This window comes from Kribbella orskensis, from assembly GCF_004342085.1.
GTDB lineage: Bacteria > Actinomycetota > Actinomycetes > Propionibacteriales > Kribbellaceae > Kribbella > Kribbella orskensis.
Map to the genome: position 1 here is coordinate 1 of NZ_SLWM01000019.1, position 57,671 is coordinate 57,671.

The window sequence follows — 57,671 nt, forward strand, 5'->3', positions numbered from 1 at the left end:
GGGCAGCCGAAATGAGAGCGACGAGCCGAGCGCCTGGACCAAGCCTCGCCAGGATCGGTCCTACAGGCAATTAAACAAGCAGCCGCTGTCCGCGCGGTCATGCTTGTGCGCGCGAGTCCTGCCTCCGGAACTACCGCAGCCGCGAGGGGTTGATCGACGCGGTCAGGGCGGCCGTGTACGCCTCATAGCCGGCGGTGTTGGGGTGGAAGGCGCCTGGGTCGAACGGGCCGAGGACCCACGCATCAGGCGCGTTCACCCCGTGCCCCAGGAACCGCTTGGTGACGTCCACGAACTGGAAGCCGTGCTCGGCCGCTGCCTCGGCGATAACTCCGTTGAGGAGGTCGGCCCCGTCGTTGAGGGCCTCCTGCTCGGGGGCCGACACGGCGAGGAAGGCGCCGTACTCGGGCGAGAAGAGCCGCGGGTAGCCGGTAACGACCACGTGTGCTTCGGGGGCGCGCGCCGACACCTGCGAGTAGACCGAGTCGAGGAGACCCGGCAGGACGGTCGTGACCCTGCCGCTAGTCGCGGCGAGCCCGCCGGCGCACTGCGCGTCGGTGCCGCCCAGGCAGGCGACGACGGCCGTCGACCAGCCGATGTCGTTGCCGCCGATGCTGATCGTCACCAGGTCGGTGTCGTCGTCGAGGGCGTTCAGCTGCCCGCCCGCCACCAGGGACGCGGTCGTGGCGCCCGCGCAGGCGACAACGTCATCGAGGTCGATCTTCATCCGGCCGTTGAGCTGCACGGCGTAGGCAGACTGGGAGCGGCCGCACGCCTCGTAGGGCGGGACGCCGTATCCGGAGGCGTAGGAGTCACCGAGCGCGTCGTACTCGACGGGCTGCCGCGGCGCGGCCGAGGCGGTGGTGACTCCGAGGACGAGGGGGGCGACAAGGGCCAGAGCAGCGACGGCGCATCGCGCTGTCCGCGAGTGATTGTTCATGGCGTGAACGTAGCCCCACTGGCTACCGCCAGCCGGACAGCAACGCGCAACGCGAAAGTCCGGATCTGCCGCAGAGGGTGATGCGAGACCAGGCAGATGAGCGTTGGTGCGTGACATCCTGTGGGGCGTGAGTTCTGATGACTTCCGCGAGCCGTGGTTTCGACTCCAGCCCGAGCAAGCTCTCACGTTCGAGCGCGAGGCAGAGAAGGAGATCGGCCCGGGCCATGTGTTGCACGGCATCGCCCTGAGCGCAACGGCGAAGTGTGAAGGCTGCGACGACGTGGTGTTCCGAGCGTCAGACGGCACGTTCGCGATAGTTCATCTGACCTGGACGCTGAAACCCGAAAGGCCGCCGTGGCCACAGACGACACGGCTCGGCAGCTTCATCGCCGTGGAGACTGCGATGGATCAGCACGCGCACTGAGTTCGCTCCTTCCGTTTGGCGGGGCAGAACACCCGATCATGCTGCGGTCCGCTCTGCAGCGCTGATTTCTCTGCCCGCAACGTCCGCATCTGCCGCGATCCGCGCTGTCATGCCGCATTCCGCTCAGCCGATGAGCGGATGCCCTTACGTCAGACCGAGAGCGTCCTCGAGGTCTGATACGCACGCACGCAGGTCCTCCAGGGTGTCGATGTCGCAGTGACGAGCATCCCCACGTTCGGGGGTGCCCCACTCCATCTCCGCCTCGCCGGAGACCCAGACCGTCAGCTGCGCGGCGAACTTGTCCGTGCTCAGGATGAGCCAGGCCGCTGGCTTGTCCGTCAGCGGGCCGTCAACGACTTCACAAAGTGCCCCAGCCTCTGCCCAGTGTTCACGTCGCTCGTCGGCGATGGCATGGAGAGCGGCGAGGTTCATGCCGTACATAGTCGCGGGCAATGCACTCATCTGCCGCAGATAGCAAGGCGCGGAACTGCCGATGTGGCGCAGTTGTTGTCGGTCAGTCGTCAGATGCGACTCGCGTCCTTGCCGCTGACACGAGCTCGGAGTATCGGGAATCGAAGGGCTCGCTTAGCTCCTCTCCAGGAGCGCTGACAGGTTCCACAGCGCAACTTGCTCAGCTTTGTGCTGCGGCGCACTGACACGGTTGTCGTCCTCCCAGCGGTGGAGCAGGTCGAACAGGATCAGTGCTTCGTCGCCGGTGAGCGAGACGGTGACGTCGTCATTGGCCATGCCGCCCATCGTGCCGAAGAACGCGCGCACATGCCGCAGATAGTGAAGGTGCGGTCCCAGCCGAGATCAGCGCGGCTAAGGCGCTGATCGGGCGGCGAGATACAGGCTTGGCGACGTCGCGAAGACGAAGACGTGCCCTTCAGGAGAGAATCCACACGCTCGGAATTCTTCGTCGTCAGCGATCGCGATCTCGGTGCCTTCGGGACCGACCAGGCTTGCTCCGGTCAGCACATGCCGCAGGTCTACCCGTCCTTCGTGGTGTTGGGAGATCGCCGGCCCATAGCCCCGCGACCGGAACTCGATGCTCGCCGTCGGCGTCGGCGTACACGGCCGATGGCGGGAACTCTCTGTACCAGCCATAGTCGCCGTCGGGGTCGCTGACACGGTCGAGCCGGACTCCGCTGCTCGCCTCGAAGACTCCAAGGCCGTCATGGCTGCCAACGATGACGCGGTGCTCGTCCAAGAAGCCGACCGCGAGGAGACCTCCAACCATGATCGGCCGGATAGGTCCCCATCGCGCCATGCCGTGACTTTAGCCGGGAAGGCGACGAAACGTCCGCTCATGGCTGTCCGGGCAACCGAAAGCGCATGCGGAGCGCGGCTCAGACGCCTACCCTCGGCGGTGGCCCTGCCCTAGGCGGGTCGGTTCACCCCGACCGCCCGTCCTGCAGCATGGAGGGGGAGGCAGCCCGTTCGAGCCGGGCCAGGGTGGGCACAACGCACTCACATGCCGCTGACAGTGAATCGCGATCATGCCGATGAGCGGGCGTGCGGGCAAGGCGCCGGGGCACGGACGCGTTCGAATTGCGTCAGGAGAGGTCGACAACCACTTTGCCGAGGGCGCGTCCCTCGCCGACGTGAGTAAGCGCGGCGGGAACCTCGTCGAGCGCGAAGGTGCGGTCGATGTGGATCCTGATCTCTCCGGTGACGCAGAGGGCGGCCAGCGGCTCGAAATGGGCCGGACCCTCCTTGACGGCGAGGATCCCGATTGCGCGACCGGTGAGCCGCCCAACCGGCCAGCCGAGGGTGAGCACGCGTAGCAGCGTGGGTACCGACCCGCCTACGCATCGATAGGTGCCGCCGGGTGCCAGCGCACGCCGGTAGGCGAACACCGAACGATGCGCGACCAGGTCCAGGATCAGGTCGTACGGCTGGCTGGTCCGGGTGAAGTCGTCCCGGCGATAGTCGATCACGTTGTCCGCGCCGACCGACCGCATGAAGTCCAGCTTGGAAGCGTTGTCGATCCCGGTGACGTGAGCACCGAGCCGTTTGGCGAGCTGAATCGCGAACGATCCGGACCCTCCGCCAGCGCCGTTGATCAGCATCCGCTGACCCGGCACGGCCCTACCTGTGCCCTGCAGAGCGATCGCGCCCGCCTGCGGGATGGTCGACGCCTCAGCGAACGTGAGCCGGGCCGGCTTGTGGGCGAGCGCGGACTCCGGCGCGAGCGCGTACTCCGCGAAGCCACCCATCAGCCTGAGGTTGTCGCCATACACCTCGTCTCCGGGTCGGAACCGGGTCACCCTTTCCCCGACGTCGTCGACCAGGCCGGCGATGTCCGATCCGAGCGTCCGGCGAGCCGGGACACGCAGCCCTCCGATCCGGGCGTACGCGGGCGATCCGCGCAGGCACTCCCAGTCGCTGAGGTTGACCGAGGTCGCGGCGATCTTCACCCGCACCTGGCCGGCGGCGGGCGAGGGTACCGGGACGTCCTCGACCTGCAGCACATCGGGAGACCCGTACCGGTCGTAGACGACCGCCTTCACGCCCGCCCCGCGGCCCACCTGGTCATGGCGGCAACGTAGCAAGCCCGGACGCTCGACCGAGACGGTCAGTTCCGCATACGGTGAAATGCAGGTGATGCGACTGGTCCCGGAAGGAGGCCTCGGCCATGGCGGACGACGAGGTAACCAGCAACCTCAAGGGCATGAATGAACTCGACTTCAACGGATGGAACCGAGCCGACTGGCATGGCGTGTTCGCCCGCTGCCACACCGACGACGTGCTTGTGGAAGTCAAAGGGCAACCGCCCACCCGTGGTATCCAGGAGCACATTGCGGCTATGGAGGCTCTGGTCGAGTCCACCGGTGGCACGCCGATCCAAGTCGCCTCCCACCCGATCAGCTTCGGCTCCGGAGAGTGGACCTGCGTGGTCGGCGAGTTCGAAGGCGGTGGCCGGATGGTGACCATAGCGAAATGGCGCGACGGAGCCGTCGCCGAGGAGTACATCTGGCTCTAGCCTCCGGCTCGGTACGCGGAACTTCCGAACCAAGCGGCACGTGCCTGCGAGAAGGCGACACGAGATTGGCACGGCCTGGTCCGGCACGCCCGTCGTCCATCGACGTTCAGCTCGCGCGCAGGTAGTCCACCAGCAGGTCGCGCACCCCGACCGCCGGTACGCCAAAGCGATCGACCAGGGTCTCCACCAAGTGCTGGCGCGAGTTGCCTTTGGCCGACCGTGCCCGTCGATCCCGGCGGGCTCACCGAGCGGCAACCGGATCTGCCGCTGGTGGCGCGCACCAACGTGCCGAAATGCGATCGCGGCTCCGATGGATCGGCTGCTGTCGGTGCCATCTGCTTGGCTTCCTTCTCCGTGAACGCATCAAGGAGGACACTCGTGGCTGGACCCCCTAACACCACCCCGTCGATCCCACACCGCGGCGCTGGTGGGGTGACCACCTCACAGTGCCGGTCGGGCTGGGGGGCAACACGTTCGGCCGCACCACCGACGCCGCCGCATCCCATCGGGTCCTCGATGCGTTCGCCGAAGCCGGAGGTGCGCGGGTCGACACCGCCGACACCTACTCCGACGGAGCATCGGAGGCCATCGTTGGAGCCTGGATGCGTGACCGGAAGAACCGCGACCGGGTGGTGGTGTCGACGAAGGGCGGCAACGCTCGCACATGCCGAAGACAGGGCGCGTCCCGCCGGTCGAGCCGCGTCGTGAGCGCCAGCGAGCAAGCGTGTCGAGACCAACCGCCGCAGATAGCGTGCGGTCGCGCCGAGTTCCGGGCGTCGCTCAGTGCGGCAGAGGGTTCGGGCCGGTCGCGGTCACGAGGCGCTGCGGCACCCAGTCGTCCACGTGGGCGAAGCCATCGAACCGGGCGCCCTGGAGGACACAGGCGTCCTGGAGCGAGCGGCGGTAGAACTTCACGTGGGTGAAGTCCTCGAAGAGCACGTAGTACGGCTCGTTGTCGGCGCTCTGGAACTGTTGCCCGGTCAGGACCGCTCGATGCTCGTGTGAGAAGGCGTCGACGTCCTCACCGACGATGACCCCCAGATGTTCGAGGCCCATCCGGTAGACGCGCTGGTGGACGGGCGGGATGAGCTCGATGAGCGGCACCGACATCCCGTCGATGACCTCGAGCGGTGTGGCGAGGACGATGATCGAGATCGGCCGGCCGTTCCAGACGTTCTCGGCGTTCGCAGTCGCGTGGCGTTCGAGCAGGTTCCGCAGGTGGACGTACTGGTCCCACTCCGGCACGCGGACGGCGAGGTGGCTGAGCGGGTACGGGCGGATGTCGATGCCCCGGGCGAGCAGGCGGTCGTGCTGCTGCGCGGCGAACGCCCGATAGTCCCCGATGATGTCGCCCACCGGATCGGCCATCGCCGCCTCCTCTCGGCCGCCATCGTACGACGGGGTGGGCGGCGGACGCATCACGCCGCCGCTCGCCAAACGTCCGGACACGCCGCGAACAGCGAAGCGCGGAACTACCGATGGGCGGGCGTGTTCTTCTGTCCGCCCACTGAGAAGTCCCGTTGTGAATGATCGGCATCGCGTGTGCGGTTGCCCGACCGCCCCCCATGAGAGGCAACATGGCACGCATGTCCCTGCCTACCCCCACGCTGCGCACCGCTCGCCTGCGACTGCGTCCGTTCAACGACGCGGATGCAAACGCTCTGTTCGCGCTGCACAGCAGCGCCTACGTGCTGCGCTATTGGGACGCGCCGCCCTGGAGCGAGCCTGTGCGCGCCGAGGGGTTCATAACGGCTCGCCGGCAGATGGCAGAGGAAGGCACCGGGACGCGGCTGGCCGTGGACCGTGTTTCCGACGGGGCGTTCATCGGCTGGTGCAGTCTGACCCGGTGGAACCCGGACTACCGCAGCGCGTCGATGGGCTACTGCCTCGACGATGCAGCATGGGGCCTCGGCTACGCGACGGAGGCCGCCTGCACCTTGCTGCAGTGGGCATTCGACACGCTGGACCTGAATCGAGTCCAGGCCGAGACCGATACGCGCAACGCGGCATCTGCCCGCGTCCTGGAGAAGCTCGGATTCGTGCGTGAAGGGACGTTGCGGGAGGACTGCGTCGTGAACGGCGAGGTCTCGGACTCGTGGGTGTACGGGCTGATCAGGCGGGAGTGGCGGCCGTCGTCCGAACCGGTTCCCGCCCGCTGAGTCCTCCTCGTTCGCGAGGCGGAGCCGGCCTCCGGCTGCTTCGTTTCGCTGAGTTGATCGGGCTGGGCACAGTGCGCTCTCATGCCGCATCCCGCCGGTCCCGACCGAGCCACAGCCCTGGGACTCACCCACCGCAGCGGGCGGCGGAACCCGCGGCGCGGCGGCGCTCCCGCTCATCGGACCACGGTCATCTCACTGGACTCAGCCTCGGGCCGGCCGCTTCGCGTTGTACTGGTTGAGGGCCGCGACCAGGGCAAGCCCGACGGCCTCCACGACATCCGTGGACGACGCCTGGACCGCAACCCTGCGGCCCGGCAGCTCCACCTCGAGCTCGACCTCTCCGACAGCCTCGCTGCCCGGGCCGACTGAGTACGCCCGGAACGCGACTACCCGCGCCTCCACGCCCGTCGCCTGCGAGATCGAATGGCATACCGCGTCGATGAGCCCGGTGCCAGAACCCTCAGCGTGCACCTGTTCCCCAGCCCGGGAGAGCTTCACGTTGGCGCGCGGCCCGCCGTCCTGCGTGCCCCCGGAGTACGTGATGGCGTCGAGCTGCCAGCCGGTGGACGGCTCCGTCATGCGATCCCCCTTGATGTCCAGCAAAGCCAGGGGCAGTACTTTCCTCGAAAGCATATTGCGCCCGGCGCCCTAAGCGGGAGCCTAGCCGGTCCGACCTGCGAACGGGCCTACAAAACAGATCTCCGCCGCCGAACTCCAGTTCGATTCACCAGGCCGTGACGGTGCCGCGTCGGGCGGCGACGAACCCGGCGGGCCGAGATTGCGTGCCGCCGGCATCTCGCGCTGTCAACACGATGAGGATGGATCTGAAGCGCCCCGAGGACCACGCCGCAGTACTGCGAGATGTCCTGCCCAGCTAGGGAGCTTACGTGAGGAAGTCGGCGAACGGGCTGGTGCGGAACCAGGTCCGGAACTGCCGGGTGAGGCTGGGCGGCCCGATCAGTTCGACCCGGCCAGTCCGGATCGCGGCCGGGTAGTCCAGCCGCTTCAGATGCAGGCCGACGAGAGTCGCGGAGTCACTCCGGCAGACCAGATCCTCGTCGTACCCACTGGGCCGGGTGCAGAGCTCGGGCTGCGGCCTACGCAGGATCATCCAGTGGGTGTCCGAGGGCCGGTCGCGCAGCTCGAACCGGACCATCGTCGTACCTTCTGGGATCCGGTCCAGATCAACCAGCTTCATGGTGGCCCAGAGCACGTACGCCGGGTCCAGGTGGTGAGGCTCGATCTCTAGCCAGTGGGCGCCCCACTGACCCATCGCGTCGAGCACCGCCCGGAGGGCCTGACCCATCTCGGTCAGCTCATACGTCACCCCACGCCCTTTGACGGTACGACGAAGGACGCCGTGCCGCTCCAGCAGGTCGAGGCGCTGGGTCAGCAAGGCGGTGGAGATACCAGGCGCGCCCTGTCGGATCTCGTTGAACGTCCGGCAGCCGTTCAGGAGGTTGCGCACGATGATCGGCGTCCAGCGCTCGGCCAGTAGTTCGGAACTCCTGGCGATCGGGCAGAACTGGCCATACGCGCGCACTCCCTCAGCGTCGTCCTCGCCAGGGCCGATGGCAACTTCAGAATCTGATATTGCGATTGCGCCCCGCGGTGCCGAGTGTGAGAGGAGCGGGCCGGCGTCCTACCGGTCCAGCCGAAGGGTGGTGGGGACGATGACAAGTCGTGCACATGTGGTCGGACAGGCACAGGGGCGTTCGGTCGACCTGGGGGTGGCACGGATGCGGGTGCTGGCCGACAGCACGGTCAGTGGGGCGTTCTCGTTGACGGAGTTCGCCGGCACGGCCCAGGGCGCCTGGACGGTGCCGCATCTGCATCGCGGCTTCGAGGAGTCGTTCTTCGTGCTGGACGGCGAGTTCACCTTCACCGTTGGCGGCGAGCCCGTCATCGCGGGGCCGGGGACCTACGTCCTGGTCCCGAGGGATACCGCGCACACGATCACCGCGGGGCCCGGTGGCGGCCGGTTCCTGACCCTGATGGTGCCCGGCGGTCTCGAGGAGATGTTCATCGAACTCGGTGAACTTCCACCCAACGCGATCACGGACCCGGTCGCCCGCAAGGCGGTCTCAGCGCGCTACGACTCGATCCCGGTCTGACCCGTTGGTCTGTTCGCGGTGGAGCCATGGATGATCAGGGGTGTTCGACGTGCTAGCGGTCGACAGCGTCGACGTGCGGCCGAGGCGATGCTGGACCCGGCTCGAAGACCTCGCGAAGGCATGGCGGCACCGCTGCAGCTGTCCCCGGTGACCGCCGATGTCGATGAGTCACCAGAGTGGCTGGACACGTTCAGGCCAGCGGTGTGGAGGGCCTGGTCGTTGAAGGGCGCGTCGACCCGGTATCAGTCCGGTCGTCGCGGGATCCATGGTGCTGCACCTCTCAAGCGCTAGGCATCTCTCCTGGAACGATCGTGATGACGGAACTGCCGACTGGATCACCGCCACAGACCGCGTCCCGGGTGCACTGACGCACGTCGCTCCAACTACCGGATCTGCAGAATCACGGGTGCTACTGGATGCCTTCATGGACCAGTTCGCGTCAACCCCTGGATCACCCTGAGTGCCGCGTGTCCGGCTGCTTCCTGTCGGCGTGGCGGTGGATCGCGCGCCATCGCCCTTGCTCTCGACGGTAGATATGGGTGACGCGAAGCTCCTGCTGGGCAGGCGGCTCTCCGCGGAGCGACGCCACGTAGCGCTCGAAGGCGACTGTGTACGCCAGGTCGCCGCTGACCCCGGAGGCGATGGGTTCCCACACATAGTCACGTACCGCAGAGAACTCGGACGCAACCCGGTCAAACGCCTCTGTCACGCGGTCGGTCCCGCTTTCGCACAATCCCCGAGCAGCGAAGAGCGTGACCGGATCGATGTCCGTCCAGAGAGCGTTGTTTGGGGCTGCGTCCCCGTCGTGAAAGGCGATCTGAGCGTCGATGAAGGCGGGCAGGAAGCCGCGATGAAAATCGTCGAATGGTCCCATTGGATCACTGTCCCGCCGGTGCTGCGGTGCCCACAACGCCGTCCGTCCCCCGTCAGCGCAACGGACCCCTCCAGCGGTGGTTCGACCAAACATGCAGGCTCAACGAGTCCGAGCCCGTCGCCTGACCGAGCCTCCGGCCCACAGACGCCCGCTGTCCGGCATGAGCGTGCACCTCGTCTGGGCGTCGCGTCCGACCTGGTGAAGCGTGCCCCTGCGCTCTCGTCCGCCACCCCGTCCGAGGTCACATGGACCGCCGTGCCACTACCGACGGCCGCCCATCGGGGCGGCCGTCGGGTTGTTGTGGCTACGGCTCGAAAGCGCTCAGGAGTCGTCGCTGAAGGTTCCGCCGAAGATGTCGGAGTTGCCGAAGGTTGCCGGGCAGACGTTGTTGGGCCCTGGGCGCAGGTCCGTGGAGTGCGTGGCCGGCAGTTCGGATGCCGCGTCCGGGTCCTCCTTCTCGTCTCCCACTATGGGTTCGGTGGTGCCGGCCAGGACGTCCTCGACGAACGCCTGACGGTAGGTGTTGATGGCGGGGCAGACGGCTCCGTTGCGCATGTCATTCCAGACGGCGGAGCCGTAGTCCCGTGTGGCGACGGCGTAGTTGTAGTCGCCGAGGAACTCCGAGGTCAGGCTGTTGGCGCTGGACGCGCGTCCGTCGCCTACTGCGCCACGCAGCACTGTCGTAAACGCGCCGACGGTGTGGGCCGCGCCGGCGATGTCGGCGTGCCGGACCACGCCCAGCACCCGGCGCGCGGAGGTCGTGTCGTCGCGCCATGGGTCGAGCCAGGCGTTGTAGACCAGCCACGCGTCGGTGCCGTCGGGCGAGATTGCCACCGCCGGGAAGTTGGCTCGGTCGCTGCCCTCGCTGACTACCACCTTTGCCGAGTAGGTGCCGCCCCCGTTGGTCGAGCTCACCAGGAACGCCTTCTCGAGGTTGGTTCCCTGACTGTCGTCGGACCAGGTGAGCAGGATCTGGTCGGTGGCGTCCTCACCGCTCGGCGCACCGTTGGCGATGTCGAATGACGGGAAGGTGTTGGTCCGGGCGCCCGCGATGCCGTCGATGGTGAACCGGCCCTGCGCGGGGTCGAACTGCCCGATTCCGCCGAGCCCTGAGACCACGGCCCTGGGTCGCTCGAAGTTCTGGCCACCGTTGAAGGACCGGGCCTGGAAGAAGACGCCCTGGCGGGTTTGGATGTCGGTGCCGATCCACATCACGTAGACCACGCCTTGGCTGTCGGTTCGGATGGCACAGCCCTGCCGTCCGCCTGTCTGGCTGTTGTTGGTCGCCGCGGACAGCTGGCGCGTGGTCCACGTGTCGCCGCCGTCGGTGGAACGAGCGAACAACACCGGCTCGGATCCGGCGGTCCCGCGGAACCCGACGTTGCAGACGTAGGCGTTGCCGAAGTGGGGGCTGCTCTCGGCATTGTCGGCCCAGACCTGTTCCTTGTCGCTGAACAGGGCCTGGTTCTGCTTGGTCACGACCACCGGGTCCATCCAGGCGTCGTTGTCACCGCTCATGGCGCCCGCCAGGTCATCGGTGCGGGACACCGCGATGGCTGCATCGCCGGCAAAGCCGGGATTGCCCGGGAAGTTGGTAGCGATGTTCGCGTAGTACAGCCGCTGCCCGTTGTCCCAGGAGAAGTTCCCTGAGGCGTCGGGAACGGGACCGAAGACCAGCTCCGGGTCGCCGTTGGAGACCATGCCGTTGACGTCGTAGTTGGGCAGCGTGCCGATCGGGCCGTTGGGATCGGGCACGCAGCCGGTGTCACCAGCCGGGGGTTGGCCAGGCGCGACGTCGGGTGCACCGAGGCAGGACGGTGTGACACGCGCCGAGAAGCCGGTGTACGTCGGTTGCGTCCACGTGCGGCCGGAGTCGGTCGAGAACTGGATGCCGGACACGCCCACCCCCGGGGTGAACGGGCAGGTGCGGTCATCGCCGGCGTTACACGCCTCCAGGTCGATGTTGTCGTTGGCTCCCGCCGCGAGGATCGCGGGGTTGACCGGGTTCACGGCCAGGCCCGGCTCGTTCTGCTTGTTCTGCGAGAACAGCTGGTCATTGCTGCCGACAGTCACTTCCGTCGACCCGCCGGGTGTGATCGGCGCGGCCTGGGCCAGCGTCGGGAGAAGTAGTGCTGCGAATGCCGCGGCGACCGTCGCGGCGACGTTGATCCTGCGCATGACGCTCCTCGGGTAGATGGATCGCTTCTGCGCGGCGCGCCCGGCTGCTAGTGAGCAGTGGCCGGGTGGTCGCAGTCTCTGAGTCTCGTCCGGTCGCGGCGCCCCGGCAAGGGATCGCGGCCCCGGCAAGGGATCGTGGCGTCCCGGCAAGGGGAAGCGGCGCGCCACCCGGGCCCGCGGCACGGCTGTCCACGAGGCAAGGTGCTGAGCAGAATTGGAAGGGCCTGGCAGACGCCGCCCGGCACGGACAGCGAGCGTGCCGAAGGATCGCGAGCCCGACAACCTTACGGTTGCGTCCGGGCCGGCCGCTCCGTCGGTTCTGCTCCGACTCAACCTTGGCGCTGGGGCGGCCTACTTGTGGGCCGTGGATAGCGTCGTCAGCCGTCGAGGTTGGCGAGGCGCAGGTGGTTGGCGTCTCTGCGCCGCTGTGCGGCCGCCGCGGTACGGGTCGCACGGTCCAGGCTGCGCTCGAGGCGCGCGGTCTGCCGCTGTGCCGTCCTCAGTTGCTGGCGAGCCTGTTCGAGCTCCTCATTGAGCCGCTCGATTGTGGCGGTCAGGTCGGCCAGCTGGTGCTGGTTCGCATCAAGCAGAGACTCGGCCTCGGCCCGCTCCGCCTCAGCCTCGGCGTACTCGTTCTCAGACTCTTGCGCACGCGTTGTTAATTCCGCTCGCCTGCGCTCTAGTGCCCGATCGACAGTGAGGGTCTGCGGGGGAGCGGCCCGTCTGGCGGGTCGCTTCGTGGGCGTGCTTCGGACGGCTTTGGGCTTCATCGGTGCGAACTTGGCCGGCTCGCCGGTCTCGTCCACGACACCGAACCCGACATGGCGCAGCGCGCTGGTCAGCTGGCCGCTGAGCACCACCAGTGCCGCGCCGGGATCGATCAGCGCGGCGTCCAGGGTCTCGGTCAGACGGTCCGCCACGCTTTGGCTCACAGATCGGCCCCGATCCTTGGCGCGGCCGCTGGCAGTCGTCACCAATTCCTGGACCAGGTTGTGTCGGCGAGGAGTCAGCTCCCGCAGCCGGGCGCCGTCGGCAGCCAGGTGGGCGGCGCGGAGCTCGTCACCGAGCTGGGTGAGGTCGTTGACACCGTCGGGGTCCGCGCGGACCAGCAGGTTGGTCAGCCACGCCGCCAGCGTCGGCTTGCGGAGCGTCTTGATCTGGTTGCTGGCCGCGTTCGCTCCGGCGGCCCTGGCTTCCTTTGCCCTCTCGTTGCGGGCAGCTGTGAACTGGTCCGGGTCGAGCCCGTACAGCTCCACAGCCACCGCGTCGACATCCACGACCTCACAGTGCCTCGACCGCCCGTGCACCGTCCAGGCATGCCGTGCGGCACCCTCAATCGATGCTGCAAGCAACCACTGAGGCCCGGCATGGGTTGGTCGGGCGGTTGAGCTGCCTGGGCGATCGCATTGGCCAGCCTGGTCATCACTTCCTGCGAGCACGGACTGCTGGCTTCGTGATCGTTCGTCGCTTCGTCGCATGCAGTCGGAACGCGGGGGTACCGGAAGCGCTCGGGGCCAACAACGTAATTTGGAAAGGACCCCTGTGCGACCCCTCAGAGTGCTTGTGCGCAAGCGCGAAGTCACATTTTTCCTGCTCATCGGCGGGAGCATCGCTGTGCTCGGCCACGCTTTGCTGATGTTGATGATCGCGCGCGGCCTGGCGCCCGGCGTGGCGAACGCGGTACAGATCGTGGTAACGCTGCAGCTCAGCTTCGTTGCCCACGACGCCTTGACCTGGCGCTGGCGTACGCACCAACGGCGGGCTCGCCGGCTGAGCCGGTGGTGGCGGTTCCAGACCACCCGCAGTGCCAGCGCGGTTCTGAGCCTGGTCTTTTTCCCGGTGTTGTCGCCGGTGGTAGGCACGGCCGCGGCGTACTGGGGTCTGGTCGCCTGCGGGACGGTCGCCAACTTCTGCACCGACCGGTTCTGGTCGTTCACCCACCGAACCGGAGGCAACCCAGGTGGACCCGTGGACGTTCCTGCCCCTGATCGCGGCGCACGTAACCGTCCTGCCGTCCGGGTTGCGGCCGGCTTGGCGGTCCTGATCGTCCTGGTCGGGACGGCTGCGGCATTCGTCGACGCGTTCCTTGTCGTGGTCTCGCTGTTCATGCTGCTCGTCGCGGTGACAACGCTGGCGTTCCAGCTCTACAAGTGGTGGCGGCCGCAGAACAACGATCCTGGAATGTACGGCGAACCGGACGCTCCCGAGCTGCCGGGTGTGATCCTGGTGCCGATGCGCCACGAGGAGGCGGTCGCGGGCCAGACGCTGGAGCGACTGGCCAACCTGGACCACCCCGAGTACTGGGTGATGCCGATCATCGATCACCCGGACGACCCTGGCACTGCGGCGATCGCGCACGCCAAGGCAGCCGAGTACCCGGGTCGGGTTCTGGTGGCGCGCTATCCGGAGGACACCGACGTCCACAACAAGCCGATCGGCTTGAACGCCGCGGTTCGGCTGCTCGAGGAGATGGAGATCGACTACGAGTGGATCGGTATCGCCGACGCCGAGGACCTGTTCCACCCCGGGTTGCTGCGCATGGTCGACTACCGGTTCCGCCGCACCGGCGCGGGCATCGTGCAGTGCGGGGTGCAGCTGATGAACTTCAGCGCCCATCCGAGCCAGGTGCCGATGCCTGCTGGTCGGTTGCCGCGGCTGCGGCGCTGGCTGCGGGCCAACGCGTCGGGTTGGTGGCGGGCCGCGAACGTGCTGGAGTACTACAAGTGGTTCCAGTCCCGGCTCAAGCTGCAGGCCGTCGTCAAGGTGATGCCGTTGGGCGGGAACACCGTGTTCTTCCGGCGCCAGTTCCTCGACGCGCTGCGTGCGCGCCACGGTGCCTCTTGGGACGAGGACTGCCTGACTGAGGACTGCAAGATCGGCATCGCCGCGTCTGTGCTCGGGTTCTCCGTCGACGTGGTCTATGTCGATGACCTGGTCACCCGCGAGGAGACTCCGGACACGCTGGGCGGGCTGCTGCGGCAGAGGGTGCGCTGGATGCAGGGCTTCACCCAGGTTTTCACCGAGCGCGAGTGGCTCGAGCTGCCCCGGCTGTGGCAGCGGGTACTGGCTGTCTACGTCCTGGGTTTCCAGTACTTCCAGGCCTTCGCCATCGTCTTCGCGCCGTTCGCGCTGGCCCTCGCGCTGGCGCACAAGTCCCCGGTCGCGGTGGCGTTGCTGGCCAGCGTGCCGCTGGGGATCAGCCTGCTCACGACCGCCCTGGATCTGCTGATGCTGCACCAGTTCGGCCGGACCTTCGAGCAGAAGGTGCGGTTACGCGACTACCTCGGCGTGGCGCTCGGCGCCTACCCGTACCAGGTAGTGCTGTCGGTGGCTGGGCTGTGGGCGCTGCTGCGGCACCTGCGGGGACGCACCAATTGGGTGAAGACCGCCCACTCCGGCGCGCACCTGACCGCGGTGCCCGCCGCCACGCAAGGCGGCCAGCCGACGGCGATGCCGGAGCAGGCTGCATGACCGGCGCAACCACGCTGGACGTCCCCGATCTCACCCCCGACGGCAGCGGAGACGCGCGGGCGCCGTCGTTGCGGCGCCGGATCCGGCGTGACTGTCAGGCGTGGATCGGGCGGCATCTGATCAGCCTGGTGATCGTGCTGCCGCTGCTGGCCGTCGTCGGGGCGGTGCACGGTATCGGCATGGCCGCGTTCCCGCGCTTTGTCGATGACCCCGGGACCTACCTGTCGCAGGCGTGGTCGTTGCAGTACGAGCATCGGCTGTCGCCGTACTCCTATTTCTATGATCACGCCCCGGCGGGGTGGATCCAGATCGCGGCCTGGTCGGCGCTCACCAACGGCTTCAACCGGTACGACTCGGCGATTGCGTTCGGCAACGAGTGCATGCTGATCGCCAAGGTGGTCAGCAGCGCGCTGCTGTTCGTGCTCGGCCGCCGGCTGGGTTTTGGCCGGGTCGCGGCCACCGGCGCCGCGCTGCTGTTCGGGCTGTGCCCTCTGGCCCTGGTCTACGGCAGGTGGACGTTCCTGGACAACCTGGTCACTCCGTGGCTGTTGCTGGCGTTCGTGCTGGCCTACTCGCCACGGCGCAGCATCGCCGCCGCGGTCGGCGCCACGCTGGCGTTCGGCATGGCCGCCCTGACCAAGGAAACCGCCCTGGTGGTGCTGCCGGCCTTTGCTTGGGCGCTGCTGCAGAACCTGGACCGGCGAAACCGGGCCCACCTGCTGGTCACCTCGGCCTTCGCCGGCATCCTGCTGATGGCGCTGTATCCGCTGATGGCCTTGTTCAAGGGCGAACTGCTGCCGGGACCGGGACACAACAGTCTCGTCGGCACGGCGGTGTGGCAGCTGGCCGACCGGGCCGCCAGCGGTTCGGTCCTGGACCCGCACAGCGCCACCGCCGACCAACTGCACGGCTGGCTGCAATACGACCGGTGGCTGCTGCTGCTCGGTCTGGCCGCGATCCCGGTCGCGTTGCTGGTACGCCGGCTGCGGCCCGTGGCGCTGGTCTTGGTCATCCAATGGCTGGTCATGGTCCGCGGTGGATACGTACCGTTCATGCACGTCATCAACCTGCTGCCGTGGAGCGCGCTGCTGGTCGCCGGCGCCGTCAGCACCGTCGCCGGAACCCAGGCTCTGGTGCCGACCGGGTGGCTGCGGGCACGAGCATCGAGCGGCGCCGCTCACGGCGTACGGATCGGTGTCGCCGGGCTGCTGGCACTCGGCCTGGTCGGCGTCGCGACCGCGTCCTGGGCGCCGCGACTGCGGCAGATGACGACCGTCAGCCAGGAACAGCCGCTGCGCTCGGCCACCACCTGGCTGGCCGACAACGTCGCGCGCAACAAGGTCGTCGTGGTGCACGACAGCATCTGGACCGATCTCGTCCACCGCTACGGCTTCAACCCGCGCCCGGTCATGATTTACAAGCTCGACAGCGACCCCGCGGTACGCGACAACCTCGCGCGCATCGACTACCTGGTCCTGCCCGACTGGTACTACGGCACCAGCGAGGCGCCGCAGAAGTACCCCACCCTGACGGAGGCTCGCAAGCACGCCGTCGAGGTGGCGTCCTTCGGCGCCGGTCCCGACCGGGTCAGAATCTACCGAGTCAGCGATCACTGGAGGCCGTCGAAATGACCGGCCGCTACCGCCGACTGGTCACCGGCCTGGTCACCGGGGCGGTCACTGTCGCCGTGGTCGGCGCCGGGTGCGGCAACCAGCCCGACACCTCACTGCACCCCGACCCGCCGAGCGTCCGCTTCGCACCGCTCCGCCACCCCTTCAACAATGCGACGCTGTACGTCGACACCAAGACCGCCGCCGCACGCTGGCAAGCTACGCACGGCGCGGACTGGCTCGACCCGATCACCAGCCAGCCGCAAGCTCGCTGGCTCAACGGTCCCCAAGACCTAGCCGCAGTGCCACGCCTGGTCGCCCGCGCCCGGGATCGCGGCGAACTGCCGGTCTTCGTCGCCTACTACATCCCCAACCGCGGCTGCGCCGACTTCAAGCAGGGCGCACCGGACACTGCGGCGTACAACTCCTACGTCCGCGACCTGGTCGACGCCCTCGGCCCAGTCCACTCGGTGATCGTGCTCGAACCCGACGCGACCGCCGCCGACTGCTACAACCCCAGCCGCGGCAAACTCCTGACCCATGCTGTCCAGGCGCTGTCCAACGCCGGGCACTCGGTCTACCTCGACGCCGGGCATGCCCGCTGGCGCTCCACGGGCGAGATGGCTACCCGACTCCTGCAATCCGGCATTGCCCACGCCGAGGGCTTCGCAGTCAACGTCGCCAACCGCCAGACCACCAACGAGAGCTACCGATGGGGCCTGGAACTGTCCGACCTGACCGGCGACCGCGACTTCGTCATCGACACCTCCCGCAACGGCACCGGACCGCCACCAAACGACCCAAAGCGTGACGACGAATGGTGCAACCCAGCCCGACAGGCACTCGGCGCCCCGCCGCAAACCACCCACCGGCCACACCTCGCCGCACTCCTCTGGATCAAAGCCCCAGGCGAATCCGACGGGGAATGCGGCGGCGAACAAACCTACCTGTTCTCGCCCACACAGGCACGCAACCTCATCGCCGCCACACGCCGGCTCCCACAGGCGCAACGCGCCGCCGCCGCAACCGCTTCCGTAGCAGTTCCCTAGCCGACACCATGCAGCCTTGATTGTTTGCCGCGGTCGTTGTCTTTCCGCGGTTGGACTTGAACCTGCGGAGTCCTGCTTGATCCGCGCGGGTGGTGGGTACCGGCGCTCTACCAAATGCTCGAGACACCGGGTGCGGGTCTCGGGCCTGCACGGGTGTCACAGCAACACTGCTGGGCCACGGCCCACCTGCACTGAAAGGCAGACCGCGATGTCGAAGCACGCATTCGATCCCTGGACCTACCGAGAGACATCCGGCTACACCGAGGGCAGCGACCTGACCGGCTACAAGATCGCCGCCATCGACGGCGACATCGGCAAGATCGACGAAGCCACCGACCAGACCGGCACCGCCGGGCTGGTGGTCGACACCGGACCGTGGATCTTCGGCCGCAAGGTGCTGCTATCGGTCGGCGTGGTCGAGCGGGTCGACCACGACGACGAGAAGGTCTACGTCGACCGCACCAAGGACCAGATCAAGGCCGCCCCCGAGTACGACCCCGACACCCACGGGGATGACGACTACCGCACCCGACTCGGCGGCTACTACGACGACACCTACCGCACCGGCATGTAGCCAGCTGCGCATAACCCCGGCCGTTCGGCGGCCGGTGCCACGGGAGCGGTCCCGCCCAACACGGGTCCCGCGGCCACGGCCGCCGAACGCACCTACCACGTCGCCCGCCGCCCGCCGATCACACCGCACGGCGCTCGACACCGCGACGACCAGATCCGCACCGAGGACGCTCAAACCGGAGGCACGCATTGACCGAGCCGACATCGGTCCGCGACAAGGCCGGCTCGTGGAGCGCCGACGAGATCACCCGACTGCGCGAACTCGCCGGATGCTCCACAACCACACACATCATCGCGCTCAACCTAGGCCGCAGCGAAGACGACGTGCGATCCAAGGCGCACGAGCTCGGGATTTCGCTGGATACCTAACCCGAAACCGCGGCTCGGTGATGGCCAACGACCAGGTCGGCCGTCCCGTGCGGTGGGGCTGTGGGCCGGAAGCACGGCGGCGGGATCGCCGCTGGCCGGGGCGGCGGGAGTGAGGTCGGTGTCGGCGTCAGGCCACTGTTGCCTGATGGTTGTGTGGTCCGGCGGCGAGAGGTTTCGTTGCTCTGGGCACCGTTCACCTCTCGCAGAGTAGGCGGGTGCGATCCACCAAGTTGCGGGTTGTTGCAATGACTAACGTGGCTTCATGTCGCGGCCAGTCCGGCACTCGATGTGAGATCTGCTTGACGACTGGTTGCAGGTTGCCGGCGGCAACCAGGAGCCGTCACTGTGGTGTGGCGGACCTGAGTGCGGTGCTGGAGCTGTACGGGCCGCCGCCCGAGCAGTTCACCGCTGCCGTAACGAAGTGTCCGAGGTACCTCGCGACGCTGGAGATGCCAGCGGCAGCACGGTGGTGAAACGCCACGCAAAACGACGACGGCAGCCTGGCTGGCGAACCAGCTGGCCCGGATCGCGCTCGGCCAGGTCGCGGAACTGACCGGGTTCGGCGATGAGCTGCGCGAGGCTCGCCTGATATCTCGACCGAGCCCGCCGGAAGCAGCTCACCGCGTGCCGGTACGCGATGGTTCAGCGCCTCGTGGAGGTCACACACGCCGACGCCGCCAGCACGGGGGCGAGCAATCACCAGCACCGTCGCGGAGCGTCCCGCCGAGACCCTCGACGCCGCCCTGGTCGATCCGGGTACGGCTCAACTGTTGCGCACTGGACGACTAATCGGCGCGCTGCCGGCTCAGCCGGTATGGACGGTCGCGGATGCTGACGGGCTGGACCCCGCAGCCGCGGACTGCACCGATCACTCGCGAATTCTGACTCGGACCTGGCCCCTTGAGGCCCAGATCCGTCGGCGGCAAGGCGCTGTCAGTGCGGCAGGCGGCGGGTATTGATCAACTCCTGGGCGACGTCGCGCAGTTTGCGGTTGGTCTGCTGCGAGTAGCGCTTCAACACCTCGAACGATCGGTCGCTGTCGAGGTCATACCGTTCCATCAGAATGCCCATCGCCTGACCGACCAGCTTGCGGGCGTCGATCGCCTGGGCAAGCGTCTCCTCCTGCCGCGCATTTGCGATCGCGATCGACGCGTGCCTCGCCAAGATGTGTGCGACCGCCAGATCGTCGGCGTCGAACGCCTCCGGGACGTCGCTGTAGAGACTAAGCACCGCCGCGGCACGCCCATTTACTAGCAGTGGCAAATGGACAATGCTGCGGATCCCCTCGGCGCGAATCCGCTCCGCCCATGCCGCCGGCCATCGCGAGTCGGCCGCCACATCGGCAACCACGACGACGCTCTCCTGCCGGATCGCGGCAATCACAGGGCCACCGTCGGCCTCGATCTGCAGCCGGTACAGCTCGGCGACGCGCGGATGGGTCGAGGCCAGCACCTCCGGGCGCCGTCCAGTGGCGATCAGCACGCCCGCGTAGCTGCACTGCAGCGCACGCAGCGCGAACTGCACGACCGCCTCGACCGTCTCCTCCACACCGCCGACGTCATGCAACTCCACCGCCAGCCGCGCGAACGCATCGGCTGCCGCGTGGTCAGCCGTCACCCGGTCATCTGCGGCTCCGACAGGTGCATTCAACTCGCCCGGTTGAGACACAGCGACATCCCCTCCCAAGAGGCGCGGGTGCGGGTATGACACCGCAACATTCTCGACGACATCCCCCGAAGGACCCACGGCGTGGAAGGCGCCAGGACACGTCCCTCGGCTTCGCCCCAGATAGTCAGGCTATTCCGGAACGTTCCGGTCCGCTACTGGTGCGTTCGCGGGTCCCTGAGACTTGGGCGCATGCGGCTCGCGACCAGCTGAGTGTGCCCATGACCGGCTCGGGTCGGGTGACGAACAGATAGGTCACATCCTGGCCTTCGCGCCGACCGCCGACGACGGGATGCAGCCCCCTCGCGTTGCTGCTCGATCGCCTCGGCACTCGCCTGGAGAACTTCGGCCAGACGCTCGGCGTGCTCGGGTCGGAGCGTTCGGGGAGAAGTGCTTGAGTGGCCCCGCGGGGCGACCTGCGTGGCATCAGTCATGGCACGAAGTGGCGGATACGCATGGGGAATCTGGCACCCGCTGCGGGCGGCCATGTTACTAAAACCGCTGGTAGAGAGCAGATGCGACGATGTAGGTCCTCCTCGTAATGAGAAGGTCGTCGGTTCGATTCCGACAGGGCGGCTCCACCTCGCGGTCCCCGGCGGCTGGGGCGTTGCGGGTGTGGGGCCTGACCATCGACGTTTTCGTTGCTCTGGGCACCGTTCACCCTTCGCAGAGTAAGCAGCCAACCCGAGTTGAATCCGACAGCGGACGTCTACGAGGCTCGCGAGTGGCTGGACGCCTTCAAGCCCACCGGGGTCGAAGCGCTGGTGGTCAGAGGAGCGGCGACGAGATACCAGCCGGGTCACCGCCACTGGATGAAGGTGAATTCTGTTGGGGTCTTGGGGTGCCCGGTTCGTCGGGAGACGTCGATCTGCGCAGGTGGGGGTCTGGTTGGCTCGCCTGTCTGCTCGGGTACGGCAAGTGACATGGCGGCCCGGATGGCCCTGTGGGCGGGACACCGCGTGGTCGTCGATGACCGTGGTCGCGACGCGACCCGACGTGTGCTCGCGCACGTCTCCTGACCATCGTTCAGGCGCCGGCCCCGGGACGCGGCCGGCCATCGGGGTCGAACAGCAGGTCGTACAGCCGAGGCGCCCAACGGAGCTGGGCGGCGCTGAGCTCCGGTGGGTCCAGCCGTCGCAGTCGTCCGGGCGGGCGGGGGGCGGGCTCCGACCCGCGCATCGACACCGCTTCCGTCCGAGCGGCCACCCCCTGACGGCGCCTTCGGTGACCGGGGATGTGCCTGGCCACCGACTTGGGGACGGGAGCGATGCGGTGCGGCACCCGGCCGGTCAACGCCCCGCGGATGCCGCTCTTCTTGTCGGGCACACCGCGGTCATACCACTCGTCCAGGGCATCCGCGCTCGCCACCATCGCGTCGAACAGCTCATGCGGGTCCTCTGGCACGTCGTCGGCGTCACAGCTCAGGTGTTCGGCGACCAGGGTCCGTAGCAGCACTCGCGGGAAGGAGTCCTGGGGCGCGGTCTCGTCCAGGTCTCCGCGCTCGTCGACTACGGTGCAGGCGATCTCACTGTCGCTGGTCCACGAGCGCCGGTTGAAGTTGTCGGACCCCACGCTGGCCCAGCGGTGGTCGATGACGCAGGTCTTGGAGTGCACGTAGATCGGTAGCCCGGTCTCGTTGCACAGGCCGAACACCGCGACCCGGTCGCCGCCCGCCTCGATGATCGTGCGCATCGCCAGGGACCGCCCGTACCGCTGCGGCACCTCTGCCAGAGCGCCTTCGAGGTCGGGCACCATCGGCAGCACCACCACCAGCCGGAGCTCGGGCTTCTCCCGCAGCACAGTGGCGAAGTGCTCGCCCACGTCGTCCGACCACAGGTACTGGTCCTCGACGTAGATCAGCTGGTCGGCCTGGGCGATCGCCTTGGTATTGCCCAGCATCACCGAGCGCTCACCTTCGGGTGCGAAGTCGAACCCGGTGGGCGAGATGACTGGGAAGGTCCGGATGATTTGGACGACGTCGTGCCCGTCGGGCTGCGGCGGTGGAGGCGGTGCCTGGGCGCCCAGCGGCTCTGGGGAGAGATCCTCGCGGTGCACCAGGCTCGAGATCAGGCGCCCCGGGTTGAGGGTGAGCGGGGTGCTGTCCTCCCAGCGTTCGCGGAACGTCGTCTCCACGTCGTGGACCGCCGGGCCCCGGATCGCCACCTGTACGTCGTGCCACGGCGGGGTGGGGCCGTAGGCGCTGGCGAGCTCCGCCGGTTGTGGGTCGCCGTCGTGGGTGTGGTCGTCGCGCCGGCCGTGGCACAGGTCGATGCCGCCGAGGTAGGCGATGTCGCGGGTCGGGTCCTCGGTGTGCCGGATGACCACGAACTTCTGGTGATGGGCGCCGCGGGTACGCACCCGCATGTCCCGCAGGCACTGCCCACCGGCCTCGCCGATCTCGTCGCCCAGGTAACGATGCCGGTGGGCGCTGAAGCCGAGACGGTGCCAGTGGGACCGCCACAGCAGCCCTCGCACGTCGACGCCGCGCTTGGCCGCCGCGACCAGTGTGGCGTTGAGGGTCGACCCCGGGTCGTCGGTGAGCTGCTCGTCGGGGTCACCTCGCCAGTCGGCGAAGTAGAGGCGGTCCCCGGGGCCCAGACCGATGATGCGTTCGTGGAGTTCCTCGAAGTAGGGCCGCCCGTGGACGATGGCCCGTACGGTGTTGCCGCTGCTCCACGCGGTGCCGTCGCCGCGGACGTCGTCGATCCGGGTGTGGGGGTTCTCCCTCTCCCGGTTGGTCAGGAGCCATGCACTCACATCCACGAAACTCATCTTGTCTGCCTTGTCAAGGGGGTGAAGGGCGCGCTGACCTGCGGGCTCAGGACACCGGCACTGCGAGGATGCCGTCATGGACCCCGCCACCGTCTCCCCCTGGCGCCGACTGACGCGGGCGGTCGTCTACGCGGTTGTCGTCGCCGTCCCGCTGGCGATGCTGGCGTTCCTCGTCCGCACCAAGTACGACCCGCTGGTGACCCTCGACCAGACCATCATTGTCGCCGCAACCGACTACACCCGCGGCCACCCACGGTTCCGGTCGTTCGTCGAGACGTGGGAGTTAATCAGCCAGCCCTGGGTGATGTACCTGTTCCTGGGCCTGCCGGTGAGCCTCTACGTCTGGTTCGGCAAGCACCTGCGGACGCGGGCCTGGTGGGCGCTGGCGACGATGGCCGCCGGCTGGGTCATCGCGGCCTTGCTCAAGCTTCTCGTACGCCGTGCCCGTCCCGAGATCGACGACACGTTCGCCCAGCACGTCGGGTTCTCCTTCCCCTCCGGTCACGCCACCAACAACGCCATCGTCGTCACCGTGGTCGTCCTGCTGATGTGGCCCCTCGTGGGTACCGGCCTGCGGGGGTTGCTGGTCGGCCTCGGTGCGGTCTGGGTGATCGTGACGTGTGCCGACAGGCTCTATGCGGGCGCCCACTTCCTGTCCGACGTCACGGCCGGCACGCTGCTCGGGTGCGGGCTGACGGCCGCGTCGTACGCGGGCTATGTGGGCTGGAGGCCGCCAACCCCCACCGGCAGCACGACGAAAGGTTCAGACTGATGGCGTTCCTCACCCGCTGGCAAGACGACACGTCCCGACCCACCGCCAAGGAGGCGGGCCGTGACCTGGTGGTCCGCGCACTGGCCCCTCTGGTGGTGTGGTGGCTGGCCGTGGTCGGGATGGGCTGGCTCCTCACCGACGGCCCGCTGAAGCACCTGGGCGTCTCCGAGGAGAGCGTCAACAAGAGCTTAGAGTCGTCACGCACGACGTTCTGGGACGCGGTCACGCTCTTCTTCTCGTGGACGGGCGCGACGGTCAGCATCATCGGCGTGTGCCTGGTCGTGGTCGTGCTGGTCTGGCGGCGGACCAAGCAGTGGTGGTTCGCGGTCGTGCCGCTGATCGCGATCAGCCTGCAGGGAATGGTCTTCTTCTTCACCACGCTCCTCATCGACCGCGAGCGCCCCGACGTCGAGAAGCTGGACGAGTCGCCGCCGACCTCCAGCTTCCCGAGCGGGCACACCGGTGCCGCGACCGGGCTGTACTTCACGCTGGGGCTGATGGCCCTGCGGATCACGAACCCGGTGCTCGGCAGTGTGGTGGTCAGCGTGTGCCTGGCAATCCCGTTCCTCGTCGCGACGGCACGGCTCTACCGGGGCATGCACCACGTCAGCGACGTGGTGGTGGCCATCGTCAACGGCTCGGTCGCAGCCCTCCTCGCCTGGTGCTGGCTGCGTCGCGGCGATGTGGAGGATCAGACGCGCGCGTAGCGGGCACGCGCGAAGGAGTACACGCCGTACGCCGCCAGGCCGAGCGCGATGCCGAGCAGGATGACCGTGCCGGCGGGCAGGTCCCGCATCGATCGGAGCGCCCCGTCCAGGCCGGTAGCCTCGGCCGCCCGCTGATGGATCGCGGCCGTGATGAAGAGGATGCCCACGGCCGCCAATGCGATGCCCTTGCCGATGTAGCCGACCTTGGCGGCGATGACCACCCACCGACCCGGGTGCTCCTGCAGGTCCTGGAGGAACCGTCCCCGCCAGCCCTTGTCCACGTGGTAGGCGGCGATGCCTATGATGGCGACGCCGACCAGACCAACGAGCACCCGGCCGGCCGGTGCCCCCATCAGCGTTACCGTGAATTCCTTGGTCTGCTTGTTGCTCGACGTACGACCGCCCGAGGCGAACGTGAAGGACATCCAGGCGAGCGCGCTGTACAGCACGAGCTTGCCGCCGGCCTTCGCCTTGTCGGACGCCTCGTGCCGGGTGACGAGCTCGGTGAGCTGCCAGAGGGCGAGCAGGGCGAACCCAGCCGCGATCACCCAGAGCAGGACCTGTCCCAACGGCTCCTCGGCGAGTGTCTCCAGCGCCCCCGACTGGCTCGCCTCCTTGCCGCCGCCGCCGAGAGCGATCTGTGCGGTCAGGTAGGCGAGCAGCAGGTGCAGGACGCCGCTGGCGCCGTAGCCGAGGCGAGCCCCCCACTCGACCACGGGATGGTCACCGGTCCTGGCTGCAGCCCTCTTCGCCGAGCCGCTCACGTCGCCGGCCCGATCGCCGATGCTGTTCATGATGTTCTCCCTGCGCACCCTGTACCCAGCCACCGCCGCTGCTAAGCCTCGCAGGCGCCGTGCAACAGTACGCGGGTGGAGACTAGGGGTCCTGAGGTCGTCGTCATCGTCAACCCGACGAAGGTCGACCTCGCCGACGTGCGCGAGGTTCTCCAGGACGCGGCCACCGCGGCGGGCGTGAGCGCCGACGCTGGTCGAGACGACCGAGGACGATCCCGGCTTCGGCCAGACGCGCGAGGCCGTTCGCAACGGCGCCGGTTTGGTGTGCGCCCTCGGGGGCGACGGGACCGTCCGGGCGGTGGCGCAGGAGCTCGTCGCCACCGGCGTCGCGCTGGGTCTCCTTCCAGGCGGTACCGGGAACCTGTTGGCCCGCAACCTCGGCCTCCCGATCGACTCCCTGGCCGATGCCTGGTCTACGCCAGGATCGTCGCCTCGGAGGCGTCGTGCGGCTGCGATCGGCCGCGCACTGTTGCTGCTGGCAACAGCTCTGGCGGCGACCACGGCTGATGGAGGTTGGAAGTCATTCGGAGCGGTCATCTTGGTGCCGGAGGCCGTCGTTTCGTCATGCTGTCCGCGGAACTGGATCGGTATTGGCCGCTGCCGTTGCGCCGACTGCGGTTGCGGATCATCCATCCACTCAGCGACACCGCGACTGACGGCGTACCGCTGGTCGCGTCTTCTCCGGCGGCTGGGGCCGCCTCCGCAGCATGATCCGAACCCCCGACGGCACCCTCTGGCTCACCTCCACCAACAACGACAAGAGCGGCGGCACCCATCAGTCATTGACAACGTAATCGTCCGCCTCACGTTCCCTTGATCGGAAGACGCTTCACCAGCAGATTGCCGGCTGGGCATGCTCGACCCATTGCTCCCGGGATACCCCTGGAGTACGGTGACGGCACATTTGGCGCGCGTCCTTGGTCGGCAGCCGGTCGGGGGTTGCTGTCGTACGCCCGCCGAGGACGCCTGCCCACCACTGGGAGGGGTGTTCTCGATGTCCTCGAAACGCGGCGTCGCAGCGTTCTTGGCCACGGCAGCACTGGGCTCTGTCTCCATCGGCCTGGTGTCGTCCCCCGCAACCGCCCGACCGCCGGACTCACCGCTCGAGATGTACGTACTCGAGGGACCGGCCGACCAGATCGCCGAAGCCGTCCCGGGGCTCGAACTCGCGGCGGTGGACCAGACCGCGGCCGGTGTCAGAGCCGACGCGGTCCTCACGCAAGCCCAACGGGACAAGGTGAACGCCGCCGGCGTGAAGGTCACCGTCAAGCGCAACAACAGAGGTCAGTCGGTCTCGGAGCAGGCCGCGGCCCAGGCCCGCGCCGGGTTCACCGTCTACCGCTCGTGGGACGAGCCGGGCGGCATCCGTGCCGAACTGTTCGATGTCGCGCGCAACAATCCCAACCTGGTCAAGCTGGTGGTGCTCGGCCGGACCCATCAGGGCCGTGAGCTGATCGCACTGAAGGTCACCCAGGGTGCGCCCGGGATCCGCGACGGCTCCCGCCCGGCGGTGCTGTACTCGTCGCTGCAGCATGCGCGCGAGTGGATCAGCCTGGAAGTGAACCGCCGGCTGCTGCACCACTTCGTCGATGGTTTCCGGGCGAACGACCCGGCCGTCAAGAACCTGCTGAAGAGCACCGAACTGTGGTTCGTGGTCGCCGCGAACCCGGACGGGTACCAGTACACGTTCACGAACGAGCGGCTGTGGCGCAAGAACCTGCGCGACAACGACGGCGACGGCCAGATCAGCGCTGTCGACGGAGTCGACCCGAACCGGAACTTCGACGAGCACTGGGGTTATGACAACGAAGGCTCATCACCGGACCCGTTCAGCGAGACGTACCGCGGACCGGCACCGGCATCCGAACCGGAGACCAGGGCGATGGCCGGCCTGATCGACCGGATCAAACCGAAGTTCCAATCGAACCTTCACTCGTTCGGCCAGTGGCTCCTGTACCCGCAGGGCTGGCAGGTCGGCACACCCGACGCCGACAACCCGCTGTACGTCGCACTGGGCGGCACGGACGCGAATCCGGCCATCCCGGGCTTCAACCCCGGTCAGTCGGCCGACACTCTCTACGTCACCAACGGCGAGACGACCGACTACGCCGACACCAACGCCGGTACGGTCTCCTACACCCCCGAGCTCGGTGAGGGGATTCCAGGAGCCGGCTTCGTGTTCCCGGACGACGAGGCCCTGATCCAGGCGGAGTTCCTGAAGACTCTGCCGTTCCACCTCGGTCTGGCGCGCTCGGCCGTCAACCCCACCGCCCCGGTTTCACCGGTCGGCATCACGCCGGCGCCGTTCTACCTCGACCAGGACGACATCGACCCGCAGAACGGCCAGCAGTCGCTGTTCGACTTCCGATTCGCCGTCTCGTACGGCGACCCGCAGGAGGTCCGGATCCTTGCCCGGCGCAACCTCGGTGCCGTCACGCTGAAGTACCAGATCGGCACCGGACCGGTGCAGCAGAAGCCCACTTCTGAGTGGACCGGTGGCGAGCGCTACGGGCCTGGCAACGGCACCTACTACCACGTGGTCAGCGGCCAAGTCACCGGTACGTCGGTCGGCAACAACGTGACCGTCTGGTTCGAAGGCGGCGGTCAGCGCAGCGAGTCCTTCACCTACCAGGTCGCGGCCGACACCGGCCGGAGGGTGCTGATCCTCGCGGCCGAGGACTACACCGGAGCGTCTCCGGTCAAGCCGGGAGTGACCGCACCGCAGTACCTGTCCTTCTACACCGATGCCCTGGCCGCCCAGGGAATCGCGTTCGACGTCTACGACGTGGACGCGCGTGGCCGGACCGCGCCGGACAACCTCGGCGTACTCAGCCACTACGACGCCGTTCTCTGGTACACCGGCGATGACGTGGTGACCCGCGAACCCGGCTGGGCCGCCACCAACGCGTCGCGGCTGGCCATGCAAGAGTTGCTCGAGGTGCGCGACTTCGTCAACGAGGGCGGGCGCGTCGCCTACACCGGCCAACGCGCCGGCCAGCAGTACACCCCGGCACTCGGAACGCAGCTGTACGACCCGTTCGAGAACAAGCAGTGCTCGGCCGATCCCGCCGTACGCGCGCGCTGCCTCGCACTGTCCGGCTCGGGCGACTCGCAGGGCGACCCGATCGAGTACACCTTCGGTGCGGCGATCACGACACCGAACGGCGGACTGGACCCGACCACGGGTGATCCGTTCCCGATCGCCGGGATCGACACTCCGCTCGCCGGTCTGACCCTGCAGCGCAACGGCGCCGACAGCGCCCAGAACCAGGCGGCCGACGCATCGTTCATCGCCACCGGAGATTTCTTGCAGGTGACCGACCCGACGGGCAGCTTCCCGCACCTGGACAGCTGGCCGGCGGCTGAGTACGTGTCCGGGATCTCGGGGCCGTTCGACCCGCACACCGGGCAGAGGTTCATGTATTCCGACCGGGCCGACGAGGCGTACAAGCGGCTCGCCCGAACGGTCACGGTGCCGGCGGGTGGCGCGACCCTGTCGTTCTGGACCAGCTACAACCTCGAGCTGGACTTCGACTACATGATCGTGGAGGCGCATACCGTCGGCCAGGACGACTGGACCACGCTGCCCGATGTGAACGGGCACACCTCCAGCGATCTGAGCAACGACCAGGCTTGCACCGGCGGCTGGAGCAACCCTGCGGATGCGGCAAACCTGCTGCACCCGTTCCTGACCCACTACCAAACCTTCGACCCGGCGACCGGCACATGCAGCAACACCGGAACCACCGGAGCGTGGCATGCGGGCAACGGCGGCTCGGCCGGATGGCAGCAATGGGAGATCGATCTGACGCCGTTCGCCAACCGGCAGGTCGAGCTCTCGATCACCGTCCTGAGCGACTGGGGTCTGCAGCAGTTCCCCGGTGTCTTCATCGACGACATCGAGGTCTCAACCGGTGAGGGAACGACCTCGTTCGAGGACGACGCCGACCCGACGGACGGCTGGACAGTGCTCGGTGCACCACAGGACGCCGGAGGTATCGAAGGCGCCAACCTCAACGACTGGGTCCGCCGCGCCGGCTTCGGTATCCAGGAAGGCGCTGCCGTCGCCACCGAGGACACCGTCTACCTGGGCTTCGGCTTCGAAGGCGTCACCGGAGCAGCCACCCGAACCCAACTGATGGACCGCCTGACCGACTACCTACTCCGCTGACAACCTCCACCAGGCACCGGGCGGAATCCCGCCCGGCGCCTGGTCCTACCGCAGCTGATGACGATCGGCCCAGGCCGCCATCTCGGTCCCGATCTCCTTGGGACGGTCTTCGGGGTGGGGGTTGTCCTGATCAGAGCGGTCGTGGTGCGAATCATGGTGCGAAATCACGTCTACGAGTGTTGCTAGAGTCGAGTAGTGCAGTCGATTCCCGAAGCAGTAGAGCCTAAAGTGCACCCCTGTGGCTATGAGCAAGGCTCTCATAATCTTCTGGTCAGGCTGTCGAGTTCTGTCCCCGCCGACGCACTGACGGCGCGGGGAGTCTGGCCGGCTCGGTGAGCGGCTCCTTCTGAAGGATTGGTGCTCCTGTCTACTGGACACGCTGCGTATCAAGTTCGGACGTATTGATAGTTCCGAAGCGCCGAACACGGCGAATGACCGAGCGGATCAGCTCGCGCTATCCGCGGGCATGCGCGGACGGGTTGTCCCTGCGAAAACCAATGGTGCCCGGCTCGCTCCGCTGATGGACTGACGTCCCACCGTGAGTCTGCCGCGTGACGGAGGTAGTGGTTGTGACGGATTATGACGTGCTTGCCGAGGTGTACGAATGGCTCATCTCAGATGCAAAGTTGCCTCCAGCCGAGTTCGCTGCGTCGTTCGATGACCTCCTCAGTCTCCTGCCGTCGAACGCTCACGTCCTCGACTGTTCGTGCGGAACCGGACAGTTGGCGGTTGGCCTCGCCGGTCGTGGCATGCAGGTTGCCGCAACTGACGCCAGCGAAGCGATGGTTCGTCGGACTGCAGAGTTGTCTGAGGAGTTCGGGGCATCCGTCCGGGCCGTGCGGGCGAACTGGGAAGAGTTGCCCGACCATTTCGAGGACGACACGTTCGACATGGTGTTCTGCGTTGGCAACTCGCTTCACCATGCCGCGGGCGCGACAGGCAGGGGTGCTGCTCTGGAGTCGATGTCACGCCTTCTGCGCCCTGGCGGGCGCTTGGTACTCACATCCCGCACTTGGGAACTCGTGAGGGCCAGAGGTTCCCGGCTCGACATCAGTGACCGACTCGTCCGCCGGAACGGTCGCGATGCCGTCGTGGTCTACCGCTGGGAGATTGCGCCGCATTGGGAGGAGGAGCACCACATCGAGATTGCGATCGCGCAAGTTGATGCGACTGGATTGGTTCTTGTCCGCTCAGAACTGCTGTCCTGCTGGCCCTACCGGTACGAGGAACTCGAAGTCGAGCTGCAACGGGTCGGACTCCGGACGGAAGTGAGCACGTTCGATCTTGAGGCCGAGAACTACATGGTGGTCGCGAGCAAGGTATAGACACCGGGCTCTCAGCCCCTGGCCGGACCGCGCGGTTGCTCGCAGGACGCTTGCGCCCTCTCATCGGTGCGGGTTCAGGCGGTCAACGCAACGCCTCGGACGAGGAGTCCTGCTGCGTGCATTACGGCGAGCGGACACGGCGGCCCGCGTAGCGCGCCCAGGGTTCTGCGGCTTTCTCAGCATGGAGGAACGCGACTTGGTGGCTGTACCCGAGGGCGTCGGCAACCAGCGACGGAGGGTCATCCGGGTTGAGCCCGTCGTCGGTCATTTCCCCATACTAAGAGAGCGGCTCGTCTCCGCGAGGGTTGCTCGGGGAGGCGGGTCTGGCGAGCCAGACTGCCTGTCTCCGACTCCCGGCTCACGAATTCCCGTGTCTGCCAGTTGTTCCTTCCGTTCAGTTTCCTATCTCCACGAAGCAGCGGCAGTGTTGCCCAGCACCGGAGGGAACCGGACCGCCCGCCCAGTCAGAGCCCTACACCGGCCCGATCGAGGCGGCGGTGAACGTAGGAGAACAGCGAGAAGGCGTCGAAGAAGTCAGCGCGATCCTCGGTCGATCCGAGTCGGGTTCGGTGGGCACGGGGATTGCGATAGTGCCCGTGGATGCCGAGCAAGAGGTTCTTGAAGCCCTTGTGCTCGCTGAGATCCGAGTCGTTCGCGAGGGCGTTGATCTGGACCATGGGCTGCATCGCGTTCGTACCGAAGACCTGGTCGAACAGGGCGGCACCGTCGCCGGCCAACTTGGTGTGACGGCGGACGCGGTCGGGGATGCTCTTTGCAGCCTCACTCATGGCGTGAAACAGCGATTGGCGGATGAGTTCCTCCGAGCAGTAGGCGAACAGTGCTGGGTGGCAGCCACGGTGCCGCAGCTCAGTCATGAGCTCGCCCGAGAGCTTCGCCCCCTCCGAAAGCGTGGAGGCAGCGGCTCCCTTGGCTAGGCCGCCCTGTTCGTCTATGCGCAGCGCGTACAACACGAGGACGGCGTTGAGCTCTCCACGTAGGGCCTCGAACCGATCGTGGTCTTGCACGTATCTGGAGGGACGCATTGCAGCATTGACGAATGCGGCCAGCGTGGCGCCGCTGTGTCGACGGACCTGAGCGTTGTGCAGGGTAGTGAGCAGCCGGGTGCGCTTGTTGGGGCCGTCGTCGAGCCCATCCAGCTTCGCCGGCCGCAGAGCCGAGACGAGTTCCGAGACGCTGAGGCCGGGAGCGCCAGTTTGCGCGATGACGTCACAGACCGCCTCGGTGAGCTGTAGATCAAATATCGGAACCTGCCTGGACTCGGTCAAGACACCTCTTTCGTATTCGTCTCCGGCTCAAGCCATGGTCGACGGAGCAGTTCGCCTAGTGATCTGACGCTCCACCGGGCCGCCGGCACAGCCGAAGCCTTCTGGAACGCGCTAATTTCGTGGCGCCGAGACCTGTACCTCAGGGCTGGATTAGTTCCTCGACCGGAACGAACCGCGGCTCTTTATCCAGCGTATCCCTGAGGCGAGCAGCGACTCGCTGGAAGAGCGGCGCATCCGCACGCAGGATCGTCTTCGCCCGGTCGAGGCAGTCAGGCTTGGCCCCGGCCCCAAACTTCCTAAAGTCGTCGTTGGAGTCCTCGGTGCTCCAGTGCACGACGGCAACTTGCTGGCCGCCGATGCCGGAGTAGGCGATCACGGCGAGGTCCTCGCCATTGAGGCGTTGCAGCTCTCCGGCCCCGAAGCGCGTGACCGCGGCATACTTGCCCGTCGGCACCAGGTCGACGCCTTCCACCTGGAGTCCGAAGTGCACGCCCACGACATCATGGCCGGCCTCGTGGGATGCGATTGCATCTGGGCCAAGAGCGCGATCAAGCATGCGGAGACCCTAGGCCATCTCTGACGGCCTAGGTTTTGCGGGCGAGGGCGAGGGCGAGGGCGACGACGTCGTCGACCAGGCGCAGGCGCAGATCTATTCGGTCACCAAGAAGCGCACCGCCGAGGACTACGAACCGCTGTCCTCGAGGGCATCAGTACGTTCGATTGGCCTCGATGAGGTGACCAACGGACGCCACCCGGCTCCTAGATCTGGGCATCTTCGCGTAAAGCGATGGCCTTGGCGTCAGAGAAGGCGCGGTGGGAGAATCGTCTTCCCAATGAACGAGACGTCGACCAACACCATCACAGGCCTCACCCGCCGCAACATCTTTGACTACCTGACCATGGAGAAGGTCGCGTGGGCGGGTCGCTTCGACGAGCCCGACTTCGTGATCCGCATTTGGCCTAACGCCAACGATCTGCCGTCGTACGACACCCGCTTCACCTGAGCGCTGGCCGACATCCGTCAGCATCGCATCAACAACTGGGACTGGGAGGAGGACTGGATTTTCACCGACCCTCGGTTCAACCTCACCGGCTGCGACGACCCCACTTTCCTGGCGTTCCTCGCCGAGACTGTCCACCCCGTCGTTCGTTCCGACTCCGACGAGGTTGGCAAGCTCGTCGCTGAGTTCAACACTCACCTCCGCGCCGACGGATACCAGTTGTCTCCGACGAGCTTCATCAGCGGTCACCCGATCTACGCCGGCATCCGCGTCACCGCAAGCCACACCCCCGCGACCGCGCTCAAGCTCTCGACGCGCACCCTCCTGGACGACCACACCGCGCTTCAGGATCACCTCGACAGCATTCAGCGCACCATCAGCACCGACCCGCCTGCCACGATCGCCAGCGCCAAGGAGCTCGTCGAAACGACCTACAAGCTCATCCTCGAGAAGCGCGGCATCGTCTACGGCAACAAGGATGACCTCGGCGACCTGTACAAAAAGGTGGCGACCGAACTCTCGCTGAACCGGGAGTCCGTCCCGGACAGCACCAAGGGCAGCGAGGCCGCCAAGAAGACCCTCGGCGCCCTCAATACCACCGTTTTCGGGCTCGCCGAACTCCGCAATACGCTTGGCCGCGGGCACGGCCGTACGACGCCAAGCCCGGCCCTCGAGCGCCACGCCCGCCTTGCGTTCAATGCCGCCGTCGCTCTTACCGAATTCCTATTCGACACGTGGCAGGACCGCGAGAAGCCAGGCTGACATTGGATCCGTTATCGGCTCGCTCGCAGGGCGTCTGGCGCGCCGCAGCTTGGCAGATGCGGCTTCTGTGGCGGTCAGAAGAGGTCAGCGCTCATTACGTCGTATCCGTTCGGGTTCTGGACCTCTTGCCTGCGGCCGACCCAGCCGGCCGACGCGTGACGCGAGTCGTGACGCGAAATGGTGTCAAACGGCGTTGGCAAGGTGACTAGATGAGGTGGGGAACCTGACTAGCGGAGCCTGGAGTTGACCAGTGTTGGTGCTGCTATGGCTCTCATAATCGCCTGGGCCGGCGGATCGAGTCCCCGCGGCCGCCAACGCCCGCATCGCGGCTACGTGCACGCCTGGTGCGCGGCTGAGACGCTGTCGGCCATGAGGTCGGTGCAGGTGTTCCCGGGCATGGACCTGCGTCGGCTGACGTCCATGCTCGATAGCTTGGGTGAACGTGCAGGGTCGGAATGGTTCGGGGTTTCCGATCGACGGCTTGAAGTCAGTCTGACCCGCTACGAATCTGCGCAAGACCTAATCCACGGGTTGGAGGACGAGGGCTCGTTCTCCGCGTCTGAGGTGGACGCCCCTGCGGCAGGTGAGGGATGAACTCGCGGGGGTCTGGGTCGAGGTTCGTGTTTCCGGTCGCGGGGACTACCAAGCTGAGGTGCGTGACCTTGTTGAGCGTCTACTGGCCGAGGGCGGATACGCATTCGACGACTACTCCGACGACGCTTGGTCACTCGAACAGATCCGGCATGGCCGCCCTAAAGGCCAGGCCTTCCGAGCCTGAAGGCGCCCGCTCATCAACACGACCGCGCGGATCGCGGCTACGGGCGACCTGCTCAGTGTGCGTGGCCCGCCCGGACGCTGCATGCGGGCCACGGCACATCTGGTCTTCGAACACGAGCCGCGACACAATCGAGCATGGATGACAACCAGTCATCGAAGCATGCGTTGCCGACTACGATGCGGCGGTCGAGCGACTTGTGACCGGGGAAAAGTTCAGTCCTGCTGTAAGGCTCTTGATGCAGGAGTCCGTGCGTGAAGGAAAGGGGTCTCCCGAGGGCGTGGGTTGAACGCGTGCAGGAGATTCGGAACCGAGTCCTGGTCGCGGCTCGAGATGATCTGACTGGCTCGCGGATGCACCCGAACGTGCGCTAGGGAGTCGCTACTGCTGCCGCCCGGATTGGCGCACTACACACGGTTCCGGACATCGGCAGATTCGGGCGGACGATCCTTTCAGGTGGCGGAGGCCATGTCCGGCCGTCGTCAGCCATCGAGGTCGGCGAGGCGCTGGTGGTTGGTGTCTCTGCGCCGCTGTGCGGCCGCCGCGGTACGGGTCGCACGGTCCAGGCTGCGCTCGAGGCGCGCGGTCTGCCGCTGTGCCGTCCTCAGTTGCCGGCGAGCCTGTTCGAGCTCCTCATTGAGCCGCTCGATTGTGGCGGTCAGGTCGGCCAGCTGGTGCTGGTTCGCGTCAAGCAGCGACTCGGCCTCGGCCCGCTCCGCCTCAGCCTCGGCGTACTCGTTCTCAGACTCTTCCGCACGGGTTCTTAGTTCCGCGCGCCTGCGTTCTAGTGCCTGATGGAGAGCAGGGGGCGGCGGGGGAGCGGCCTGCTTGGCGGGCCGCTTCGTGGGCGTGCTTCGGACCGCTCTGGGCTTCATCGGTGCGAACTTGGCCGGCTCGCCGGTCTCGTCCACGACACCGAACCCGACATGGCGCAGCGCACTGGTCAGTTGGCCGCTGCGCACCAGTAGTGCTGCACCGGGATCGATCAGAGCGGCGTCCAGGGTCTCGGTCAGGCGGTCCGCGACGCTTTGGCTCACGGATCGTCCCCGATCCTTGGCGCGGCTGCGGGCAGTCGTCACCAGTTCCTGGACCAGGATGTGTCGGCGAGGAGTCAGTTCCCGCAGCCGGGCGCCGTCGGCAGCCAGGTGGGCGGCGCGGAGCTCGTCGCCGAGCTGGGTGAGGTCGTTGACACCGTCGGGGTCGGTGCGGACCAGGACATTGGTCAGCCAGGCCGCCAGGGTCGGCTTGCGCAGCGTCTTGATCTGGTTGCTGACCGCAATTGCTCCGGCGGCTCTGGCTTCCTTTGCCCTCTCGTTGCGGGCAGCTGTGAACTGGTCCGGGTCGAGCCCGTACAGCTCCACAGCCATCGCGTCGAGGTCCATGCCATTTACAGTGCCGCGGCCGAGTGTTTCCGTCCAGGTATGCCGTGGCGCAACAATCGGTACCGGTGCTCTAGGCAACAACCGCTATGCCGTTGGTGTAGGAACTGCGATCACCTTGGGTCTCTTGCCGGATACGACCCGAAGAAGCCCCTCGTCCCGCAGTTGATGTACTGCGCGGCTGACTGTGCCGGTGGCAACCTTGTATTTCACCCGGATGTCTTCGTTCATCGGCAGAGAAGACCCAACCGGGTAGGTGCCATCGGCAATTGCTTTGCGGAGATCGAAGGCGATGATTTCGTGCGGCCAGCGTGGTGTCGTCTCAGGTCGCGGGATGAGGTTGGAGATGGTGTCAGCTGCGGCGCCGTCGGTGGCTTCTTGCCATGCCACGTAGAACCGCAGAGTCGTCGCGCCGCTCTGGTGCCCGAGGCGTCCCGAGACGGTCTTGAGGTCGACACCGCCGGTCAGGAGCTCAGTTGCCGAGTAGTGCCTCAGCGCGTGGAACCTGGTGCTGCGCAGCTTGTTCCGAATCGCGAGCCGCCTGTATCGCTGGGTCACGGTGTCGGGCCTGATGGGTTCGGCATGGTCAGGTGTCAACGAGAAGACGAAGGCATCGCGGGCCATCTTCGTGCCGAGCTCGTTGCACTGACCTTCGGTAGCGAGTCGATGCGCCCGTAGCAGGCCGACCGTATACGGATCCAGCGTCAGGCGGCGTTCCTTGTCGCCTTTCGGGCGCTTCTCCTTCAGGCCAGTTGGGCTCTGGTTGCTGCGGGTCACTGAGCGTTCGAGCGCGATCTTCTTGCGATCGAGGTCGACGTCCGACCATCGCACGGCGCACAGCTCCCCGCGCCGGCAGCCGGTGACCATGACGAGCCACAGCAGGAGACCCCAGTCCGGGTCTCGCCACGCCTCGTTGAGGATCGCCGCGACTTCCTCGGCGGATGGTGGATCTGGCGTGCTCTTCTTTGCCCGTGGGGGTGAGGCGAGCTCGGCAGCGTTGACAGCGAAGTATGTCCAGCGAACGCCGCGGTCGAGTGACCCTCGCAGGATGGCGTGGATCTGCCGAACGGAACTGTTCGAGAGCGGCTCGCACTCGTGCGTTACTCGGCTCTTCCTGCTGTCGCAGAGCTTCCGGCATTTGCGCAACCGGGCATAGAACGTCTCGAGTAGCTCGGCATCGAGCTTTGCCGCTTGTATCGAGCCGAAGACCGGATCGATGTAGTTCTTGACAAGGCCCTCGTACGTCTTACGGGTGCTCTCCTCGTGCTCCTGGACTTCGAACCACTTGTCGATGAGATGGCTGACCGTGATCCCGCTGCGGGGCTGCCGCTGTTCGTCGACCTGGTGGAGAAGCTTGGTCAGCTCGACCTGTGCTTGCTTCTCTGTATCGCTTGTTTTCTTGAGATATCGCTTCTTGCCAGTCAGCGGATCCCGACCGGCGTACACGACGGCTCTGAACCTGGTGCCGTGGTTCTCGATGTGGCCGCGCTGCCCCGTTCGACCTGCCATAGAGAGGAGTCTAGAGCGGCCGGATTCCCAATTGGATTCCCAAGAGCACCGTTCGTATATCTCCTGCGAAGCATATTCCCAGGTCACGGCGTGGCGCGCCCGGCAGGATTCGAACCTGCGACCAACGGATTAGAAGTCCGACGCTCTATCCAGCTGAGCTACGGGCGCTCGGCCGGGGTGGGCCCGGCACGGATCAGAGTCTCTCAGATGGCGGGGTGATCGTGCTCGTGGGTTCCTGGGTGCGTCCCCGGGGGAGGCGGCGCGGCGTACGGCGTACGGGTTCTGGCTACCGGTAAGTACGAGGTTGTCGTTCCATCCCGGTAACGCTGCGTGGGCTGTCCTGCGACGGTGGGGGGTGTACAACTAGGCTGCGGGCATGAGTTACCCCTCTCCAGGCCCGACCGAGTCGCCGCAACCGGTGGCTGGGTCGGCTTACACGCCCGGCGGCCCGCCCAAGCAGCCGAACACCCTTGGCACCCACCCGGTGCCCGGGCAGCGGCGCAACCAGGGGATCCTGATCGGTGTCGGCATCGCGGTGGTGTTCGCGATCGCCGGGCTGGCGATCTTCGCGATCGTGGCCAAGTCCACCGGCGCAGGCGGCTTCACGTGGGGACTCATCTTCGCCTTCATCCCGGTCATCCCGGTGATCGCGCTCTATCTCTGGCTGGACCGTTACGAGCCGGAGCCGGCCAAGTACATTCTGGTGGCACTCTGCTGGGGTGCCTTCATCGCGACCCTGGCGGCCATCTTCATCAACACCCAGGTGTCGGAGTGGATGCACGAGACCGGCAGCGGCGGCAACCGGTCCGCGGTGTTCGTGGCGCCGCCGGTGGAGGAGTTCGCTAAGGGCTCGATCATCCTGCTGCTGGCTCTGCTGCGCCGCAAGGAGTTCGACGGGATCATCGACGCACTCGTGTACGCCGGCATGGTGGGCGTCGGCTTCGCCTTCACCGAGAACATCCTGTACTACGGTCGCATCTTCAACCAGTTGTCCGAGGAGGCCGGCAGCGACGCCGGACTCCGGGGCGCGTTCGTGCTGTTCGTGATCCGCGGACTGATCTCCCCGTTCGCGCATCCACTCTTCACGTCGTTCACCGCGATCGGGATAGGTATCGCCGTACGGCACCGCAGTACGGCCGTGCGCTTCCTGGCCCCGGTTGTCGGCTATCTCGCCGCGGTGCTCGCCCACGGGCTGTGGAACGGCGGTGCGAGCTGGGCCGGTGGCGGCGGCTTCATCACCGTGTACCTGTTCCTGATGGTGCCGATCTTCATCGGCATGGTCGTGTTCGCCCTGGTGATGCGGTCCCGCGAGGGGCAGATGATCGCGTCCCGGCTGTACGACTACGTGCGCTTCGGCTGGCTGGTCCCGCAGGACGTGCCGCTGATCGCCACCCTGCGCGGCCGCAAGGCGCTCCGCCAGAACGCCAGGCGGTACGGCGTACAGGCCGAGGCCTCGGCGAAGGCCTTCCAGCAGAACGCGACGGAGCTCGCCTATCTGCGGGACAAGATCGTCCGCCAGGTGATCGGGCCGGAGGCGCTGGTGACGGAGAAGCAGTTGCTCGACGAGCTCCGGGCCCGGCGCCCGAGCGTGCCGTTCCCGCCGATGCCCGCGTTCGCCCAGGCCGGACCGCCCCAGGTGCCGCTCACCCAGCCGCGGTTCGAGGCCGGACCGCCCCCGGGTGGATATCCGCCCGGGGGTTATCCACAGCCCCAGCCTGGGTACCCGAACGGGCAACAACCTGGGTACCCGAACGGTCAGCAGGGCGGGTATCCACCGGGGCAACCCGGCTACCCAGCGGCCCAGCCCGGTTACCCGCCGGGACCCCCTGGACCACAAGGACCGCCGGGAGGATACGGTCCCTATCCACCGTCGCAGTGACTGCCACCCGTCCACGCCGCCAAACGGGGATGAAGATGACTTTGCTTCTGCGCTGTCCTACCGGGCACTCTGTGCTCGTGGGCGGTAGCCGTGGCTGACACCAGGTCAGCAGCTGGTGAGGGTTCGGAGCGTTCGGGAGAGCCGAAGGTTCCGGCCCAGGATCAGCCTGCCCAGGACCTCCCCAGGCTGATCACTGAAACCGATGCCAAAGGCAAAGGATTCTGGCGCCGCCGCAAACGCAAGGCGGCCAGTACTGCGGACGCCCCGGTCGCGGTCAGTACTACGGACGCCGCCGCCGCGGTCAGTACTACGGTCGCCGCGGCCGGTACTGCGGACGCGCCCGAGGGTGGCTCGGTGGAGCCGTCCGCCGAGGTGGCTCCTGCTGATGCCGTGAAGGCGGTCGTGGACGACAAACCTGCGGATGCCCAGGACAAGAAGGTCGAGTCCGGGGATGACGTTGCCGAGGTGAAGGACGCTGCTGACGCGGAGTCCGACGTTGAGGCTGAGGGCGCTGAAGCTGACGCCAAGGTGGTTGACGCGGCAGAAGAAGGTGCGGGCAAGAAGGACGAGGCGGCTGAGGACGTGGCCGCTGACGAGACTGCTGTCGGCGAGCCCGAGGCTTCTGAAGCTGACGGCTCGGAGGTTGTTGCTGAGAAGAAGGTCGGGGAGCCGCGGCCGACGGTCGGGGTTGTGTACGAGCCCGATGAGTCGCCGGACGGGTTCCCGATGGAGTACGGCGAGATCATCATCGGCCTCCCCAAGCAGTCGGCCTCGAAGAAGAAGTCCGCGAAGTCGGCCGAGGAATCGTCCGACCGTGTTGCAGTCGACGATCCGGCAATCGAAGTTGCGGCTGACGGGGCGTCGGCCGAGGGTGCTATCGACGAACCTGCTGCGGAGAAGACCGAAACTGCTGCGGAGACGACCGACGCGGATGAGGGCGGGCCTGAGCCGGAGGTCGAACAGGCTGGGGCTGCTGGTGATGCGGCCGATGAGGCTGTGCCCGCTGACGAGGCACAGGCTGACGAGGCACAGGCCGATGAGGTTGTTGCCGAGCAGGTTGCCGGGAAGGAGGCTGCCGACGATGCCGCCGCCGAGCAGGCTGCTGACGGCGCGCCCGCTGATCAGGCTGCCGAGGACGCGCTTGCGGCTGAGGGACCCGACGATGCGCCTGCCGACGACGCCCCTGAGCCGCAGGTCGAGCAGGCTGCCGACGGCGTGCCCGCCGAGGACGCTCTTGCCGAGGACACGTCTGCCGAGCGGGCTGCCGACGACGCATCTGCCGAGCAGGCCGACGAGGGCGACCCCGTGGGGGGTGCTGCCGACGAACCTGCTGGGGAGCAGGCAGACGCGGTTGATGACGGGCCTGAGGCGGCGGTCGTGCAGGCTGAGGCCGGTGCTGATGCGGCCGGTGAGGCTGTGCCCACTGATGAGGCGCCGGCCGAGGAGGCTGACGGCGAGCTTGCTGCTGAAGGGTCCGGGGACGCATCTGATGAAGGCGCGGCCGAGGGCGCGCCTGCCGACGACGTACAGGCTCCGGAGGATCCCGCAGCCGAGAACCCAGGCGATCAGGAGCCTGCAGCCGAGAACCCAGGCGATCAGGAGCCTGCAGCCGAGAACCCAGGCGATCAGGAGCCTGCAGCCGAGGGCGAGGGGGCTGTCGCCGGAGAGTCTGCAGTTGACGGCGACTCTACGAGCGGCGATGAGGCTGCAGCGGACGAAGAGCCGGGCAACGGCGAGTCTGATGGTGATGCCGAGCAGGCGGCGGCTGCGGGGGCTGGGAAGGCTCAGGGGCAGGCTGCTAAGGAGCTGGTGGAGGCGCCGGCTGAGAAGTCGGTGGAGGAGGTTGCTGCCGAGCAGGCGGCTATGGCGTTGATTACTGCGCTGATGCGGCTTCGGGGTGCTTTGGCCAGTAGTCGCCTGCCACTGGACGTTGTGGAGGCTGATGAGGCCCGGCAGCAGCAGAAGGCGATGCTCGACCAGCTCGACGACTACATCCTGCCGCGGCTGGTTCAGCTCGAGGCTCCGGTGCTCGCCGTTGTCGGTGGTTCGACCGGCGCCGGCAAGTCGACCTTGGTGAACTCCCTGATCGGCCAGGTCGTCAGCGAGCCCGGCGTACTCCGGCCGACCACGCGGTCGCCGGTCCTGATCCACAACCCGGCCGACGCGGAATGGTTCGCCGGGGACCGGGTGCTGCCCGGCATGGCGCGTTCCAGCGGTGACAGCCCGGGCGGGATGGAGGACCCCGGGCAGATCCGCTTGGTTGCCTCCGACACCGTTCCGCAGGGCCTGGCGATTCTCGATGCCCCCGACATCGACTCGGTGGTCGAGGCGAACCGGGATCTCGCCACCCAACTGCTGGCCGCGGCGGACCTCTGGTTGTTCGTGACCACTGCCGCGCGGTACGCCGATGCCGTGCCGTGGGATTTCCTGCAGAGCGCGTCGGACCGGAGTACGGCGGTCGCGGTGGTGCTCGACCGGGCGCCGGGCGACACGATCGACGACATCACCGGGCATCTCGCGCAGATGCTGCTCGAACGCGGCCTGGGTGACTCGCCGCTGTTCAGCATCAAGGAGACCGTAGTCGACGGCAACGGAATGCTGCCGTCCGAGCTGGTTGCCTCGATCAAGGACTGGCTGATCGACCTGGCGGCGGACGCCGAGGCCCGGTCGGCCGTCGTACGGCGGACCCTGCACGGCGCGGTCACCGCGATGACGAAGCAGACGCCCGCGTTCGCCAAGGCCGTTCGGGCCCAGGCGGACACCGCGGCGGATCTCCGGCAGACCGCCGAGACGGCGTACGAGCGGGCGGTCAAGGACATCGCCAAGGCGACCCAGGACGGCACCATGCTGCGCGGTGAGGTGCTCGCGCGCTGGCAGGAGTTCGTCGGCACGGGTGAACTGCTGAAGGGCCTGCAGACCAACGTCGGCCGGATGCGCGACAAGGTCCGTACTTCGGTGGTGGGCAAGCCGCCGCCGACGCGGAACCTCAACGACGCGGTGGAATCCGGGCTCGAGTCCCTGCTGCGAGAGCACGCCGAGGCGGCAGCGGAGCGGGCCGAGGAGTCGTGGCAGTCGACGGCCTCCGGACGCCAGTTGCTGGCAGCGGGCGACCGCGACATGGGCCGCATGTCGAAGGAGTTCCCTGCCGAGGCAGGCCGCGCAGTACGTGAGTGGCAGGGCTACGTGCTCGACCTGGTGCGCAAGGAGGGCGCCGACAAGCGTTCCACCGCGCGCATCCTGGCGTACGGGGTGAATGGTCTCGGCCTCTCCCTGATGGTCGTCATCTTCGCCAGTGCTGCGGAGATCCCCACCGGCGCCGAGGTGGGTGCCGGACTCGGAACCGCGGTGGTCGGGCAGAAGCTGCTGGAGGCCGTGTTCGGCGACCAGGCGGTTCGTACCCTGGCTGCCAAGGCCCGCGACGACCTTGACGGTAAGGTTCATGCCCTGATGGATGCCGAATTCGCCCGCTATCTGGCTGTGCTCGACCAGCATCCGGTCGATCCCGACACACCCAGGCGACTGACGGAGGCCGCGCGCGCGGTGGAGGACTGCACGTGACGGGATTAGTGGATACGGTCAAGGGCCTGGTGAGGGGCTCTACCGATGTCCTGACGAAGATCGAGGCGCTCGAGGACGCCACCGAGGCCGGTCGGGGACGGCTGGACCAGGTGGTCCTGAGCGAGGCCTCGCAGATCGTGGACCGGGCCGGGCAACGGCTCCGGATGTCCGGCGACCTGACCGTGGTCGCGCTGGCCGGTGCGACCGGTTCGGGCAAGTCGTCGCTGTTCAACGCGCTGACGGGGCTGGACCTGGCCGCGATCGGCACTCGCCGCCCGACCAGCTCGATGCCGCTGGCCTGTGTGTGGGGTGAGGAGCCCGCCGGTGAACTCCTGAACTGGCTGGGGATCCCGCGCCGTCACCAGGTGCAGCACCGCAGCTCGCTGGAGGAAGCGCAGTCGGAGGATCTGGACGGACTGGTCCTGCTGGACCTGCCCGACCACGACTCCACCGAGGTGGAGCACCGGCTGATCGTGGATCGCCTGGTGGAGCTGGTCGACGTACTGATCTGGGTCGTCGACCCGCAGAAGTACGCCGACGCCGCGCTGCACAACCGCTACATCAAGCCGTTCGCGTCGCACTCGTCGATCATGGCGTTCGCACTCAACCATGCCGACAGGCTGACCGACGAGCAGCGCAAGAGCTGCGTGGCCGACCTGACCCGGCTGCTGAAGTCGGACGGCCTGGAGAGCCCGACGATCGTTGCCACGTCGGCGGTGAGTGGTGCCGGGCTGGACGATCTGCGGACGCTGCTGGTCAAGCGGGTCAACGCCAAGCGGGCCGCACGCGAGCGCCTGGCCGCGGACGTCGACCGGGTCTCGGACCGGATGGCGAGCCAGTGTGGCAACGCCAAGACGCCCGAGATCGCCAAGTCCGACATCACCGAGCTGGTGGACGCGCTGGCCGACGCGAGTGGCGTCCCGGTCGTGGTCGAGGCCGTACGCCGGTCGTACCTGCAGCGGGCCAGAGCAGCGACGGGTTGGCCCGTCACGAAGTGGCTCGACCGCTTTCGGCCCGATCCGCTGCGCCGGTTGCACCTGGACCAGGTGCCGAGGCAGCAGAGCAAGGCGCTGCGGAAGTCGGCGTCCAACGAGGTCTCGATCGCGCGGTCGTCGTTGCCTGCGGCAACACCCGTGCAGCGGGCCCGGATGGACACGGCCGTCCGCAACATCACCAACAAGGCCGCAGGCGGGTTGTCCCGCCCCTGGGCCGACTCGGTCCGTACTGCGATCCGCAAGCGCGAGGAGTCCCTCGGAGACGAGCTGGACCAGGCAGTGGCGCGTACTGACCTCGGGGCAAGCAACAACCCCAGTTGGTGGGTGGCGGCGCGGTTCCTGCAGTGGCTGCTCTTCCTGGTCGCGCTAGGTGGAGCGGTGTGGTTGCTGTTGTCCGCCTTCCTGCAGGCGGAGGACCTGGCGCTGCCGAAGTGGCAGGGGATCCCGTACGCCACGATCATGCTGATCGGCGGAGCACTGCTGGGTGTCGCGGTATCGGCCGCCTGCCGGCTGTTCGCCTCCACCGGCGCCGGCCGCCGCGCCCGCCTGGTCGCGAAGGCCCTCCGCGGCGAGCTGGAGACGGTTGCCGACAGCCACGTCATCGCCCCGGCCCGCGAAGAGCTCGACGCCTACACCATCTGCCGCGACAAACTGGCGATCGCGCGCTCCTGACCTGTACTGCGGACCACGCGGTCCGCAGTACTGGGTCTACCTCGTGGTCCTGACCCAGTCGGGGAGTGGCTCGCACGATGCGCGCCAGTGCTCGGGTAGTCCGTCGAAGCCGACGTGTGCGGCGACGATCCCGCCGACGATGGCACAAGTCGTGTCGATGTCTCCGCCCGCGCCGGCGGTGGTCCAGAAGGCCTGCTCATAGTCGGTGACCCCGCTCTCGACCTGTACTGCGGGACCGCCGGGCGGCGGCTCCGCAGTACAGGCGCGGGTTACTTGGCCGGGTCTTCCAGGTTGTCGATGTCGGCTACTGAAGTTCCCGGGGTGAACTGGGCGACGGAGGCCTCGGCGGCTGCCTGGACTTCCTCGTCGCTGATCAGGCCCGATTCGCGGAGGACCTTGAGCCAGGCGCGGATCGAGTATTTGCTGAACTCGATGACCTCGGGGGAGTTGGCCATCTCGGTCGGGTCGACGTCCTCGGCGAGCTGACCCTCGACGTAGAGGGCGAGGCCCATCAACCCGCCGTCCCAGCCCGGGCCGACGTACATCGCACCACCGGCACCACCGAACTCGGCGGGCACCGAATGGTCCATCTGGAGGTTGGTCGTCTCGCCCAGTCCCGCCGTGAGCTTGATCTCGACGATGCTGGCCGGGCCGCCGAAGGTGACCTTGAACCGCTCCGGCGGCTCGCACTCGAGGATCTCGCCGCCGGCGTTGCCTTCGAGCTGGAAGCTGCCGCCGACCTTCAGCTCGCCGCTGATCGGCATGAACCAGCGGCGCATCCGCTCGGGATCGGTGAGCGCGTTCCAGACCTCGTCGACCTCTGCCTGGTAGGTGCGCTGGAGCACCACGCGGACCTCCTCGCCGGTCTGACTGACCTGGCGATGGATCGCGTTGATCTGCTCGAGGATGTCGATCACTGTCTTCCCTCTCTTCGGACGGCTCTCGCCTGCGGACGCCTCAGCGCCGGGCGGTCCGGGGTACGTGGCCTGATTGGGACCAAGACTGCCGGGTTTCACTTATATAAGTCAAGGCTGAGATAGCGAGTTGTCCCCAGGTTGCGAAGTCGGAGCCTGAATCGGGGTGCGAGACGTGCATCTTCTCTGGTGTCAGCACAGAAGAGACCGAAGGGAAGGTGCATGACATGAGCGTCGGCGAGACCTATCTGACCCTGCAGGGCCGGGTTGGCAGCGACATCAAGTTCAAGGAGGTTTCGGGCCGGGTGGCGCTGGCCTCCTTCCGGCTCGGAACCACCCCACGCCAGTACGACCGGACCAAACAGGCCTGGGTCGACCGGCCGACCACCTGGTTCACCGTCGAGTGCTGGCGGACCCTCGCCGAGAACGTCAACGAATCCTTGCGGCGAGGCCAACCGGTCGTCGTCACCGGCCGCCTCAAGACCACGGAGTGGCTCGAAGAAGGCCAGACGAAGAGCCGCACGGTCCTCGACGCGTTCTCCGTCGGCCATGACCTCACCCGAGGCACGACCGCCTTCACCAAGAACCCACCCCAGACCCAACTCCCCGAAGCCCCCTCCACCCTCGATGTCGAGATGCGAGACCTCTCCACCCAAGCCGAAACCGACCACCCCCACGACGAACCCCACCCCTTCCCCGCAGAAGAACTGGCAGCCCTACCCGACCCCTCAGAACAACAAGCAGCCTGAAGAGCCTGCAGGCTGTCGTTCTGCGGGGCAGGCACCGCGCGGGGCCCCCGGCCGCGACAGGTCACCCGCGGGCTGGCCGGCCGCACTCCACACGGCCGGGCACACGTGGACAGCCGCCGGGCGCAGTGCGAGGTCAGCCATCGGCATGTGGTCCCGTCCTGGTCACGCGCGCGGTCGGGCGCACACGGTAGGCACCACGTGTGCCCGGTGGTGTCCCGGTTCATGAGGTGTGAGCCGAGTCACCGTGGGTTGCGCTTGTGGAGGTGGTGGTGACTTGTTGTGGGGGTGGGCCGACTGGTGTGGGTTAGCGCGTGGACGGGCGGTTGGGGTTGGGAGGGGGCGAGCGCATAGGCTCTGGGGCATGGCGGAATTCATTTACACGCTTCGCAATGTCCGGAAGGCGCACGGCGACAAGGTCGTTCTCGACAACGTCACGCTGAACTTCCTGACCGGCGCGAAGATCGGGGTCGTCGGGCCGAACGGCACCGGCAAGTCCTCGCTGTTCAAGATCATGGCGGGGCTGGATCAGCCCTCGAACGGTGAGGGGCGGCTGGCCGAGGGTGCGACGGTAGGGATCCTGCTGCAGGAACCTCCGCTGACCGAGGGCAGGACGGTGCTGGAGAACGTCGAGGAAGGGGTCGGCGACACCAAGAGGAAGCTCGACCGCTTCAACGAGATCTCCGCCGAGCTGGCCGATCCGGACGCGGACTACGACACGCTGCTCGCCGAGATGGGTGACCTGCAGACCGAGCTCGACCACCGCAACGCGTGGGACGTCGATGCTCAGCTCGAGCAGGCGATGGACGCGTTGCGCTGCCCGCCGCCGGACGTGCTGGTGGACACCCTGTCCGGCGGTGAGCGTCGCCGGGTCGCACTGTGCAAGCTGCTCCTGCAGCAGCCCGACCTGCTGCTGCTGGACGAGCCCACCAACCACCTGGACGCCGAGTCCGTGCTGTGGCTCGAGCAGCACCTGCAGAAGTACCCGGGCGCCGTCCTGGCGATCACCCACGACCGGTACTTCCTGGACAACGTCGCCGAGTGGATCCTCGAGCTCGACCGCGGCCGCACGTACGGGTACGAGGGCAACTACTCGAAGTACCTGGAGACCAAGCAGGAGCGGCTCGTCGTCGAGGGCCGCAAGGACGCGAAGCGGCAGAAGATCCTGGAGCGCGAGCTCGAGTGGGTCCGGTCGAACGCGAAGGCCCGGCAGACCAAGAGCAAGTCCCGCCTCGCGCGGTACGAGGAGCTCGCAGCCGAGGCTGAGCGCTCGAAGAAGCTGGACATCGACGAGATCAACATCCCGGCGGGTCCGCGACTGGGCAGCACGGTGCTGGAGGCGACCAAGCTGGAGAAGGGCTTCGGCGACCGCAAGCTGATCGACGGCCTGAGCTTCTCGCTGCCCCGCGCCGGCATCGTCGGCGTCGTCGGCCCCAACGGCGTCGGCAAGTCGACCCTGTTCCGGATGATCGTCGGCGAGGAGACCCCGGACAACGGCAGCCTGAAGCTGGGCGACACGGTCCGGATCTCGTACGTCGACCAGTCGCGCGGCGGGCTGGACCCGAAGAAGACGGTCTGGCAGCAGGTGTCCGACGAGCTCGACTACATCAAGGTCGCGAACTTCGAGATGCCGAGCCGCGCGTACGTGGCGTCGTTCGGGTTCAAGGGCCCGGACCAGCAGAAGCCGACCGGCGTGCTGTCGGGTGGTGAGCGGAACCGGCTGAACCTGGCCCTGACGCTGAAGATGGGTGGCAACCTGCTGCTGCTCGACGAGCCGACCAACGACCTGGACGTCGAGACGCTGCAGTCGCTCGAGGACGCGCTGCTCGAGTTCCCCGGCTGTGCCGTGGTGATCTCCCACGACCGGTGGTTCCTGGACCGCGTCGCGACCCACATCCTCGCCTGGGAAGGCACCGACGACGACCCGTCCAAGTGGTTCTGGTTCGAAGGCAACTTCGCCGCCTACGAAGCCAACAAGGTCGAGCGCCTGGGCGCCGAAGCTGCCCGCCCGCACCGAGTCACCTACCGCAAGCTGACCCGCGACTGACAACAGTCCTCGAGAGGGCCCACGCCGACACCCGTCGGTCGTGGGCCCTCTTTGTTGCATCAGCTGATCGTCGCCTCGGAGTCTGGGCGGTATTCGCGCGCACCCCAGCACGGCTCGGTGCGCAGCGGCGTACCAAGGGCGGAGTTCTTCGTCGATCTGGGCCCATTGCGACTCGTTCCGCGCAACGGCTGGGTCCTCCTGCGGCGAGGACTCGACCAGTCCGGCGCGCAAGCCGAGGGCGGCTGAGACGACCACAGACTCGTCCTGGGTGAGTCAGTTGGCGGTACCGGGTCGTCTCGGCTGTGCGGCCTCGATGCAAAGTGTCCGCGAGTTCGGACCAGCGGAGCGGCGGCGTCTTCTCCGCCGCGTAACCGATGGTCGTGGCGATGGTGTCGGACACCAGCACGTTCTGTGGCCAACCAACCACGGGCGGAAGAAGGGCGCCTCTTGGCGGTGGTGGTGTCTAAGGAACATGGGCGGGGTGACTAAGGACATGGCTGACGAGGTTTGGGCGGGCGAACGATGTGGCGGGAGTGGATGGACGCTGAATGTGGTGAGGACAGGGGGAGTTCGCCAAGGAGGGGCTATGAACCACCGAAGTTCCGTCCTCGCTGCAGTCGCACTCGCAGTTGGTGTCACGACGCTTGGGGCGGTCGATGCCTCCGCGATCCTCCCGGAAGAGCGGGGCGGGGTTGTGCCGCACGATTCGCTGGTCTCGGCGTACTACCCACAGGCCGGGGTCACCGCTTTGGAGGGAGCGGCGGTCGGCACGTCCTCAGATGACAATGGCGTCGACGTACTCCAGGCCGGCGTGACGGCGCTCGGGGGTGCCGGTGTCGCCATCGCCGGCATGTGGCTGTATCGACGTCGCCACGCACACATCGCCTGAATCCTGCAGTCGCAACGGATTGACGAGCCGGGCAGGGTCAGGACGGCGGTGGCGGGGGTTGCTTGTCGAGGCCGAGGCGGGCGGCCATGGCGGCGACCTGGACTCGACTGTGGACGCCGAACTTCTCCATCAGGTGGGTGACGTGCACGCTGGCTGTCTTGGGGCTCATGAAGAGCGCGGCGCCGATTTCACGGTTGGTCAGACCGTCGGCGAGCAGGCAGAGTACCTGTTGCTCGCGTTCTGTCAGAGGCGGCGGCCAGGCAATGGCGTCCGACGCCGGTTCGCTGGGGCGGCGAGCCGCCCGGCCGCGGTCCGGGCGTGGCTCGAGATCGACGCGGGCCAGGCGTACGAGGTGGTCTATGTCCTCAAGAAGAGGCGCGGCGCAGAGGTTCTTCGCCAACTGACGCGCAGCACCGAGCTCCTCGGCCGCCAGGCGTCGAGCGTCCGAGCCGGTCTGGCGCTCGAGTAGCGCCTCCGACGCGCGGAGCCGTGCCCGCGCCTCGTCGTACGGCCGGCCGAGTGTGGCCCACTCGTCTGCTGCGATCAGCCATGGCTCGGCGCGTGGCACGCCCGCGGCGCGCGACCGCTCGCCATCGACCACGGCGGTCACCGCGGCCCCGGTTCTGCCCTTGGTCGCCTCGCCGAGAAGGGAGACCAGCCGCTCCAGAGCTGTTGGCGCGGCGGCTGCGGCTGCGGCAGCGAGCCCGGCGAGCAAAAGGTCGGCCTCGTCGGCCTCGTCTGGGGTCCCGTGCACGGTCTCGGCGATCGACAACGTCAACTCGAGCGCCTCGTCAGCGTGGCCGGTCTGGAGCAGAAGGCTGGCTTGGACCTGGCCATACATCCCCAAGAACAATGGCTGGTCCCGCTCGGCCAGGGCTGCTCCCTGTGCCTGCATCTCCTCGGCAGCCGCGATTTCACCGCGCGCCAGGTGAATCAGAGCCAGCGCCGCCTGAAGCAGGCCCAGTTTTGACGGCACCGACGGGTCGGAGGGCCACGTCAGCGCCTCGTCCCACCGCCCCGACTCGTAGAGCGCCAGGACGACATTGGTGTCGATGATGTCCTCGAGCCAGTGCCGACCCAGCATGAGCCGACGCACCTCGGCCCGTACGACGTGCGCAACCCGGGCTGCTTGGTCCGCGTCACCGAGGCGCCAGTGCAGATCGGTCAGGCCGATGCCCGCCAGCGCGAGGTCCTCAGGTTCAGCGGCCCGCCGGGCGGTCGCGAGCGCGACCTCGTGGTGCTCGAAGCCTTCGGGGGTATTGCCTGCCACGACCGCCGCGACTCCCAGCAGGAAATGAGCGGTGCCCACCGTTCGGAGGTCCGCGCACCTGGTTCCGAGGTCGAGCGCCATCGTCGCAGAGGTCAACGCCTCCTCCCACCGAGAACACGTTCCCAGCGCCATCGCGCGACGCCCGTGGATCCGTGCCCAGGTGACCTCGTCGTCTGACGACGTCAGTCGCTCGGCCAGTTCGACATCGCGTAACGCGCGCTCGGTGTCCCCAAGCACCGTTCCCAACCAGCTCCGCGTCAGTGCCGCGCGCGCGATCAGATCGGCGGCGCCCGGGTCGCCGGCACCTGGCTCTGCGGACAGGTCGAAGTCCAGCAGCGCCATGGCCCTGTCCGCCTGGCCGACCGCGCCGAGATGGGTCGCCGCCGCGTCGAGCAGCTTCAACTTCGGGGGTGCCTGAGAGCGGGCGCCGTCGGCGCGCTCCCACAGAGACGCTGCGACGGCGTACCAGTGACCGGCCTCCGCGATCGAGTAACCGTGCTCGGCTGCCTCCGCGGCTCGGACCGCCCAGCCGAGTGCCTGATCCACGTTTCCTGAGCCCCCGTACTGCGCGGCCACCTCGGCGACGGCGCCCGCACTCGGATGCGCGGGCAGTGAGGCCGCCAGGTGCTCCGCCATCCGGGTGTGCAGCAACCGGCGGTCGCCGGACAGCAGCCGCTCGTAGGCGATCTCGGCAAGCACCGGGTGACGTGCGGTCGATCCTTGTTGAGGGTCACGCACCATCAGGCCCGCTTCGTAGGCCTGGGTGACGGCATCCTCGTCGCCCGCAGCGGCGACCAGCAGTTCGTCATCAGTCAGCGTCCGGCCCAGCGTCGCGGCAACGCCGACGACCCAACGAGCCGGCGGGTGAACTGCGTCGAGCCTCGACCCCAGAACCTGCCGCAACGACGCCGACGGCCGCGCGCCACCACGGGCCAGCTCGGCACTGAGATAGGGGTTGCCCGCACTGCGGCCGTACACAGCTGCGCCGATCTCCGCGGGATAGCCGGACAGCTGCTGCATGGTCTCCTCGAACGTCAGCCGTCGAAGCGGCAGGTCGATGATCATGGGATTGCGCAGCTGCTCGCCCAGCCATTGCGAGTGCTCGGTGTCTGTGTCTTCGTCCCGCCAACTGAGCAGTACCAGTAGCCCCGACTTGGGCAGATTGCGGCTGAGATGCGCCAAGAAATCCAGGGTCGAGGTATCCGCCCAGTGAACATCCTCGACGACCAGGACGACACCGTCGTCGGCGAACTCGCCCAGCTTGGTCAGCATTGCCTCGACGGCCCGAGCCCTTCCTTCCGAGGCTGACGCATAGGCCTCGTCGGCGACAATCCGTACCGACGACAACGCCGCGTCGAGGCCCCCGTAGGCCACCGCGCCCGACATCGGCGCACACGCTCCACGCAGTACCCGCAGTCCCACTGTGGTGGAATCGTCCGAGACGCTGTGAATCACCGCCGTTTTGCCGATGCCGGCTTCACCCGTGACGATCACCACCGACGACGCCGTCGGCAGTTCGGCGATCAGGTTGCCGAGCAGCGCAAGTTCGTGCTCGCGGCCCACCAGGTCCGTGCCCACCTCACCATCATGCGCCCAGGTCACCCAGCGAAGGCGTGTGCGGTTGCTCGGCTAGGTGAAGAGGCAGAAGGGGTGGCCGGAGGGGTCGAAGAGGACCCGGACTGTTTCCTGGGGTTGGTAGGGGGCGAGGGTGGCGCCGGCGTAGATGGCGTGGGTGGTGGCGGCTTCCAGGTCGGAGACGTGGATGTCGAGGTGCTGGGTGGCGTGTTGGGTGCCGGGTCTGCTGGGCCAGGTCGGGGTGGTCCACACACGTTCGTATTCGAAGTTGAGGGTGGGGCCTGAGGTATTGCGGATCTGGGCCCAGCCGTCGGTCTCTGGTTCGCCCGGGCGGGGGCCTTCCTCGGTGGTGACCGGGAGGTCGAGGAGGCGGGAGTAGAACGCCGCCAGCGCTCGGGGGTCCGGGGTCGCGATGGTTATCGATGTCACTTCGATCTTCAGACCATCCATTTTCCGACGCTATCGCCACCTCCGCCCTCGCTCCAGGCAAGCCGCGCCGCCGCGGGCCAGTCGATGGTCCGGCGGGTGGGTCAGATTGCGTTGGGGGGTTGGGCACTTGTCATGGCGTCGGCCAGGAACGTGGAGATGATGCGGAGTTCTTCGTCGGTTCGGGTGGAGAGCATCGCCTGCATGCGGGCGCCTTGTTCGGCGTAGAGGGGAGCGAGTTTCTCCTGGATTGCCTCGAGGGATGGGGTGACCAGGACTTTGCGGCGGTCGGTGGGGTCTGGTTGGCGGGTGATGAGGCCTAGGGACTCCAGGCGGTCGATGACGCCGGTGACTGTGCCTGAGGTGAGGCCGGTGTGTTCGGAGAGTTGCCGGGGCGTCAGCGGGCCGTAGGACTGCAGCAGCGTCATGAACTGGGAGTCGCTCGCGCCCAGCCCGACCTTCGCCGAGACGGCGTGGTTGAACAGGATCACGTCGGCGATGAAGCGGATCATCCGCTCCTGCAACTCGGCGCTCAGTTCTTGTCTGGTGCTCATCACGACCTCCACGTTCCTGACCCACAGACACGACGTTCTTGCATTTCTCTCGGATCTCCAAGATACTCGGACTAACGAGATACTTGAACAACCGAGAGAACTGATCCTAGTGGAGGGCGGAACGATGAAGGTGCTGGTGATCGGTGGAGGGACTGGCGGACTCGCGCTGGCGCATGGGTTGAAGCGAGCGGGCATCGAGGTGGCCGTGTTCGAGCGGGACGCGCTCCGCACCGACGGCCTGCACGGCTATCGCGTCGGGATCGACCCCGACGGGAGTCGCGCACTCCACGCGTTGCTGCCGAGGGACCTCTACGACACGTTCGTGGCCACCCGCGCCCGCGACCCGAAGTACTTCAACATGCTGACCGAGGACTTCAAGGAGGTCCTCTCGCTCGACATCCCGCCCTCGACCGATCCGGTGGAGAGCGAGAAGTCGATCAGCCGGATGACGCTTCGCCAGGTCCTCCTCACCGGACTCGACGACGTGGTCCAGTTCGGCAAGGAGTTCGTCCGCTATGAGCAGCACGCGGGCGACGGGCGAGTCACGGCGTACTTCGCGGATGGTACGACGGCCACCGGCGAGCTGCTGGTCGCGGCGGACGGGTCGGGCTCTCGCGTACGGCGGCAATACCTGCCCCAGGCGAAGACCGAGGAGACCGGGGTCATCGCCATCGCCGGCAAGCTGGCTCTCACCGAGGAGAGCGCGAAACTGGTTCCCCCGAAGGTGTTCGAGGGCATCTCGATCGTGAACGCTCCGCACGGGCTGGCCTGCATCCTGCACGTGATGGAGTTCCAGTGGGACCGCGACGGCAATGTGAAACAGGGCATCGGCGGCAACACCGAAGAGCTGATCCGGCAGTGGCCCGGCCTGCAGTTCGACAACACCCGCGACTACATCAACTGGGGTCTGTCGGCGTCGGCTGACAAGCTGCCGGCCAACGTGATGGACCTCCGCGGGCGGGAGCTGATCGACCTCGCGCTCGAGATCACGCCGGACTGGCACCCGAACCTGCGCAGGCTGTTCGAGCTGACAGATCCGGGCACCTGCTTCCCCGTGAACATCTGGACCTCGGTCCCGCTCGAGCCGTGGCAGACCACGAACGTGACCCTGCTCGGCGACGCCATCCACACGATGACGCCCGGCCGCGGCGTCGGCGCGAACACCGCGCTTCGCGACGCGATGCTCCTGTGCCGCAAGCTGATCGAGGTACGGGACGGCCGCGCGCAGTTGCGCGAGGCGGTCGGCGAGTACGAGGCGAAGATGATCGGGTACGGCTTCGATGCGGTGATCAAGTCGAAGGCGCAGATGAGCGCGAGCGACCCGATGCACAAGCCGGTCGTCGGCCGGGTCGTCCTCGCCGGGATGCGCACGGCGATGCGGACCGTCAACCACCTGCCGCCGGTCAAGCGCCGGATGCGCGACTCGATGCTCGCCTACCGCGGCGCCGATCGCGACGAGGCCGCGTTCGAGATCACCCCGCCGCTGGCGAACTGACCCGTACTGCGCTACGCCGTACGGGTGACCGCGGAGATCCAGGTATCCGCCAGGACCCGCTGCCCGGCGTACGTCGGGTGGACGCCGTCCCAGATCCAGTACGACGCCGGCGCACGCAGAGCAGCCGCATCCATCGCCTGCTGATACGCAACGAACACGGCGTCGTGCGAGGCGGCAAGGTCCCGCACGATCGCGGCTCGAGCGTGGACATGCGCAGCCCAGGTCTTCCGAAGATCGGGATTCGGGCTGGTCGGCAGATAGAACGGCTCGCCGAGCACAAGTCGCGCACCAGGCAGCGCCGCCCGCGTCCGCGTCAGCAGTTCGTCGTACTGCGAACCGAAGCGCGACCCGTCCACGTCATCCGACCAGCCGTCCATGATCGCGCCGACATCGTTGACCCCGATCAGGATGCTCAGGAGATCGGGGCGCAGGTCGAGCACGTCCTGCTGCCAGCGGGCTGTCATCGCGGCGAGAGTGTCCCCGCTGATTCCGCGGTTCACGAAGCGCCGGCCGAGGTCCGGGTGGGTCGCACCCGCCTCGGCGGCGATCAGGAACGGATAGGAGTGCCCGAGGATGTGATTCGCATCCTCGGTCTCCCCGCGACCACCGTGCGTGATCGAGTCCCCCTGGAACACGACCAGCTCACCCATCCCCAGCAACTGCCGCCCGAGCCGTTCGCTATCAGGCGTGTTCAAGAGCCCGACGGCCTGAACCGCGGGAATGGGGTTGTCGGTGCTCAGCGTTGTCCGATGTGTTCGGAGACGGCGTCGAAGACCCGGCCGATGGCGGCGAAGTCCTCGGGGGAGGCCAGGTTGACGAGGTTCTGCCGGACGCCGTCCACGTGGTAGGGCGCGGCCTGCTCGAGCAACGAGAAGCCGGCGTCGGTGAGCTCGGCCCAGACGCCCCGCTTGTCGCTCTTGCAGGAGGTCCGACGGACCAGTTCCGCGGCCTCGAGCCGGCCCACCGTGTGGGTCAGCCGGGAGCGGCTCTGGTGCAGCCGGTCGGCGAGCTCGGCCATCCGGAGGCGTCGTTCGGGCGCCTCGGACAGCCGGACCAGGATCTCGTAGTCGTTGATGCCCAGGCCGAACTGACGGAGGTCGTCGTCGAGTTTCGCCATCAGGCGCGCAGTGCCCAGCAGGTACGCGCGCCACGCCACCTGCTGCTCGGAGTCAAGCCACCGGGTCCCAGTCGTCATCGTCACGGGGACAGTGTACCGGGAATGTAATTGACTTTTAAACAGTTCTTGTCTACTGTCGTGGTCAGACGGTTGAAGTTTTAACTTCTTTCCCGAGATCGCGTCGCCCCCATCTGCTTCACTTTCGAGAGGACCCCATGAGCGAGACCGCAACCACCACCATTCCCGGCCTGGTGGCCGGCACCTACGCCCTCGATGTCGCGCACACCGAGATCGGCTTCACCGTCCGTCACCTGATGACCAAGGTCCGCGGGACCTTCGAGGACTTCAGCGGCGAGATCGTCGTCAAGGACTCGCTCGAGGACTCGACCGCCAACGTCGCCGTCGAGCTTGGCTCCGTGCACACCCGCAACGCTCAGCGTGACGGTCACCTGCGCTCCGGTGACTTCTTCGACGCCGAGAACAGCCCGAAGATGTCTTTCACCAGCACCGCGCTGAAGAGCGAGGGTGACGACTACATCCTGGCCGGCGACCTGACCATCAAGGACGTCACCAAGCCGATCGAGTTCGCCGTCGAGTTCCTCGGCGCCGAGCAGAACGCGTACGGCCAGGCGATCATCGGCTTCGAGGCCTCCGCTTCGATCAGCCGCAAGGACTGGGGCATCGACTTCAACGTGCCGCTGGAGGGTGGCAAGCTGCTGATCGGTGACAAGGTCGACATCCACCTGGACGTCCAGGCCGCCCTGCAGGTCTGACCCGTCCGCCGGTCCGCAGGCGAGAGATCTGACCCCGTACGCCGGTCTGCCGGCGACAGGTCGACTCGTACGCCGGTCCACCGGCGCCGAGCATGGTCCGAGAAGGCCCCGTGCCTCCCCTTCGAGGGGAAGCGCGGGGCCTTCGGCATGTCCGGGGGCTACGACTGGACCATCCGGAGGGCGAGGTCGGCGTACAGGACACCGAGACCGGCCGGATCGCGGCGGGTGGGGGAGTACCAGCGGGCGACGTCGATCGACAGCGACAGGATCGCCAGTGTCGTGCCGGGGAGATCCTCGACCGCGAAGGATCCGTCGCTGATGCCGTCGGTGAGGGCCTGCTCGATCTGAGTGGAGATCGCTCGCCGGATCGTCGCGACCTCGGCCAGGTGCTCCGGCGTCAGCGCGGCCAGTTCGTACTGAACCACTCTCGCGATCGTGTGGTGCTCGGCGTGCCAAGTGGTGAACGCCGACACCATCCCCGCCAGCCGGTCCCGCGGCGAGTCACCCGCGTCGGCTGCCCGGAGTACGTCGAGCGCGGCGCGGTGGCCGTACAGGCTGATCTCGAACAGCAGGCGTTCCTTCGAGGGGTAGTGCACGTAGAGCGCGGCCGGGCTCATCCCGGCGCGGGAGGCGATGTCCCGCGTGGTCGTGGCCTGGAAGCCGCGCTCGGCGAAGGCGTCGATGGCGCCGGTGAGCAGCCGCCGGGCCGCGGCGGGCTGGACATGCTCCCAGACGAGGGGACTGGTGACTGCGGACACGTTGACACCCTGCCCTAGATTCGGGAAGCTAAGCAAGCGCTTAGTGATTTGTCTCAGACTCGGGGAGGCCCAAGGATGCAGCGCATCATCTTCAACGAGGACCACGACGCTTTCCGGGCCAGCGCGAAGGAGTACGCCGACCGCTCGCTGGTGCCGCGGATGGAGCAGTTCCTCGAGGAGAAGACGATCGACCGGGCCGCCTGGCTCGAAGCCGGCAAGCAGGGATTCCTCGGGCTCGACGTCCCGGAGGAGTACGGCGGGTCCAGCGTCGGGGACTACCGCTTCAACGCGGTGTTCGCCGAGGAGGTGTCGAAGATCTCCGCTTCGCTGTCGAGCTGTTT

49 protein-coding genes, 1 tRNA gene and 2 pseudogenes (1 of these 52 running past the window's edge) are annotated in these 57,671 nt (G+C 67.4%); 26 read left to right on the top strand and 26 right to left on the bottom strand.

Going from position 1 to position 57,671, the window contains the following annotated elements; translation table 11 throughout:
* Positions 1–130 precede the first annotated feature (130 nt).
* Complete coding sequence (locus tag EV644_RS33760; protein ID WP_132193906.1) at positions 131–937, bottom strand: SGNH/GDSL hydrolase family protein; 807 nt, start codon at positions 935–937, stop codon at positions 131–133.
* Between the two features lie 106 nt (positions 938–1,043).
* On the opposite strand from EV644_RS33760, the gene EV644_RS33765 reads away from it, so the two are divergent.
* Positions 1,044–1,361 carry a hypothetical protein gene (locus tag EV644_RS33765; RefSeq protein ID WP_132193904.1) on the top strand — a complete coding sequence of 106 codons (318 nt, stop codon included), beginning with the start codon at positions 1,044–1,046 and terminating at the stop codon, positions 1,359–1,361.
* Positions 1,362–1,505: 144 nt separating this feature from the next.
* Here the strand turns inward: EV644_RS33765 and EV644_RS33770 are convergent, their stop codons facing one another.
* From EV644_RS33770 to EV644_RS33780, 3 genes are all read right to left on the bottom strand, one after another.
* Positions 1,506–1,823, bottom strand: coding sequence for an immunity protein TriTu family protein (locus tag EV644_RS33770; protein WP_132193902.1), 318 nt, complete (start codon positions 1,821–1,823; stop codon positions 1,506–1,508).
* Positions 1,824–1,946: 123 nt separating this feature from the next.
* Positions 1,947–2,138, bottom strand: coding sequence for a hypothetical protein (locus EV644_RS33775; protein ID WP_132193900.1), 192 nt, complete (start codon positions 2,136–2,138; stop codon positions 1,947–1,949).
* A 779-nt stretch (positions 2,139–2,917) separates the two neighbouring features.
* Complete coding sequence (locus EV644_RS33780) at positions 2,918–3,892, bottom strand: NAD(P)-dependent alcohol dehydrogenase (RefSeq protein WP_199240142.1); 975 nt, start codon at positions 3,890–3,892, stop codon at positions 2,918–2,920.
* Between the two features lie 107 nt (positions 3,893–3,999).
* On the opposite strand from EV644_RS33780, the gene EV644_RS33785 reads away from it, so the two are divergent.
* A complete protein-coding gene (locus EV644_RS33785) occupies positions 4,000–4,347 on the top strand; it encodes a nuclear transport factor 2 family protein (RefSeq protein ID WP_132193898.1) in 348 nt (115 codons plus the stop codon).
* Positions 4,348–4,793: 446 nt separating this feature from the next.
* Positions 4,794–5,009, top strand: a pseudogene (locus EV644_RS47930) (aldo/keto reductase); the annotation flags it as partial.
* A 118-nt stretch (positions 5,010–5,127) separates the two neighbouring features.
* On the opposite strand, the gene EV644_RS46760 reads toward EV644_RS47930, so the two are convergent.
* Positions 5,128–5,715 (bottom strand): VOC family protein, encoded by a 588-nt coding sequence (locus tag EV644_RS46760; protein ID WP_158292994.1) that lies wholly within the window; start codon positions 5,713–5,715, stop codon positions 5,128–5,130.
* Between the two features lie 218 nt (positions 5,716–5,933).
* On the opposite strand from EV644_RS46760, the gene EV644_RS33800 reads away from it, so the two are divergent.
* A complete protein-coding gene (locus EV644_RS33800; protein WP_132193892.1) occupies positions 5,934–6,506 on the top strand; it encodes a GNAT family N-acetyltransferase in 573 nt (190 codons plus the stop codon).
* A gap of 201 nt (positions 6,507–6,707) precedes the next feature.
* Here the strand turns inward: EV644_RS33800 and EV644_RS33805 are convergent, their stop codons facing one another.
* Together EV644_RS33805 and EV644_RS33810 are read right to left on the bottom strand one after the other, a co-directional pair.
* Positions 6,708–7,139: an alpha-isopropylmalate synthase regulatory domain-containing protein gene (locus EV644_RS33805; RefSeq protein WP_132193890.1), complete on the bottom strand. Its 432-nt coding sequence runs from the start codon at positions 7,137–7,139 to the stop codon at positions 6,708–6,710.
* Positions 7,140–7,389: 250 nt separating this feature from the next.
* On the bottom strand, positions 7,390–8,049 hold the full coding sequence (locus EV644_RS33810; RefSeq protein WP_158292996.1) for a winged helix-turn-helix transcriptional regulator: 660 nt from the start codon (positions 8,047–8,049) through the stop codon (positions 7,390–7,392).
* Positions 8,050–8,179: 130 nt separating this feature from the next.
* Between EV644_RS33810 and EV644_RS33815 the strand changes: the two genes are divergently transcribed.
* Positions 8,180–8,620: a cupin domain-containing protein gene (locus tag EV644_RS33815; RefSeq protein ID WP_158292997.1), complete on the top strand. Its 441-nt coding sequence runs from the start codon at positions 8,180–8,182 to the stop codon at positions 8,618–8,620.
* Positions 8,621–9,071: 451 nt separating this feature from the next.
* On the opposite strand, the gene EV644_RS33820 is transcribed toward EV644_RS33815, so the two are convergent.
* The 3 genes from EV644_RS33820 to EV644_RS33830 form a co-directional block, all read right to left on the bottom strand.
* Positions 9,072–9,494 carry a nuclear transport factor 2 family protein gene (locus tag EV644_RS33820; RefSeq protein ID WP_132193884.1) on the bottom strand — a complete coding sequence of 141 codons (423 nt, stop codon included), beginning with the start codon at positions 9,492–9,494 and terminating at the stop codon, positions 9,072–9,074.
* 321 nt (positions 9,495–9,815) lie between these two features.
* Positions 9,816–11,672: a hypothetical protein gene (locus EV644_RS33825; RefSeq protein WP_132193882.1), complete on the bottom strand. Its 1,857-nt coding sequence runs from the start codon at positions 11,670–11,672 to the stop codon at positions 9,816–9,818.
* Between the two features lie 377 nt (positions 11,673–12,049).
* Positions 12,050–12,949 carry a hypothetical protein gene (locus EV644_RS33830; RefSeq protein WP_132193880.1) on the bottom strand — a complete coding sequence of 300 codons (900 nt, stop codon included), beginning with the start codon at positions 12,947–12,949 and terminating at the stop codon, positions 12,050–12,052.
* A gap of 286 nt (positions 12,950–13,235) precedes the next feature.
* On the opposite strand from EV644_RS33830, the gene EV644_RS33835 reads away from it, so the two are divergent.
* The 5 genes from EV644_RS33835 (at position 13,236) to EV644_RS33855 (ending at position 18,744) form a co-directional block, all read left to right on the top strand.
* Entirely contained in the window at positions 13,236–15,143 is a 1,908-nt protein-coding gene (locus EV644_RS33835) for a glycosyltransferase (RefSeq protein WP_158292998.1), read from the top strand.
* Complete coding sequence (locus EV644_RS33840; protein WP_132333424.1) at positions 15,140–16,774, top strand: glycosyltransferase family 39 protein; 1,635 nt, start codon at positions 15,140–15,142, stop codon at positions 16,772–16,774. Before EV644_RS33835 ends, EV644_RS33840 begins: the two co-directional genes overlap by 4 nt.
* The gene (locus EV644_RS44825) at positions 16,771–17,802 is read left to right on the top strand and encodes a glycoside hydrolase family 6 protein (protein WP_158292999.1); all 1,032 of its coding nucleotides are present in this window, start codon (positions 16,771–16,773) and stop codon (positions 17,800–17,802) included. Before EV644_RS33840 ends, EV644_RS44825 begins: the two co-directional genes overlap by 4 nt.
* A 208-nt stretch (positions 17,803–18,010) precedes the next feature.
* The gene (locus EV644_RS33850; protein WP_132193872.1) at positions 18,011–18,376 is read left to right on the top strand and encodes a PRC-barrel domain-containing protein; all 366 of its coding nucleotides are present in this window, start codon (positions 18,011–18,013) and stop codon (positions 18,374–18,376) included.
* Between the two features lie 188 nt (positions 18,377–18,564).
* Positions 18,565–18,744 (top strand): hypothetical protein, encoded by a 180-nt coding sequence (locus tag EV644_RS33855; RefSeq protein ID WP_132193870.1) that lies wholly within the window; start codon positions 18,565–18,567, stop codon positions 18,742–18,744.
* Positions 18,745–19,677: 933 nt separating this feature from the next.
* Here the strand turns inward: EV644_RS33855 and EV644_RS33860 are convergent.
* Both EV644_RS33860 and EV644_RS33870 read right to left on the bottom strand, forming a co-directional pair.
* Entirely contained in the window at positions 19,678–20,361 is a 684-nt protein-coding gene (locus tag EV644_RS33860) for a GAF and ANTAR domain-containing protein (RefSeq protein WP_132193868.1), read from the bottom strand.
* Positions 20,362–21,435: 1,074 nt separating this feature from the next.
* Positions 21,436–23,181, bottom strand: a complete 1,746-nt coding sequence (locus EV644_RS33870) for a phospholipase D family protein (RefSeq protein WP_132193866.1) — start codon at positions 23,179–23,181, stop codon at positions 21,436–21,438.
* A 76-nt stretch (positions 23,182–23,257) separates the two neighbouring features.
* On the opposite strand from EV644_RS33870, the gene EV644_RS33875 reads away from it, so the two are divergent.
* Entirely contained in the window at positions 23,258–23,953 is a 696-nt protein-coding gene (locus EV644_RS33875; protein WP_199240144.1) for a phosphatase PAP2 family protein, read from the top strand.
* Positions 23,953–24,660, top strand: coding sequence for a phosphatase PAP2 family protein (locus EV644_RS33880; RefSeq protein ID WP_132193864.1), 708 nt, complete (start codon positions 23,953–23,955; stop codon positions 24,658–24,660). Before EV644_RS33875 ends, EV644_RS33880 begins: the two co-directional genes overlap by 1 nt.
* On the opposite strand, the gene EV644_RS33885 is transcribed toward EV644_RS33880, so the two are convergent.
* Entirely contained in the window at positions 24,645–25,454 is an 810-nt protein-coding gene (locus EV644_RS33885) for a DUF1206 domain-containing protein (protein ID WP_132193862.1), read from the bottom strand. The genes EV644_RS33880 and EV644_RS33885 overlap by 16 nt on opposite strands.
* Positions 25,455–25,644: 190 nt before the next feature.
* On the opposite strand from EV644_RS33885, the gene EV644_RS45915 reads away from it, so the two are divergent.
* The 3 genes from EV644_RS45915 (at position 25,645) to EV644_RS33900 (ending at position 30,950) form a co-directional block, all read left to right on the top strand.
* Positions 25,645–26,271, top strand: coding sequence for a diacylglycerol/lipid kinase family protein (locus EV644_RS45915; RefSeq protein WP_206751507.1), 627 nt, complete (start codon positions 25,645–25,647; stop codon positions 26,269–26,271).
* A gap of 177 nt (positions 26,272–26,448) precedes the next feature.
* On the top strand, positions 26,449–29,625 hold the full coding sequence (locus tag EV644_RS33895; RefSeq protein ID WP_158293000.1) for a M14 family metallopeptidase: 3,177 nt from the start codon (positions 26,449–26,451) through the stop codon (positions 29,623–29,625).
* Positions 29,626–30,176: 551 nt separating this feature from the next.
* Positions 30,177–30,950 carry a class I SAM-dependent methyltransferase gene (locus EV644_RS33900; protein ID WP_241999167.1) on the top strand — a complete coding sequence of 258 codons (774 nt, stop codon included), beginning with the start codon at positions 30,177–30,179 and terminating at the stop codon, positions 30,948–30,950.
* 464 nt (positions 30,951–31,414) lie between these two features.
* Here EV644_RS33900 and EV644_RS33905 read toward each other — a convergent pair whose 3' ends face one another.
* Together EV644_RS33905 and EV644_RS33910 are read right to left on the bottom strand one after the other, a co-directional pair.
* Entirely contained in the window at positions 31,415–32,236 is an 822-nt protein-coding gene (locus tag EV644_RS33905) for a TIGR02391 family protein (protein WP_132193858.1), read from the bottom strand.
* A 139-nt stretch (positions 32,237–32,375) separates the two neighbouring features.
* Positions 32,376–32,792, bottom strand: a complete 417-nt coding sequence (locus EV644_RS33910) for a hypothetical protein (protein ID WP_132193856.1) — start codon at positions 32,790–32,792, stop codon at positions 32,376–32,378.
* Between the two features lie 277 nt (positions 32,793–33,069).
* On the opposite strand from EV644_RS33910, the pseudogene EV644_RS46765 reads away from it, so the two are divergent.
* A pseudogene (locus tag EV644_RS46765) lies at positions 33,070–33,486 on the top strand (AbiJ-related protein); the annotation flags it as partial.
* A gap of 75 nt (positions 33,487–33,561) precedes the next feature.
* The gene (locus EV644_RS48300) at positions 33,562–33,999 is read left to right on the top strand and encodes an abortive infection family protein (protein WP_500789604.1); all 438 of its coding nucleotides are present in this window, start codon (positions 33,562–33,564) and stop codon (positions 33,997–33,999) included.
* 1,257 nt (positions 34,000–35,256) lie between these two features.
* On the opposite strand, the gene EV644_RS33920 is transcribed toward EV644_RS48300, so the two are convergent.
* From EV644_RS33920 to EV644_RS33930, 3 genes are all read right to left on the bottom strand, one after another.
* Positions 35,257–36,156, bottom strand: a complete 900-nt coding sequence (locus EV644_RS33920; RefSeq protein ID WP_132193852.1) for a hypothetical protein — start codon at positions 36,154–36,156, stop codon at positions 35,257–35,259.
* A gap of 84 nt (positions 36,157–36,240) precedes the next feature.
* Positions 36,241–37,599 carry a site-specific integrase gene (locus EV644_RS33925; protein ID WP_199240145.1) on the bottom strand — a complete coding sequence of 453 codons (1,359 nt, stop codon included), beginning with the start codon at positions 37,597–37,599 and terminating at the stop codon, positions 36,241–36,243.
* A 154-nt stretch (positions 37,600–37,753) separates the two neighbouring features.
* Positions 37,754–37,830 (bottom strand) — tRNA-Arg (locus EV644_RS33930).
* 208 nt (positions 37,831–38,038) lie between these two features.
* On the opposite strand from EV644_RS33930, the gene EV644_RS33935 reads away from it, so the two are divergent.
* From EV644_RS33935 to EV644_RS33945, 3 genes are all read left to right on the top strand, one after another.
* Positions 38,039–39,541, top strand: coding sequence for a PrsW family intramembrane metalloprotease (locus EV644_RS33935; protein ID WP_132193850.1), 1,503 nt, complete (start codon positions 38,039–38,041; stop codon positions 39,539–39,541).
* Between the two features lie 90 nt (positions 39,542–39,631).
* The gene (locus EV644_RS45640) at positions 39,632–43,099 is read left to right on the top strand and encodes a dynamin family protein (RefSeq protein WP_199240146.1); all 3,468 of its coding nucleotides are present in this window, start codon (positions 39,632–39,634) and stop codon (positions 43,097–43,099) included.
* Positions 43,096–44,766 (top strand): GTPase, encoded by a 1,671-nt coding sequence (locus EV644_RS33945; protein ID WP_241999165.1) that lies wholly within the window; start codon positions 43,096–43,098, stop codon positions 44,764–44,766. Before EV644_RS45640 ends, EV644_RS33945 begins: the two co-directional genes overlap by 4 nt.
* 36 nt (positions 44,767–44,802) lie before the next feature.
* On the opposite strand, the gene EV644_RS47935 is transcribed toward EV644_RS33945, so the two are convergent.
* A complete protein-coding gene (locus EV644_RS47935; protein ID WP_369410575.1) occupies positions 44,803–45,150 on the bottom strand; it encodes an ADP-ribosylglycohydrolase family protein in 348 nt (115 codons plus the stop codon).
* Positions 45,036–45,683 carry an SRPBCC family protein gene (locus EV644_RS33955; RefSeq protein WP_241999162.1) on the bottom strand — a complete coding sequence of 216 codons (648 nt, stop codon included), beginning with the start codon at positions 45,681–45,683 and terminating at the stop codon, positions 45,036–45,038. The genes EV644_RS47935 and EV644_RS33955 overlap by 115 nt, the downstream gene beginning before the upstream one ends.
* Positions 45,684–45,907: 224 nt before the next feature.
* On the opposite strand from EV644_RS33955, the gene EV644_RS33960 reads away from it, so the two are divergent.
* From EV644_RS33960 to EV644_RS33970, 3 genes are all read left to right on the top strand, one after another.
* On the top strand, positions 45,908–46,429 hold the full coding sequence (locus EV644_RS33960; RefSeq protein WP_132193848.1) for a single-stranded DNA-binding protein: 522 nt from the start codon (positions 45,908–45,910) through the stop codon (positions 46,427–46,429).
* Between the two features lie 361 nt (positions 46,430–46,790).
* The gene (gene ettA / locus EV644_RS33965; RefSeq protein ID WP_132193846.1) at positions 46,791–48,473 is read left to right on the top strand and encodes an energy-dependent translational throttle protein EttA; all 1,683 of its coding nucleotides are present in this window, start codon (positions 46,791–46,793) and stop codon (positions 48,471–48,473) included.
* 586 nt (positions 48,474–49,059) lie between these two features.
* Positions 49,060–49,362 carry a hypothetical protein gene (locus tag EV644_RS33970; protein ID WP_132193844.1) on the top strand — a complete coding sequence of 101 codons (303 nt, stop codon included), beginning with the start codon at positions 49,060–49,062 and terminating at the stop codon, positions 49,360–49,362.
* 37 nt (positions 49,363–49,399) lie between these two features.
* On the opposite strand, the gene EV644_RS47590 is transcribed toward EV644_RS33970, so the two are convergent.
* The 3 genes from EV644_RS47590 to EV644_RS33985 form a co-directional block, all read right to left on the bottom strand.
* Positions 49,400–52,210 carry a helix-turn-helix transcriptional regulator gene (locus EV644_RS47590; protein WP_158293003.1) on the bottom strand — a complete coding sequence of 937 codons (2,811 nt, stop codon included), beginning with the start codon at positions 52,208–52,210 and terminating at the stop codon, positions 49,400–49,402.
* Positions 52,211–52,261: 51 nt separating this feature from the next.
* Positions 52,262–52,657, bottom strand: coding sequence for a VOC family protein (locus tag EV644_RS33980; protein WP_132193840.1), 396 nt, complete (start codon positions 52,655–52,657; stop codon positions 52,262–52,264).
* An 80-nt stretch (positions 52,658–52,737) separates the two neighbouring features.
* The gene (locus EV644_RS33985) at positions 52,738–53,187 is read right to left on the bottom strand and encodes a MarR family winged helix-turn-helix transcriptional regulator (RefSeq protein WP_199240147.1); all 450 of its coding nucleotides are present in this window, start codon (positions 53,185–53,187) and stop codon (positions 52,738–52,740) included.
* A gap of 124 nt (positions 53,188–53,311) precedes the next feature.
* Here EV644_RS33985 and EV644_RS33990 point away from each other — a divergent pair, with 124 nt between their 5' ends.
* Positions 53,312–54,682 (top strand): FAD-dependent oxidoreductase, encoded by a 1,371-nt coding sequence (locus tag EV644_RS33990; protein ID WP_132193838.1) that lies wholly within the window; start codon positions 53,312–53,314, stop codon positions 54,680–54,682.
* 11 nt (positions 54,683–54,693) lie between these two features.
* On the opposite strand, the gene EV644_RS33995 is transcribed toward EV644_RS33990, so the two are convergent.
* The gene (locus tag EV644_RS33995) at positions 54,694–55,377 is read right to left on the bottom strand and encodes an SGNH/GDSL hydrolase family protein (RefSeq protein ID WP_132193836.1); all 684 of its coding nucleotides are present in this window, start codon (positions 55,375–55,377) and stop codon (positions 54,694–54,696) included.
* 41 nt (positions 55,378–55,418) lie between these two features.
* Positions 55,419–55,877: a MarR family winged helix-turn-helix transcriptional regulator gene (locus tag EV644_RS34000; RefSeq protein ID WP_132193924.1), complete on the bottom strand. Its 459-nt coding sequence runs from the start codon at positions 55,875–55,877 to the stop codon at positions 55,419–55,421.
* A gap of 137 nt (positions 55,878–56,014) precedes the next feature.
* On the opposite strand from EV644_RS34000, the gene EV644_RS34005 reads away from it, so the two are divergent.
* The gene (locus EV644_RS34005; protein WP_132193834.1) at positions 56,015–56,572 is read left to right on the top strand and encodes a YceI family protein; all 558 of its coding nucleotides are present in this window, start codon (positions 56,015–56,017) and stop codon (positions 56,570–56,572) included.
* Between the two features lie 158 nt (positions 56,573–56,730).
* On the opposite strand, the gene EV644_RS34010 is transcribed toward EV644_RS34005, so the two are convergent.
* Positions 56,731–57,330 (bottom strand): TetR/AcrR family transcriptional regulator, encoded by a 600-nt coding sequence (locus tag EV644_RS34010; RefSeq protein ID WP_132193832.1) that lies wholly within the window; start codon positions 57,328–57,330, stop codon positions 56,731–56,733.
* A gap of 75 nt (positions 57,331–57,405) precedes the next feature.
* Between EV644_RS34010 and EV644_RS34015 the strand changes: the two genes are divergently transcribed.
* Positions 57,406–57,671, top strand: partial view of an acyl-CoA dehydrogenase family protein gene (locus tag EV644_RS34015; protein WP_132193830.1) — the beginning only. 880 nt of this gene lie beyond the right edge of the window; the window shows 266 of its 1,146 coding nt (coding positions 1–266); it begins with the start codon at positions 57,406–57,408; its stop codon lies off the right edge, out of view.

Coding starts and splice junctions, on each gene's coding strand:
- EV644_RS33760 (WP_132193906.1), bottom strand. CDS start 937: ATGAACAATCACTCGCGGACAGCGCGATGCGCCGTCGCTGCTCTGGCC.
- EV644_RS33770 (WP_132193902.1), bottom strand. CDS start 1,823: ATGAGTGCATTGCCCGCGACTATGTACGGCATGAACCTCGCCGCTCTC.
- EV644_RS33785 (WP_132193898.1), top strand. CDS start 4,000: ATGGCGGACGACGAGGTAACCAGCAACCTCAAGGGCATGAATGAACTC.
- EV644_RS46760 (WP_158292994.1), bottom strand. CDS start 5,715: ATGGCCGATCCGGTGGGCGACATCATCGGGGACTATCGGGCGTTCGCC.
- EV644_RS33800 (WP_132193892.1), top strand. CDS start 5,934: ATGTCCCTGCCTACCCCCACGCTGCGCACCGCTCGCCTGCGACTGCGT.
- EV644_RS33805 (WP_132193890.1), bottom strand. CDS start 7,139: ATGCTTTCGAGGAAAGTACTGCCCCTGGCTTTGCTGGACATCAAGGGG.
- EV644_RS33815 (WP_158292997.1), top strand. CDS start 8,180: ATGACAAGTCGTGCACATGTGGTCGGACAGGCACAGGGGCGTTCGGTC.
- EV644_RS33820 (WP_132193884.1), bottom strand. CDS start 9,494: ATGGGACCATTCGACGATTTTCATCGCGGCTTCCTGCCCGCCTTCATC.
- EV644_RS33825 (WP_132193882.1), bottom strand. CDS start 11,672: ATGCGCAGGATCAACGTCGCCGCGACGGTCGCCGCGGCATTCGCAGCA.
- EV644_RS33840 (WP_132333424.1), top strand. CDS start 15,140: ATGACCGGCGCAACCACGCTGGACGTCCCCGATCTCACCCCCGACGGC.
- EV644_RS44825 (WP_158292999.1), top strand. CDS start 16,771: ATGACCGGCCGCTACCGCCGACTGGTCACCGGCCTGGTCACCGGGGCG.
- EV644_RS33850 (WP_132193872.1), top strand. CDS start 18,011: ATGTCGAAGCACGCATTCGATCCCTGGACCTACCGAGAGACATCCGGC.
- EV644_RS33870 (WP_132193866.1), bottom strand. CDS start 23,181: ATGAGTTTCGTGGATGTGAGTGCATGGCTCCTGACCAACCGGGAGAGG.
- EV644_RS33875 (WP_199240144.1), top strand. CDS start 23,258: ATGGACCCCGCCACCGTCTCCCCCTGGCGCCGACTGACGCGGGCGGTC.
- EV644_RS33880 (WP_132193864.1), top strand. CDS start 23,953: ATGGCGTTCCTCACCCGCTGGCAAGACGACACGTCCCGACCCACCGCC.
- EV644_RS33885 (WP_132193862.1), bottom strand. CDS start 25,454: ATGAACAGCATCGGCGATCGGGCCGGCGACGTGAGCGGCTCGGCGAAG.
- EV644_RS33895 (WP_158293000.1), top strand. CDS start 26,449: ATGTCCTCGAAACGCGGCGTCGCAGCGTTCTTGGCCACGGCAGCACTG.
- EV644_RS33910 (WP_132193856.1), bottom strand. CDS start 32,792: ATGCTTGATCGCGCTCTTGGCCCAGATGCAATCGCATCCCACGAGGCC.
- EV644_RS33920 (WP_132193852.1), bottom strand. CDS start 36,156: ATGGACCTCGACGCGATGGCTGTGGAGCTGTACGGGCTCGACCCGGAC.
- EV644_RS33935 (WP_132193850.1), top strand. CDS start 38,039: ATGAGTTACCCCTCTCCAGGCCCGACCGAGTCGCCGCAACCGGTGGCT.
- EV644_RS33960 (WP_132193848.1), top strand. CDS start 45,908: ATGAGCGTCGGCGAGACCTATCTGACCCTGCAGGGCCGGGTTGGCAGC.
- ettA (WP_132193846.1), top strand. CDS start 46,791: ATGGCGGAATTCATTTACACGCTTCGCAATGTCCGGAAGGCGCACGGC.
- EV644_RS33970 (WP_132193844.1), top strand. CDS start 49,060: ATGAACCACCGAAGTTCCGTCCTCGCTGCAGTCGCACTCGCAGTTGGT.
- EV644_RS33980 (WP_132193840.1), bottom strand. CDS start 52,657: ATGGATGGTCTGAAGATCGAAGTGACATCGATAACCATCGCGACCCCG.
- EV644_RS33985 (WP_199240147.1), bottom strand. CDS start 53,187: ATGAGCACCAGACAAGAACTGAGCGCCGAGTTGCAGGAGCGGATGATC.
- EV644_RS33990 (WP_132193838.1), top strand. CDS start 53,312: ATGAAGGTGCTGGTGATCGGTGGAGGGACTGGCGGACTCGCGCTGGCG.
- EV644_RS34000 (WP_132193924.1), bottom strand. CDS start 55,877: ATGACGACTGGGACCCGGTGGCTTGACTCCGAGCAGCAGGTGGCGTGG.
- EV644_RS34005 (WP_132193834.1), top strand. CDS start 56,015: ATGAGCGAGACCGCAACCACCACCATTCCCGGCCTGGTGGCCGGCACC.